The sequence below is a fragment of the Mycobacterium sp. 360MFTsu5.1 genome, assembly GCF_000383495.1.
GTDB lineage: Bacteria > Actinomycetota > Actinomycetes > Mycobacteriales > Mycobacteriaceae > Mycobacterium > Mycobacterium mucogenicum_B.
Genome location: NZ_KB911463.1, coordinates 228,694 through 285,514, shown reverse-complemented (window position 1 = coordinate 285,514; position 56,821 = coordinate 228,694). Strand labels below are relative to the sequence as shown.

55 protein-coding genes (2 of these 55 running past the window's edge) are annotated in these 56,821 nt (G+C 66.8%); 26 read left to right on the top strand and 29 right to left on the bottom strand.

The window, feature by feature from the left end:
* Positions 1-564, bottom strand: the 5' portion of a protein-coding gene (locus H289_RS0104905; RefSeq protein WP_020099639.1) for an SDR family oxidoreductase. The gene continues 171 nt to the left of window position 1, outside the view; the window shows 564 of its 735 coding nt (coding positions 1-564); its start codon is at positions 562-564; its stop codon lies off the left edge, out of view.
* Positions 565-849: 285 nt separating this feature from the next.
* Between H289_RS0104905 and H289_RS0104900 the strand changes: the two genes are divergently transcribed.
* The 3 genes from H289_RS0104900 (at position 850) to car (H289_RS0104890) (ending at position 9,091) form a co-directional block, all read left to right on the top strand.
* Positions 850-1,773 (top strand): DMT family transporter, encoded by a 924-nt coding sequence (locus H289_RS0104900; RefSeq protein ID WP_196809982.1) that lies wholly within the window; start codon positions 850-852, stop codon positions 1,771-1,773.
* A gap of 99 nt (positions 1,774-1,872) precedes the next feature.
* Positions 1,873-5,394, top strand: coding sequence for a carboxylic acid reductase (gene car, locus H289_RS0104895; RefSeq protein ID WP_020099637.1), 3,522 nt, complete (start codon positions 1,873-1,875; stop codon positions 5,392-5,394).
* 178 nt (positions 5,395-5,572) lie between these two features.
* Positions 5,573-9,091, top strand: a complete 3,519-nt coding sequence (gene car / locus H289_RS0104890; protein ID WP_020099636.1) for a carboxylic acid reductase — start codon at positions 5,573-5,575, stop codon at positions 9,089-9,091.
* Between the two features lie 56 nt (positions 9,092-9,147).
* Here car (H289_RS0104890) and H289_RS0104885 read toward each other — a convergent pair whose 3' ends face one another.
* From H289_RS0104885 to H289_RS0104855, 7 genes are all read right to left on the bottom strand, one after another.
* A complete protein-coding gene (locus tag H289_RS0104885; RefSeq protein ID WP_020099635.1) occupies positions 9,148-10,017 on the bottom strand; it encodes a type IV toxin-antitoxin system AbiEi family antitoxin domain-containing protein in 870 nt (289 codons plus the stop codon).
* A 98-nt stretch (positions 10,018-10,115) separates the two neighbouring features.
* Complete coding sequence (locus tag H289_RS0104880; protein ID WP_353583122.1) at positions 10,116-11,930, bottom strand: hypothetical protein; 1,815 nt, start codon at positions 11,928-11,930, stop codon at positions 10,116-10,118.
* A 120-nt stretch (positions 11,931-12,050) separates the two neighbouring features.
* On the bottom strand, positions 12,051-14,099 hold the full coding sequence (locus H289_RS0104875; protein WP_020099633.1) for an elongation factor G: 2,049 nt from the start codon (positions 14,097-14,099) through the stop codon (positions 12,051-12,053).
* 61 nt (positions 14,100-14,160) lie between these two features.
* Entirely contained in the window at positions 14,161-14,562 is a 402-nt protein-coding gene (locus H289_RS0104870; RefSeq protein WP_020099632.1) for a TIGR03668 family PPOX class F420-dependent oxidoreductase, read from the bottom strand.
* Positions 14,562-15,152, bottom strand: coding sequence for a hypothetical protein (locus H289_RS29740; RefSeq protein WP_020099631.1), 591 nt, complete (start codon positions 15,150-15,152; stop codon positions 14,562-14,564). Before H289_RS29740 ends, H289_RS0104870 begins: the two co-directional genes overlap by 1 nt.
* A gap of 60 nt (positions 15,153-15,212) precedes the next feature.
* Positions 15,213-15,782: an orotate phosphoribosyltransferase gene (locus H289_RS0104860; protein WP_020099630.1), complete on the bottom strand. Its 570-nt coding sequence runs from the start codon at positions 15,780-15,782 to the stop codon at positions 15,213-15,215.
* Between the two features lie 10 nt (positions 15,783-15,792).
* Positions 15,793-16,593, bottom strand: a complete 801-nt coding sequence (locus tag H289_RS0104855; protein ID WP_020099629.1) for a HugZ family pyridoxamine 5'-phosphate oxidase — start codon at positions 16,591-16,593, stop codon at positions 15,793-15,795.
* Positions 16,594-16,631: 38 nt separating this feature from the next.
* Here H289_RS0104855 and treS point away from each other — a divergent pair, with 38 nt between their 5' ends.
* Both treS and H289_RS0104845 read left to right on the top strand, forming a co-directional pair.
* Positions 16,632-18,371 (top strand): maltose alpha-D-glucosyltransferase, encoded by a 1,740-nt coding sequence (gene treS / locus H289_RS0104850; RefSeq protein WP_020099628.1) that lies wholly within the window; start codon positions 16,632-16,634, stop codon positions 18,369-18,371.
* A complete protein-coding gene (locus tag H289_RS0104845) occupies positions 18,371-19,636 on the top strand; it encodes a maltokinase N-terminal cap-like domain-containing protein (RefSeq protein ID WP_020099627.1) in 1,266 nt (421 codons plus the stop codon). The genes treS and H289_RS0104845 overlap by 1 nt, the downstream gene beginning before the upstream one ends.
* Here H289_RS0104845 and H289_RS29735 read toward each other — a convergent pair.
* From H289_RS29735 to H289_RS0104820, 5 genes are all read right to left on the bottom strand, one after another.
* Positions 19,633-20,706, bottom strand: a complete 1,074-nt coding sequence (locus H289_RS29735; protein WP_020099626.1) for a cellulase family glycosylhydrolase — start codon at positions 20,704-20,706, stop codon at positions 19,633-19,635. The two genes, H289_RS0104845 and H289_RS29735, sit on opposite strands and share 4 nt — an antisense overlap.
* 56 nt (positions 20,707-20,762) lie before the next feature.
* Positions 20,763-21,056: an SDR family NAD(P)-dependent oxidoreductase gene (locus H289_RS29730; RefSeq protein WP_020099625.1), complete on the bottom strand. Its 294-nt coding sequence runs from the start codon at positions 21,054-21,056 to the stop codon at positions 20,763-20,765.
* 66 nt (positions 21,057-21,122) lie between these two features.
* Positions 21,123-21,863, bottom strand: coding sequence for an ABC transporter permease (locus H289_RS0104830; protein WP_020099624.1), 741 nt, complete (start codon positions 21,861-21,863; stop codon positions 21,123-21,125).
* A 58-nt stretch (positions 21,864-21,921) separates the two neighbouring features.
* Positions 21,922-22,731, bottom strand: coding sequence for an ATP-binding cassette domain-containing protein (locus H289_RS0104825; RefSeq protein WP_020099623.1), 810 nt, complete (start codon positions 22,729-22,731; stop codon positions 21,922-21,924).
* Positions 22,728-23,186 carry a MarR family winged helix-turn-helix transcriptional regulator gene (locus H289_RS0104820; RefSeq protein ID WP_020099622.1) on the bottom strand — a complete coding sequence of 153 codons (459 nt, stop codon included), beginning with the start codon at positions 23,184-23,186 and terminating at the stop codon, positions 22,728-22,730. The genes H289_RS0104825 and H289_RS0104820 overlap by 4 nt, the downstream gene beginning before the upstream one ends.
* Before the next feature lie 55 nt (positions 23,187-23,241).
* Between H289_RS0104820 and H289_RS0104815 the strand changes: the two genes are divergently transcribed.
* Complete coding sequence (locus H289_RS0104815; RefSeq protein ID WP_020099621.1) at positions 23,242-24,042, top strand: enoyl-CoA hydratase/isomerase family protein; 801 nt, start codon at positions 23,242-23,244, stop codon at positions 24,040-24,042.
* Here H289_RS0104815 and H289_RS0104810 read toward each other — a convergent pair.
* Entirely contained in the window at positions 24,039-24,587 is a 549-nt protein-coding gene (locus H289_RS0104810) for a nicotinamidase (protein ID WP_020099620.1), read from the bottom strand. The genes H289_RS0104815 and H289_RS0104810 overlap by 4 nt on opposite strands.
* Positions 24,588-24,642: 55 nt before the next feature.
* Between H289_RS0104810 and H289_RS0104805 the strand changes: the two genes are divergently transcribed.
* Positions 24,643-25,212, top strand: a complete 570-nt coding sequence (locus tag H289_RS0104805) for a TetR/AcrR family transcriptional regulator (protein ID WP_020099619.1) — start codon at positions 24,643-24,645, stop codon at positions 25,210-25,212.
* On the opposite strand, the gene H289_RS0104800 is transcribed toward H289_RS0104805, so the two are convergent.
* Complete coding sequence (locus H289_RS0104800) at positions 25,189-25,815, bottom strand: TetR/AcrR family transcriptional regulator (RefSeq protein WP_020099618.1); 627 nt, start codon at positions 25,813-25,815, stop codon at positions 25,189-25,191. The genes H289_RS0104805 and H289_RS0104800 overlap by 24 nt on opposite strands.
* Before the next feature lie 101 nt (positions 25,816-25,916).
* Here H289_RS0104800 and H289_RS0104795 point away from each other — a divergent pair, with 101 nt between their 5' ends.
* Both H289_RS0104795 and H289_RS0104790 read left to right on the top strand, forming a co-directional pair.
* On the top strand, positions 25,917-27,260 hold the full coding sequence (locus H289_RS0104795) for a cytochrome P450 (protein WP_020099617.1): 1,344 nt from the start codon (positions 25,917-25,919) through the stop codon (positions 27,258-27,260).
* Positions 27,261-27,269: 9 nt separating this feature from the next.
* Positions 27,270-28,088 (top strand): alpha/beta fold hydrolase, encoded by an 819-nt coding sequence (locus tag H289_RS0104790; protein WP_020099616.1) that lies wholly within the window; start codon positions 27,270-27,272, stop codon positions 28,086-28,088.
* 45 nt (positions 28,089-28,133) lie between these two features.
* On the opposite strand, the gene msrA is transcribed toward H289_RS0104790, so the two are convergent.
* On the bottom strand, positions 28,134-28,637 hold the full coding sequence (gene msrA / locus H289_RS0104785; RefSeq protein ID WP_020099615.1) for a peptide-methionine (S)-S-oxide reductase MsrA: 504 nt from the start codon (positions 28,635-28,637) through the stop codon (positions 28,134-28,136).
* Between the two features lie 67 nt (positions 28,638-28,704).
* Between msrA and H289_RS0104780 the strand changes: the two genes are divergently transcribed.
* From H289_RS0104780 to H289_RS0104770, 3 genes are all read left to right on the top strand, one after another.
* Positions 28,705-29,217, top strand: a complete 513-nt coding sequence (locus H289_RS0104780) for a nuclear transport factor 2 family protein (RefSeq protein ID WP_020099614.1) — start codon at positions 28,705-28,707, stop codon at positions 29,215-29,217.
* Positions 29,214-30,233, top strand: a complete 1,020-nt coding sequence (locus H289_RS0104775; RefSeq protein WP_020099613.1) for an NAD-dependent epimerase/dehydratase family protein — start codon at positions 29,214-29,216, stop codon at positions 30,231-30,233. The genes H289_RS0104780 and H289_RS0104775 overlap by 4 nt, the downstream gene beginning before the upstream one ends.
* Before the next feature lie 63 nt (positions 30,234-30,296).
* Entirely contained in the window at positions 30,297-31,118 is an 822-nt protein-coding gene (locus tag H289_RS0104770) for a class I SAM-dependent methyltransferase (RefSeq protein ID WP_020099612.1), read from the top strand.
* Positions 31,119-31,130: 12 nt separating this feature from the next.
* Here H289_RS0104770 and H289_RS0104765 read toward each other — a convergent pair whose 3' ends face one another.
* On the bottom strand, positions 31,131-31,601 hold the full coding sequence (locus H289_RS0104765; protein WP_020099611.1) for an SRPBCC family protein: 471 nt from the start codon (positions 31,599-31,601) through the stop codon (positions 31,131-31,133).
* Between the two features lie 265 nt (positions 31,602-31,866).
* Here H289_RS0104765 and H289_RS32240 point away from each other — a divergent pair, with 265 nt between their 5' ends.
* The 3 genes from H289_RS32240 to H289_RS0104750 all read left to right on the top strand — a co-directional run bounded on the left by H289_RS32240 (position 31,867) and on the right by H289_RS0104750 (position 33,705).
* Entirely contained in the window at positions 31,867-32,334 is a 468-nt protein-coding gene (locus H289_RS32240; RefSeq protein WP_231387957.1) for a chitin-binding protein, read from the top strand.
* Between the two features lie 99 nt (positions 32,335-32,433).
* A complete protein-coding gene (locus H289_RS0104755) occupies positions 32,434-32,799 on the top strand; it encodes a DUF427 domain-containing protein (RefSeq protein WP_029104794.1) in 366 nt (121 codons plus the stop codon).
* Positions 32,800-32,808: 9 nt separating this feature from the next.
* The gene (locus tag H289_RS0104750) at positions 32,809-33,705 is read left to right on the top strand and encodes a DNA-3-methyladenine glycosylase family protein (RefSeq protein ID WP_020099608.1); all 897 of its coding nucleotides are present in this window, start codon (positions 32,809-32,811) and stop codon (positions 33,703-33,705) included.
* Here the strand turns inward: H289_RS0104750 and aqpZ are convergent.
* On the bottom strand, positions 33,702-34,433 hold the full coding sequence (gene aqpZ, locus H289_RS29725; protein WP_036420127.1) for an aquaporin Z: 732 nt from the start codon (positions 34,431-34,433) through the stop codon (positions 33,702-33,704). The genes H289_RS0104750 and aqpZ overlap by 4 nt on opposite strands.
* Before the next feature lie 549 nt (positions 34,434-34,982).
* Between aqpZ and gltB the strand changes: the two genes are divergently transcribed.
* Together gltB and H289_RS0104735 are read left to right on the top strand one after the other, a co-directional pair.
* Positions 34,983-39,590, top strand: coding sequence for a glutamate synthase large subunit (gene gltB / locus H289_RS0104740; RefSeq protein ID WP_020099606.1), 4,608 nt, complete (start codon positions 34,983-34,985; stop codon positions 39,588-39,590).
* Positions 39,583-41,049 carry a glutamate synthase subunit beta gene (locus H289_RS0104735; protein ID WP_020099605.1) on the top strand — a complete coding sequence of 489 codons (1,467 nt, stop codon included), beginning with the start codon at positions 39,583-39,585 and terminating at the stop codon, positions 41,047-41,049. Before gltB ends, H289_RS0104735 begins: the two co-directional genes overlap by 8 nt.
* A 100-nt stretch (positions 41,050-41,149) precedes the next feature.
* Here the strand turns inward: H289_RS0104735 and H289_RS0104730 are convergent, their stop codons facing one another.
* Genes H289_RS0104730 through H289_RS32835 form a run of 4 tightly spaced genes read right to left on the bottom strand, consistent with a single transcriptional unit; the run spans position 41,150 to position 44,711 of the window.
* Positions 41,150-42,562, bottom strand: coding sequence for a 9-bladed beta-propeller domain-containing protein (locus H289_RS0104730; RefSeq protein ID WP_155944032.1), 1,413 nt, complete (start codon positions 42,560-42,562; stop codon positions 41,150-41,152).
* Positions 42,549-43,028: a hypothetical protein gene (locus tag H289_RS29720; protein ID WP_020099603.1), complete on the bottom strand. Its 480-nt coding sequence runs from the start codon at positions 43,026-43,028 to the stop codon at positions 42,549-42,551. Before H289_RS29720 ends, H289_RS0104730 begins: the two co-directional genes overlap by 14 nt.
* On the bottom strand, positions 43,025-43,351 hold the full coding sequence (locus H289_RS0104720) for an ESX-1 secretion-associated protein (protein WP_020099602.1): 327 nt from the start codon (positions 43,349-43,351) through the stop codon (positions 43,025-43,027). Before H289_RS0104720 ends, H289_RS29720 begins: the two co-directional genes overlap by 4 nt.
* Positions 43,341-44,711, bottom strand: coding sequence for an EspA/EspE family type VII secretion system effector (locus H289_RS32835; protein ID WP_155944031.1), 1,371 nt, complete (start codon positions 44,709-44,711; stop codon positions 43,341-43,343). Before H289_RS32835 ends, H289_RS0104720 begins: the two co-directional genes overlap by 11 nt.
* 248 nt (positions 44,712-44,959) lie before the next feature.
* Between H289_RS32835 and H289_RS0104715 the strand changes: the two genes are divergently transcribed.
* Positions 44,960-45,751: a polysaccharide deacetylase family protein gene (locus H289_RS0104715; protein WP_029104793.1), complete on the top strand. Its 792-nt coding sequence runs from the start codon at positions 44,960-44,962 to the stop codon at positions 45,749-45,751.
* A gap of 531 nt (positions 45,752-46,282) precedes the next feature.
* On the opposite strand, the gene H289_RS0104705 is transcribed toward H289_RS0104715, so the two are convergent.
* Positions 46,283-47,134 carry an LLM class F420-dependent oxidoreductase gene (locus H289_RS0104705; RefSeq protein WP_020099599.1) on the bottom strand — a complete coding sequence of 284 codons (852 nt, stop codon included), beginning with the start codon at positions 47,132-47,134 and terminating at the stop codon, positions 46,283-46,285.
* 72 nt (positions 47,135-47,206) lie between these two features.
* On the opposite strand from H289_RS0104705, the gene H289_RS0104700 reads away from it, so the two are divergent.
* Genes H289_RS0104700 through H289_RS0104685 form a run of 4 tightly spaced genes read left to right on the top strand, consistent with a single transcriptional unit; the run spans position 47,207 to position 49,381 of the window.
* Positions 47,207-48,211 (top strand): PHP domain-containing protein, encoded by a 1,005-nt coding sequence (locus H289_RS0104700; RefSeq protein WP_020099598.1) that lies wholly within the window; start codon positions 47,207-47,209, stop codon positions 48,209-48,211.
* A gap of 10 nt (positions 48,212-48,221) precedes the next feature.
* Entirely contained in the window at positions 48,222-48,644 is a 423-nt protein-coding gene (locus H289_RS0104695) for a hypothetical protein (protein WP_020099597.1), read from the top strand.
* Positions 48,645-48,672: 28 nt separating this feature from the next.
* Positions 48,673-48,993 carry a DUF4333 domain-containing protein gene (locus H289_RS29715; protein WP_081633308.1) on the top strand — a complete coding sequence of 107 codons (321 nt, stop codon included), beginning with the start codon at positions 48,673-48,675 and terminating at the stop codon, positions 48,991-48,993.
* Complete coding sequence (locus H289_RS0104685) at positions 48,959-49,381, top strand: hypothetical protein (protein WP_196809981.1); 423 nt, start codon at positions 48,959-48,961, stop codon at positions 49,379-49,381. Before H289_RS29715 ends, H289_RS0104685 begins: the two co-directional genes overlap by 35 nt.
* Before the next feature lie 2 nt (positions 49,382-49,383).
* Here the strand turns inward: H289_RS0104685 and H289_RS29710 are convergent, their stop codons facing one another.
* Positions 49,384-49,854: a hypothetical protein gene (locus H289_RS29710; RefSeq protein ID WP_155944030.1), complete on the bottom strand. Its 471-nt coding sequence runs from the start codon at positions 49,852-49,854 to the stop codon at positions 49,384-49,386.
* Positions 49,855-50,078: 224 nt separating this feature from the next.
* On the opposite strand from H289_RS29710, the gene H289_RS0104675 reads away from it, so the two are divergent.
* Positions 50,079-50,402: a WXG100 family type VII secretion target gene (locus tag H289_RS0104675; protein ID WP_029104792.1), complete on the top strand. Its 324-nt coding sequence runs from the start codon at positions 50,079-50,081 to the stop codon at positions 50,400-50,402.
* A gap of 31 nt (positions 50,403-50,433) precedes the next feature.
* Here the strand turns inward: H289_RS0104675 and H289_RS0104670 are convergent, their stop codons facing one another.
* The 4 genes from H289_RS0104670 to dinB all read right to left on the bottom strand — a co-directional run bounded on the left by H289_RS0104670 (position 50,434) and on the right by dinB (position 54,256).
* Positions 50,434-50,979: a hypothetical protein gene (locus H289_RS0104670; RefSeq protein ID WP_081633307.1), complete on the bottom strand. Its 546-nt coding sequence runs from the start codon at positions 50,977-50,979 to the stop codon at positions 50,434-50,436.
* Positions 50,976-52,262, bottom strand: coding sequence for a C2 family cysteine protease (locus H289_RS32235; RefSeq protein ID WP_081633306.1), 1,287 nt, complete (start codon positions 52,260-52,262; stop codon positions 50,976-50,978). The genes H289_RS0104670 and H289_RS32235 overlap by 4 nt, the downstream gene beginning before the upstream one ends.
* A 328-nt stretch (positions 52,263-52,590) precedes the next feature.
* A complete protein-coding gene (locus H289_RS0104660; RefSeq protein ID WP_020099590.1) occupies positions 52,591-53,022 on the bottom strand; it encodes a pyridoxamine 5'-phosphate oxidase family protein in 432 nt (143 codons plus the stop codon).
* 28 nt (positions 53,023-53,050) lie between these two features.
* Positions 53,051-54,256, bottom strand: a complete 1,206-nt coding sequence (gene dinB / locus H289_RS0104655) for a DNA polymerase IV (protein ID WP_020099589.1) — start codon at positions 54,254-54,256, stop codon at positions 53,051-53,053.
* 75 nt (positions 54,257-54,331) lie between these two features.
* Between dinB and H289_RS0104650 the strand changes: the two genes are divergently transcribed.
* Genes H289_RS0104650 through H289_RS0104640 form a run of 3 tightly spaced genes read left to right on the top strand, consistent with a single transcriptional unit; the run spans position 54,332 to position 56,688 of the window.
* On the top strand, positions 54,332-54,958 hold the full coding sequence (locus H289_RS0104650; protein WP_029104791.1) for a TetR/AcrR family transcriptional regulator: 627 nt from the start codon (positions 54,332-54,334) through the stop codon (positions 54,956-54,958).
* A gap of 42 nt (positions 54,959-55,000) precedes the next feature.
* Positions 55,001-55,510, top strand: coding sequence for a nitroreductase family deazaflavin-dependent oxidoreductase (locus tag H289_RS0104645; protein ID WP_020099587.1), 510 nt, complete (start codon positions 55,001-55,003; stop codon positions 55,508-55,510).
* A complete protein-coding gene (locus H289_RS0104640) occupies positions 55,507-56,688 on the top strand; it encodes an FAD-binding domain (protein WP_020099586.1) in 1,182 nt (393 codons plus the stop codon). The genes H289_RS0104645 and H289_RS0104640 overlap by 4 nt, the downstream gene beginning before the upstream one ends.
* 15 nt (positions 56,689-56,703) lie before the next feature.
* Here the strand turns inward: H289_RS0104640 and H289_RS0104635 are convergent, their stop codons facing one another.
* Positions 56,704-56,821, bottom strand: partial view of a TetR/AcrR family transcriptional regulator gene (locus H289_RS0104635; RefSeq protein ID WP_020099585.1) — the end only. 515 nt of this gene lie beyond the right edge of the window; only the last 118 of its 633 coding nucleotides appear in the window; its start codon lies beyond the right edge, outside the window; its stop codon occupies positions 56,704-56,706.

The window sequence follows — 56,821 nt, the reverse complement described above, 5'->3', positions numbered from 1 at the left end:
GATGATCGTGCCCTCGATCATGTCGCCCGAGACGATGGTGAATCCGATTCGGCACCGGTCGAACTCTGGGCGGAGTGCCCGCAGCGCGTCTTCGCCGGCGCGCTTGCTGGCGGCAATCGGGGCGTAGGCGTCGGGCACCGGCAGGTGCGGATAGCAGTGGGCCTCGTGGCTCGTGACGAACACGATCTGCGCGCCGGCGGGCATGAGCGGCAGCGCCAGGTCGACGAGCCGCAGCTGGGCGTCGCGGTTCAGGCGCATCGCGTAGTCGGGCGCGGCGCCGAACTCCAGGCCGCCCGACGCGTTGAGCACCAGCATGTCCAGGCGCCCGAACCGGCTGTCGATCCGGTCGATCATGGCTTTGGCCGCGGCAGCGTCGGACACGTCGGCGCCGATCGCGGAGGCCTGCCCGCCGGCGGCGCGGATGCCGTCGACGACGGTGTTGGCGCGTTTGGCCTTCTCGCGGTAGTTCACCAGGACGTGGGTGTCCGGCGCGGCGAGCTGCTGGGCCACGGCGGCTCCGATGCCGCGGGAAGCGCCGGTGACGAGAGCGATCCTGGTGTGCATGGCATCGACCGTACCTCAAGTTTAAGAAAAATAAGAGATATTTAAGGTTTTGGTAAGTTGGCCCGGCGCGGCGCGTACGGGCTGTGCCGAGCGGGTGGCCTGACGAGGCGACATGCCAGATTCGGACGCGCCGAGTCCCACGCTCGACGGAGCGAACCGTCGCTCGCGCCGGTGGCCGCGCGGTTCGCGAGTGGGACAGATAGTCCCGCTCGACTACCCTTTGGGCGTGATGTTTCCGGTGAGCCCTGTGGCGCGATACGCGGCCACGCTGATCGGACGCCTCCGTTGATCCAACACGGACTTGTGGTGCTTTTCGCCCTGTGCGCGGCCGTCTGCGCCGCCGTCGGCATCGTGGTGCGCCAGCGCGCGACCATCGATGTGCCGCCCGAACACGGCGTCAGCATCGTCATGCTGTCGACGTTGCTGAGCCGCCGGCTGTGGTGGGCCGGGACCGGCGCGGCCGTCGCGGGCTATGTCTTCCAGGCGCTGGCGTTGGCCCACGGATCGCTGTTGGTGGTGCAGCCACTGCTGGTCTCGGCATTGCTTTTCGCGCTGCCGCTGAGTGCCCGCCAGGCACACCGCCGGGTGACGCGCGGTGAGTGGCTGTGGGCCGGATTGCTGACCATCGGGCTGGCGGGGTTCGTCGTCCTGGCGCGGCCTGAACGCGATGAACACCTGGCCTCACCTGGGGTTATCGTGCTGGTCGCCGCGGTCTGCGCCGCGGTGATCATCGGCTGCGTGCTGTTGGCGCTGCGGTGCAGCGGCTGGGCTCGCGCGGTGCTGCTGGCCGTCGGTGTCGGCGTGCTGTTCGGGGTCGTCGCGGTGGTCACCAAGATCTTCATGGCGATCCTGCAGCACCGGGGCTGGCTCGGGTTGCTGACGACGCCGGCGCCGTATCTGCTCATCATCTTGGGCGCCGTCGCGACTGTGCTGCAGCAGTCGGCGTTCCATGCCGGCGCCCTGCAGACGTCGGTGCCGACCATGCTCGTGCTGGAGCCGGTGGTAGCCGTCGTGCTCGGCGCCCTGGTGCTCGGCGAGGGCTTCGACACGACCGGTGCCGAGGCCGTCGCGCTCGTGGTGTCCATCGGTGCCATGGCGGCGGCGACCATCGCCCTCGGGCGTGATGAGGGTGCGTACGAGACGCAGGCGGGAGCGAAGGTGGCTCCGCCCCTCGCGGCGCCGCAGGTGCCATCGACCTCCGAGCGCTGACCTGATCGGTGTGGTTTGTCCCACAGCCACACCGGGCATATCGTTAGTTTTGCTAACGTTGTATTTGGCGACGCTGGTGAACCAATTGATGAGGTTGTTATGTCGAACGAAGAAACCGTATTTACCGACGAGCTGACGCAGCGCATCGCTGACCTCTGCGCTGCCGACCCCCAACTTGCCGCCGCGCGCCCCCTCGCCGGGGTCGGCGCAGCCCTCGAAGAGCCCGGCATCCGGCTCCCCGAAATCATCCACACCGTCATGGCCGCCTACGCCGACCGGCCTGCGCTGGGACAGCGCGCCGTCGAGTACGTGGTCGAGAACGGCCGCACTGTCGCCCGGCTGCTGCCGCGCTACGACACCATCACCTACGGCGAGGTCTGGCAGCAGATCCAGGCCGTCGACAACGCCCTGCTCAGCGGGCCCGACGCCGTCGCTCCCGGCGACCGCGTCGCCATGCTCGGCTTCACGAGCGCCGAGTTCACGATCATCGACACCGCCCTGGCGCGGGCCGGCGTCGTCGCCGTCCCGCTGCAGACCAGCGCGCCCGCCGAGCAGCTGCGCCCCATTCTCGACGAGACCGAACCCCGCGCGCTGTTCGCCGATGTGAAGTTCCTCGACGACGCCGTCGAGCTGGTTCTCGGCGCCGGCGCCGCACTGACGCGGATGGTCGTGTTCGACCACCAAGCCGCGGTCGACGACGAGCGCGAGGCCATCGAACGGGCGGCCGCGCGACTGGCCGAGCGCGGTGTCGTGGTCGAGACGCTTGCGGACATGGTCGCGCGCGGTGCTGCGCTTCCGGCCGTCGAACCGGTGGTTTCCGCGGACGTGGACCCGCTGCTGGTGCTGATCTACACCTCCGGCAGCACCGGTACCCCCAAGGGCGCCATGTACCCCGAGCGCCTCGTCACCAACGCGTGGCGGACCGGCCTCACGCACCAGCAGCCCGCGCTGCCGTCGATCGTCCTGAGCTTCCTGCCGATGAGCCACATGATGGGCCGCGGCACCGTCTACCGCACGCTGGCCCACGGCGGCACCGTGTACTTCGCCGCCAAGAGCGACCTGTCCACCCTGTTGGAGGACATCGCACTGGTCAGGCCGACGCAGATGACCTTCGTGCCCCGGGTGTGGGAGATGATCCACCAAGAGGTGCAGAGCGAGGTCGACCGTCGCGCCCTGGACGGCGTCCCCGAGCAGCAGGTGCTCGACGAGCGCAGCCGCAGCCTGATCGGCGGGCGGCAGCTGGTCGCCATGACGGGGTCGGCACCGATCTCGCCGGAGCTCAAGGCCTGGGTGCAGAAGTTCCTCGGGCTCGAGCTGATGGAGGCCTACGGCTCGACCGAGGCCGGCGGCGTCATGGTCAGCGGCCACCTGAGTCGTCCCCCGGTGCTCGACTACAAGCTGGTCGACGTGCCCGAACTCGGCTACCTGTCGACCGACCGCCCGCACCCGCGCGGCGAATTGCTCTTGAAGTCAACGGATTTGATCCCCGGCTACTACAAGCGGCCCGACGTCACCGCCGATGTGTTCGACACGGACGGCTTCTACCGCACCGGTGACATCGTCGCCGAGCTCGGTCCGGATCATCTGCAGTACCTCGATCGCCGCAACAACGTGCTGAAGCTGGCGCAGGGCGAGTTCGTGACGGTGTCCAAGCTGGAAGCCGCCTTCGGCACCAGCCCGCTGATCCGCCAGATCTACGTGTACGGCAACAGTTCTCGTTCCTACCTGCTGGCCGTGATCGTGCCGAGTTCTGAGGCGTTGGCCGGTGCTTCTGACGCCGAGGCCCTGCGCCCTGAACTGGCCGACGCGCTGCAGACGGTGGCCCGCGAAACCGGGCTGCAGTCGTACGAGGTGCCCCGCGACTTCATCATCGAGACCGAACCGTTCTCGCTGGAGAACGGACTGCTGACCGGTGTGCGCAAGCTGGCCTGGCCCAAGCTGAAGGCCCGGTACGGTGCCGAGCTCGAGCAGCTGTACAGCGAACTGGCCGAAGGGCAGGCCGCTGAGCTGCGCGCGCTGCGTTCCCTGTGCGCGTCCGACGCACCGGTGCTCGAAACCGTGCTGCGCGCTGTCGGCGCCACGCTGGGTGCGGCCGGCTCGGACCTGACGGGCGACGCCCACTTCACCGACCTGGGCGGAGACTCGTTGTCGGCGTTGACTTTCGGCAACCTGCTCGAGGAAATCTTCGAGGTGGAGGTGCCGGTCGGCGTCATCGTCAGCCCGGCCACCGACCTGGCCGGCGTGGCCGCCTACATCGAAGGCGAGCGTGCGCCGGGTAGCAAGCGGCCGACGTTCTCCACGGTGCACGGCAAGAACGCCACCGAGGCGCGGGCCGCGGACCTGACGCTGGACAAGTTCATCGATGCCGAGACGTTGGCCGCGGCGCCGTCGCTGCCGGGGCCGGCCGCCGAGATTCGCACCGTATTGCTCACTGGCGCAACCGGATTCCTGGGCCGCTACCTGGCGCTGGAATGGCTGGAGCGCATGGACCTGGTCGACGGCAAGGTCATCGCCCTGGTCCGAGGCAAGTCCGACGCCGACGCCCGGGCCCGTCTCGACGCCACGTTCGACTCGGGGGATCCGAAGCTGCTGGCGCACTACCAGGCACTGGCCGCCGATCACCTCGAAGTCATCGCCGGCGACAAAGGCGAGGCCAATCTCGGTCTTTCGCAAGAGGTTTGGCAGCGTCTGGCCGACGAGGTCGACTTCATCGTCGACCCGGCCGCACTGGTGAACCACGTGTTGCCGTACAGCGAACTGTTCGGGCCCAATGCGCTGGGCACCGCCGAGCTGATCCGCATCGCCCTGACCACGCGGATCAAGCCGTTCGCCTACGTCTCGACCATCGCGGTCGGCGGCGGCGTCGCGCCCGGCCAATTCGTCGAGGACGCCGACGTGCGCGTGATGAGCGCCGTGCGGTCGGTCGACGACAGCTACGCCAACGGCTACGGCAACAGCAAATGGGCCGGCGAAGTCCTGCTGCGTGAGGCCAATGACCTTTGCGGACTTCCGGTTTCGGTGTTCCGCTGCGACATGATCCTGGCCGACACGACGTACGCGGGCCAGCTGAACCTGCCCGACATGTTCACCCGCATGATGTTCTCGCTGGTGGCGAGCGGCATCGCGCCGTACTCGTTCTACGAGCTCGGTGCCGACGGCAAACGGCAGCGCGCTCACTACGACGGGCTGCCCGTCGAGTTCGTCTCCGAATCCATCTCGACGCTGGCGGTGCAGGTCGCGGCCGGCGAGTCCGACTCGACGTTCGAGACGTACCACGTGATGAACCCGTACGACGACGGCATCGGCATGGACGAGTTCGTCGATTGGCTGATCGAAGCCGGGTATCCTGTTGCCCGCGTTGATGATTACGCCGATTGGCTGGCCCGGTTCGAGACCACCCTGCGGGCCCTGCCGGACCGGCAGCGCCAGGCGTCACTGCTGCCGCTGCTGCACAACTACCAGCAGCCGAGCTACCCGGTGCCGGGGTCCATCGCCCCGGTCGAGCGGTTCCGCGCCGCGGTGCAGAACGCGAAAATCGGTGCGGACAAAGATATTCCGCACATCGGTGCGCCGGTGATCGTCAAGTACATCACCGATCTGCAGCTGCTCGGTCTGCTCTGAGCTGACCACTGTGATTTGTGCACGATTTTCCGCGGTGGCCGCGGAAAATCGTGCACGAATCACAGGGAACTGGCAGGAAATCGCCGGAACAACGGCGACCGCGCCAGCGTCATTCAATTAGTGGGGATGCAACGGGGCCTACCCCATTCGAGATTTCGATTTTTCGTGAGGTTTTTTCATGTCGATTGACCATGCCGAGAGCACTGCCGACGGGCTCGCCCGCCGGATCGCCGAATTGTCCGCCAATGATCCGCAGTTCGCCGCGGCCGTGCCATTGCAGTCGGTCGCCGAGTCGGTCGAAAAGCCCGGCATGCGACTGCCCGAGATCGTGAAGACCGTCATCGAGGGCTACGCCGACCGGACCGCCCTCGGGCAGCGCGCCGTCGAGTTCGTCACCGAGAACGGCCGCACCGTGGCCCGGCTGCTGCCGAAGTACGACACCATCACCTACGCCGAACTGTGGGACCGCATCCGCGCCGTCGCCGCCGCCCTGCACGCTGACGGTGTGAAGGCCGGCGACCGCGTCGCCATCCTCGGCTTCGCCAGCACCGACTACACCGTCATCGACACCGCGCTCGGGCAGATCGGCGCCGTCTCGGTGCCGCTGCAGACCAGCTCCGCGGCGTCGTCGCTGCTGCCGATCGTCGCCGAGACCGAACCGGTGCTGATCGCCGCCAGCGCGGACTACGTCGCCGACGCCGTCGAACTCGCGGTCGGTGGCCCCGCACCCGCCCGGTTCCTGGTCTTCGACCACCACCCGGAGGTCGACGACGAGCGTGATGCCATCGACCAGGCGCGCGACGCCCTGTCCGGCCTGAACGTCTCGGTCGAGACCTTCGGCGACGTGCTGAGCCGCGGCCGCGAACTGCCGGACGCCCCGACTCCGGTCTCCGAAGAGGCCGACCCACTGGCCCTGCTGATCTACACGTCCGGCTCGACGGGAGCGCCCAAGGGTGCGATGTACCCCGAGAGCAACATGACGAGCTTCTGGCGGCGGGCCAGCACGGCGTGGTTCGGACCCAGCGAGGCGTCGATCAACCTGGCGTTCATGCCGATGAGCCACGTCATGGGTCGTGGCATCCTGTACTCCAGCCTGGCCAACGGCGGCATCGTCTACTTCGCCGCCAAGAGCGACTTGTCCACGCTGCTCGAGGATTTCGCGCTGGCGCGGCCCACCGAGCTGAACCTGGTGCCCCGCGTCTGGGAGATGCTGTACCTGGAATTCCAGAGCCGCGTCGACAAGCTGGTGCCCGCCGGCGCCGGTGAGGCCGAGCGCGACGACATCGAGCAGCAGGTGATGGCCGACATGCGGCAGAACCTGCTCGGTGGCCGCTACATCAAGGCGATGACCGGCTCGGCGCCCATCACCGACGAGCTCAAGACGTGGGTCGAGAAGTTCCTCGGCATCCACCTGCTGGAGGGCTACGGCTCCACCGAGGCCGGCATGGTCTTCTTCGACGGCGTCATCCAGCGGCCGCCGACCCTGGACTACAAGCTGGTCGACGTGCCCGACTTGGGCTACTACCTGACCGACCAGCCCTACCCGCGCGGTGAGCTGCTGGTGAAGACGCAGTACCTGTTCCCGGGTTACTACAAGCGGCCCGAGGTCACCGCGAGCGTCTTCGACGAGGACGGTTTCTACCGCACCGGCGACGTCGTGGCCGAGATCGGCCCCGACCAGATCCAGTACGTCGACCGCCGCAACAACGTGCTGAAGCTGGCGCAGGGCGAGTTCGTCACGCTGGCCAAGCTGGAGGCGGCGTTCAGCAACAACAGCCCGCTGGTCCGGCAGATCTACGTCTACGGCAACAGCGCGCAGCCGTACCTGCTGGCTGTCGTGGTTCCGACCGAAGATGCCTTGGCCCGTTGGGATTCCGCCGAACTGAAGCAGCGGATCAGTGACTCGCTGCAGGAGGTCGCCAAGGCCGCCGAGTTGCAGTCCTACGAGATCCCCCGCGACTTCATCATCGAGACCGAACCGTTCTCGCTGGAGAACGGCCTGCTGACCGGCATCCGCAAGCTGGCCTGGCCGAAGCTCAAGGCGCACTACGGCCCGGCGCTGGAAGACCTGTACGTGAGTCTTGCTGCCGGACAGGCCGATGAGCTCCGTGAGCTGCGGCAGCACGGCGCTGAGGGCCCGGCCCTGCCGACCGTCATCCGTGCGGCGAGCGCGCTGCTCGGCGCATCCGGCGAGGTATCGGCGGATGCCCACTTCACCGATCTCGGCGGAGACTCGTTGTCCGCGTTGACTTTCGGCAACCTGCTCGAGGAGATCTTTGGCGTCGAGGTCCAGGTCGGCATCATCGTCAGCCCCGCCAACGACCTGGCAGCGCTGGCCGCCTACATCGAGAGCGAGCGCAGCGGTGGCGCCAAGCGTCCCAGCTTCAGCTCGGTGCACGGCAAGAACGCCGTCGAGGTGCGGGCCGCGGACCTGACGCTGGACAAGTTCATCGACGCGGCGACGTTGGCCGCCGCACCGTCGCTGCCGGGGCCGGCTGCCGAGGTTCGGACCGTATTGCTCACCGGCGCAACCGGATTCCTGGGTCGCTACCTGGCTCTGGAATGGCTCGAGCGCATGGACCTGGTCGACGGCAAGGTGATCGCCCTGGTGCGCGCCAAGTCCGACGAAGAGGCCCGGGCCCGTCTCGATGCGACGTTCGACTCGGGGGATCCGAAGCTGCTGGCGCACTACCAGGCACTGGCCGCCGATCACCTCGAAGTCATCGCCGGTGACAAGGGCGACGAGAATCTCGGCCTGTCGCAGGAGGTTTGGCAGCGTCTGGCCGATGAGGTCGACGTCATCGTCGACCCGGCCGCGCTGGTGAACCACGTGCTGCCGTACAGCGAGCTGTTCGGGCCCAACGCGCTGGGCACTGCCGAGCTGATCCGGATCGCGCTGACCACCCGGCAGAAGCCGTACATCTATGTGTCGACGATCGGCGTCGGTGACCAGCTGGCGCCGGGCACGTTCACCGAAGAGGCCGACGTGCGCGTGATGAGCCCGGTGCGTGCCGTCCACGACGGTTACGCCAACGGCTACGGCAACAGCAAGTGGGCCGGTGAGGTGCTGCTGCGCGAGGCGAATGATCTTTGCGGACTGCCGGTTTCGGTGTTCCGCTGCGACATGATCCTCGCGGACACGTCGTACGCGGGGCAGCTCAACCTGCCCGACATGTTCACCCGCATGATGTTCTCGCTGGTGGCGACCGGCATCGCGCCGTACTCGTTCTACGAGCGGGACGCCGAGGGCAAGCGGCAGGCCGCGCACTACGACGGGCTGCCCGTCGAGTTCATCGCCGAGGCCATCGACACGCTCGGTGTGCGGCCCGCGGGCGAGTTCGTCACCTACCACGTGATGAACCCGCACTCGGACGGCCTGGGCATGGACGAGTTCGTCGACTGGCTGATCGAGGCCGGGTATTCCATTGCCCGCGTTGATGATTACGCCGAATGGCTGGCCCGGTTCGAGACCACCCTGCGGGCCTTGCCGGACCGGCAGCGCCAGGCGTCACTGCTGCCGCTGCTGCACAACTACCAGAAGCCCGAGCACCCGCACAACGGGTCCATCGCCCCGGTGGTGGTGTTCCGTGAGGCCGTGCAAGAGGCAAAACTGGGCCCGGACAAGGACATCCCGCATGTCACCGCGCCGGTGATCGTCAAGTACATCACCGATCTGCAGCTGCTCGGCCTGCTCTGACCCAGGGATTTGTGCACGATTTTCCGCGGTTGCCGCGGAAAATCGTGCACAAGTTTTCAGGCGGCGTGCCTGGACAGCAGGGCATTCCGTATTTCGGCGAGCACTCGGTCGGGATATTCGGTCAGGTCGAGCCACGTGAACCGCAAGATCTGGTAGCCGAGCAGCGAGATGGTGTTCTGCCGCTTTCGGTCGTTCTCGAAGTCGTCAGCACTGCTGTGATAGGCCCAGCCGTCGACTTCGATGGCGAGTTGTGCTGCCGGAAACACGATGTCGACTTTGTATCCGGCGACCGGGCAGTTGGCCTTCCACCCAGCGATCTTGTTGCGGCGCAATAGTTTTACGAGTAGACGTTCGGCCTGCGACCGGGCCCCGTCTTCGGCGGCCAGCAACAGTATCCGAGCCGCAGGCGATCCGTGTCGTCCTTTGTTGCGCAGGTGCGCATCCCAGAGTTTCTTCAGCTCGACATGACGCTGCAACGCAGTGTCCATGAGTCGGGCGCCACCTCCGCGTCGCGTCGCGGCTTCGATGACGGTCAGTGGGAGCGCGGTGACTCGTAGTCCGCCGCGTTCGACGATGTCCTGTGGCAGCAAGTCGCGGCGGCGGACTCGGATGCCATCGCGCTTGCGGTGATTGCTGACCTTCGGCACGGTGACTTCCACCGTCTCGGGCGCGTAGTGAGTGATACCAAGCCACCACGCGGCGGCCAGTCCGGTGGCGGTGGCGGCTGGGCCGTAGGACCACACTGCACTGCGGACGCGGGCCGCATCGCTGAATGCGCGGTCGTCGACGAAGAAGACTCCGGGGGCGCATCGAAGCCAGTGGCCGGAGCGGACTCGGCGGCTGATGGCGTCATCGCTGATCCCTGCGGCCAGGGCTTGGGCGCGGGTGATTACGCCATCGTGGCGGCGAAGGAAGTCGTCAAGCACACAGATTCGGACGTTTGCGGCGGCGCCGCGGTTCCATCAACGGGGATTTGTGCACGATTTTCCGCGATAGCCGCGGAAAATCGTGCACAAATCGCTGGTTACGGGGCGATCAGAACACCGGCGTCGGACGCGGCCTGCTGCAGTTCGTAGATGTCCAGGTCGCCCCAGTCGTTGATGGCACCGGTGTAGGAGCCCAGCCACGGCACCACACCGGGATCCGGTGCGACGCCGAGGTTGTAGGCCTGCATGCCGGGCAGGTGGTGCTCGAAGAAGTTACCGAGGATGTCGACGGCGAAGATGATGTCGTTGATCGGGTTCGGGCCCCACAGCGCGGACGCGTTGAACAGCGGGTTGACCGCATCCGGGTCGCCGATCATGACGATGTTGCCGTAGTGCGGCTTGCTGCCGCCGGTCGGGTCGTAGGCCGGCATGAACGGCTGCAGCCCGGGCAGATCGGTGGCGAAGTACGCCGCCGTGTCGCCGTAGGTCTCGATGTTCACGAAGTTCGAGTTGACGCCGTTGCCCGGGACCGAGGTGTTGAGGCCCGGCCCTTCGAAGCCGATGCCGCCGCGGCCAGTCTTCTGCGCGACGAACTGCGCTTCCCAACCACCCAGCGAGTGACCGGTGACGAAGATGTCGTCGGTGGTGTAACCCTGCTCGAGGGCCGCTGCCTCGACCTTCCGCTCGAACGCCAGCGAGTCCCAGAACGCCTGCGGCGTGGTGTGGGTGAAGATGACCTGCATGTCCGTGAAGATCTGCGACAGCGCGATCAGCGGATGGAACAGCAGGTTGGTGCCGCCTGTCGTGCCCTGGTAGGCGACGATGATCTGGCCCTCGGGCGTCACCCACGCCTTGCCGACGGCGCCCGACAGCGGATTGAACGTCTGCATCTGAAAACCGTTGACGGTGAACGGCTTCAGATCACCCGGCTGGGCGCCGAGCACGTAGGCGTTGGCCGAGGCGTTCAGGAACTGCTCCACCGTCGGGGTGTCGCCACTGGTCGGCCCGGTGTAGGTCAGCTCCGGGATGACGGGCGTCGCGGTGGGGGTCTTGCTGAGCCCGAGCATGTCCTCGATGCGGCGGAAGCCCGCGAACAGCGCCTCGGAAATGGGCGACCAGTTGAACGGGCTCTTCGGGCCGCTCTGCGAGACCGTCAGATCCAGCACCTGCAGGACGGTGTTGATGATGCGGCCGGGCAGCTGGATGATCTTCGCGATCGGGTTCAGCGGCTGCGGTGGCGTCGGCGTCGTCAGGGTGCCGACGGTGTTGTTGGTCGCGGACAGAGCCGCGAGCCGGGTGGTCGGCGCGGGCGTCTTCGTCGGCGCGGGCGCCTTTGCGGGCGCGGGCGTGCTGGCGTCGGCGGCCGGAGTCTGCGCGGTGGCCGTGGGAGAGCCAACTGTCGCGTCCTTGGCCGGCGTGCTCGCAGTGGCGGGCTGGAGCTTCGGTGCCTTCTTGCCGTCGCCGGCGGGCTTGACCGAATCGGAGCCGTTCTTCGCCGGTTTGACGGCCGGCTTGGCGTCGGGCTTGGCCGCGGGCTTGGGGTCCGGTTTGGCTTCCGGATCCGCGCCTGGCTTGGGGTCGGTGACCGACGTGTCGGTGGCGGCGTCCGGCTTGGTGCCGGACGTGCCGGACGTGCCGGAAGTGTCGGACTTGTCCGCGCCTGTCTCGGCCTTGCCGGCCTTCTTGTCCGGCTTCTTCTTGTCCTTCTTGTCGGTGCTCGCCGGCTTGGGCTTGGCGGGGCCGGGCTTCTGCGGTCCGGACTGGCTGGTCGCGGTGCCGGGTGAATCGGTCGTCCCGGTCTCCGCCCAGGCGACGTTGTGACTGGTCGCCGCCGCGATACCCATGGCCGCGGCGAGCACCGCCAGGCGGTATCGACCGGATTTACGCAGACTGAGCCCCGACTGTGTCCCCACCGGTGTCCCCTTTGACATCCCTGGTGCCCGCCCGCGCGCGCACGAATCTGACGACACTATGACATCGGGTGATGTCAGTCACGATCAGGTTTGCCAAAGTCGTGGATCACTGTGCGGAGATCAGCGCACGCGCGCCGCCACCGCCTCGGGCATCGGTTCGTACCGGGCGAAGGTGCGGGTGAAGGACCCGGCACCGTGGGACAACGACCGCAGTTCGATCGGGTAGCGGGTCAGCTCGATCTCCGGAATCTCGGCGTCGATGCCGGTGCAGGAATCGCCGGCGGTATCGGTGCCCAGCACGCGGCCACGCCGGCCCGACAGGTCGCTCATCACCGCACCGACCATTTCGTCGGGCACCACGATGTGCACGCTGTCGATAGGTTCGAGCAGATTCACCGACGCGGCGGCGGCCGCCTCGCGCAGCGCCAGGCCGCCCGCGAGCTGGAAGGCATAGTCCGACGAGTCCACGCTGTGCGCCTTGCCGTCCAGCAGCGTCACGCGAATGTCGACCATCGGATACCCGCAGATGCCCCGATCCATCTGCGCGCGAACGCCTTTCTCCACGCTCGGGATGAACTGGCGCGGCACCGCGCCGCCGACGACCTTGTCGACGAACTCGAATCCGGTCCCTTCCGGAAGCGGCTCGACCGTGATGTCACACACCGCGAACTGCCCGTGCCCGCCGGACTGCTTGACGTGCCGACCGTGGCCTTTCGCGTTGCCGCCGAACGTCTCTCGCAGCGGAACGCGCAGCTCCGTGGTGTCGACGGCGACCCCGAACCGCCGCGACAACGCGTCCAGGACCACCGCGGAATGGGCTTCACCCATGCACCACAACACGATCTGGTGGGTCTGCGGGTTCTGCTCGATGCGCAGCGTCTGATCCTCGGCGGACAGCCGGGCCAGGCCCACCGACAACTTGTCCTCGTCGGTCTTGGCGTGCGGCACGATCGCCATCGGGAGCAGCGGCGCGGGCATCGTCCACGGCCGGCACACCAGGGGAGAAGCCTTGTCCGACAAGGTGTCCCCGGTCTCGGCGCACGTCAGCCTGGCGATGGCGCAGATGTCACCGGCGATCACCTCGGCCGCCGGGCGTTGCTTGCGGCCCAGCGGAAACGACAGTGCGCCGACGCGCTCGTCCTCGTCGTGGTCCTCGTGCTCGGCGCACCCCGCGGCGGGATCGGCGAACGAATTGAAATGGCCCGACACGTGAACCGTCGTGTCGGGCCTGATGGTGCCGGAAAATACCCGGACCAGACTCACCTTGCCGACGTACGGGTCCGACGTCGTCTTCACCACCTCTGCCAACAGCGGTGCATCGGGATCGCAAGCGGGCGCGGGCTTTTCCACACCGGCCGGGGTGAACACCTGTGGCGGCACATGCTCTGGGGGAGAAGGGAATCCGCGCGCGATGACATCGAGCAGTTCGGCAGCACCGGTTCCCGTGGTGCTGCACACCGGGATCACCGGGAAGAACGAGCCGCGGGCCACCGCGCGCTCGAGGTCGGCAACCAGCACCGCGTTGTCGATCTGTTCACCGCCGAGATACCGCTCCATCAGCGTCTCGTCCTCGGACTCCTCGATGATGCCCTCGATCAGGGTCGCGTCGTCCGCGAGCAGTGAGACCAGCCCGTCCCCGTCGGGCAGGTACAGCGGAATGACCTTGTCGCCGAACGACTCCTGCGCGGACTCCACCGCGCCGCCGAACGTCGCGCGGGCGTGGTCCAGTTTGGTCACCACGACGGCGCGCGGCATCCCGACGTCGGCGCATTCGCGCCACAGCGCCTTGGTGGCAGCGTCGACCACGTCGTTGGCGGCCATCACGAACAATGCGCAATCGGCCGCCCGGAGACCGGCCCGCAGCTCGCCGACGAAATCGGCGTACCCCGGGGTGTCGAGCAGATTGATCTTCACCGGCCCGTGCTGCAGCGACGCCAGCGCCAAGCCGACCGACCGCTGCTGCTCGACTTCGGCGGGCTCGTGATCGCAGACCGTGGTGCCGTCGAGCACCGTCCCGGCCCGCGTCAGCACGCCCGCATGGAGCAGCAGTGCCTCGACGAGCGTGGTCTTGCCGGACCCAGATGGCCCGACCAGGGCCACATTTCGGATCGCGGCCGGACTGTCCACGCTGGGCGCGGCGCCGGATGAGCTATTCGACTTGTCGGCCATGGCGTGCCCCTATCGACGACTCACGTCCACCATGCTCCTGTCGCGACGGTCGGCACAAGAGTCAGGCGTGCCACGAACTCCATCGGCTGATCGCAACCCGGATCACCGGGCCGTCCAGTGCCACCCGGTCGTACTGGTGGTACTTGGCCCGCAGCAGCGAGTAGCCGATCGCCATCTCGTCGCCACTCGGGTGCACGGTGGCGATGCCGTCGGCACGGGCCCACCAGAGGTGCGACCAGTCGTCGTCGTACTCCTCGGCCAGCAGGCTCACGCGCGGGTTGGCTGCGATGTTGTCCAGCCGCCGCAGATGCTGCGTCGACTTCCGCTTGGCGTCCACCGCCGTATAGAGCCGGTCCCCGCTGACTGCGAAGACCACCGGGACCACATGCGGCTGGCCCTCGGCGGACACCGTGGCCAGCACCGCCACGGGCGCGGCGGAGAACAGGGCGGCGGGATCGGACATCAGCGATGCCGCGGGGTCGGGGCGACGCTCATGGGCATCCGCGTCACGTTGATCTCCGGCGGACGCGTGGGTGCGGGCGGCGCGGCCGGCGCATGGTAGGCCGGGGGCGCCGCGGCCGGTGGCGGTTCGGCCGGCGGTGGGGGAGGCGGCGGCGGAAGGGGGGTCGACGAGGTCACGGGGGCGTGCGTCGTCGTGGTAGTGGTCGTCGTGGGGGTGGGCTCGACCGGCGCCTCGTCGGAACCGGAATCCCGGCGCGTGGCCAGGACCACCAGCGAGACGACGAGAGCGACCACCGCGACCGCGACGACGATCAGCAGCAGCCGGGCGTCTTTCTTGCGGTACCAGGGCGGTGGTGGTTCACGGAACCGCCAGGTGTCGGTGTTGAACGCGTCGAAGGTCTCGCCCGTCGGCTCCGGTTCGGGGATGACGAACGAGCCGGTCGTCGGGCCGGCGAACGGTCCGGTGCCGTGTGGGCCGGGGTCGACGGCGCGGAACGGGTCGGTGTCCGGGTCGTCGTCCTGCTCCTCGGCGGACGATTCCAGCACGCCACCCGGCGATAGATCGCGCTCTGGGTCGTCGCTGTCAGCCACCTCCCAGATGCTAGGGGTGGCTCGCGCCAATTGCTCGGTATCGGCGCGCGTGTCCGCGCTTTAGACGTCCTTGACCGGTTCGATGCCGAGATCGCGGTAGCTGACCAGCGCGGCAAACGGCACACCGCGCTTGGCGAAACGCCCGGTGGCGATGTCGCCGCGGTCGACCATCGGGATGACGCCGGTGACCACCGCGCCGAGGGAGGTGACGCGGTCGTAGGCGATCTCGGTGGAGCCGCCGGTGCTGATCACGTCGTCGACCAGCAGCACGCGGGTGCCGGGCTCGATGCGGGTGCCCTCGATCCACTGCTCACGGCCGCGGGCCTTCTGTTCCTTGCGGACCGAGAACCAGGCCTTGCCGGTCACCATCGCGACGCCGTGCGCGAGTGGGTCGGCGCCCATGGTCAGACCGCCGACGGCGTCGAACTCGATGCCGTTCAGGGCGGCGAGTTCCGCCACGGCCTTGCTGACGGTCGTCAGGCTGACGCCGTTGTCGATGGCGAACTTGCCGTCGATGTAGTCGTGGCTGAGCTGTCCGCTGGCCAGCCGGAACGGCTCCTCGCGGCGCTCGTAGCCGCGGGTGCGGATCAGGTCGAAGGCGGCTTCCCAGCTTGCGGGGCGATCAGACATGGTGCGAATCCTAAACCTGACGGGACCGTCGAGCCAATTCGACTGTCGCGGAACGTAATTCATCGATGGACTGCAGGGGGTGCGGGTATCCGACCCGGGTGTAGGCCATGCCGCGGGCGGTGTTCACCCGCAAATCGAGGCCGTAGCGGTCGGCGCCGGTGCAGGTCGCCGACTCGGTGTCGGGGTAGCCGCCGAGGACCCGGGCCATGGCCGCCAGCGAGTCGGCGTGGTCGGCGTTCAGGTGCGCGATCGCCCCCGCGGCCGCGTGCGTCACCGGATCCGGCTGGGCCGCAGCGTAATCCGCGCCCGTCGTCGAATCCATCCGGCCGTAGCCACCGACCCACCGGACCCGATCGACGTGCAGCACCCACAGGGCGAAGTCGCTGTAGTCGATGTAGTACTTGGCGGCCGGCACCGCCGCGACATGGGCGTCGCGGGCCGCGTCACGTTCGGCGCCCCCGGGCCGCGCCACCCGTCCGGCAAGGGTCACCCGGCCACCGGCCAGTGGGTCCTTGTCGGTACTGGCCGCGATGATCGAGATGCTGGCCCGCTGATCGCCGGCGAGGTTGCGGCCGTGCTCGGCGAGATTCGAGACGCACAGCACCGGCGCGCCGCCGAGCAGTCCGTAGGTGACCATCGACGCCCACGGATCGCCGTCGGCCGTCAGGGTCGCCAGGGTCCCGGTATTGGTCGAGGCCGCGATGGTGCGGGCCTCCTCCGCGGCCGACGGCCGGGTCGCGTTGACGATTTCGGCCAACGGCGGCGGGATCGTCGGGGCATCACCTGGGTCGCCATGATCGCGTGTCGCCACGTTTGCACCCTACCCAGGCGCGGGTACGTTAGTTGTCGATGGACGCCTCCAACGGTGGCGTGGAACATCCAAGCGCCGCGGACTTCGGACACGCGCGAGTCCTCCCAGAGGACCGCACTTGGTTCAAACGCGCGGTTTTCTATGAGGTGTTGGTCCGCGCCTTCTACGACTCAGACGCTGACGGCTCAGGGGACCTCCGGGGTCTCACCGAGCGACTCGACTACTTGAAATGGCTTGGTGTCGACTGTATTTGGTTGCCACCGTTCTACGATTCGCCGCTGCGCGACGGCGGCTACGACATCCGCGACTTCTACAAGGTGCTGCCGGAATTCGGCACCGTCGAGGATTTCGTCGCCCTATTGGACGCGGCGCACCGGCGCGGTATCCGCGTCATCACCGACCTGGTGATGAACCACACCTCCGACACCCACGCCTGGTTCCAGGAGTCCCGCCGCGACCCCACCGGGCCCTACGGGGACTTCTACGTCTGGAGTGACACCAGCGAGAAGTACCAGGACGCGCGCGTCATCTTCGTGGACACCGAGGAATCGAACTGGACGTTCGATGCGGTGCGCAAGCAGTTCTACTGGCATCGCTTCTTCTCGCACCAGCCCGACCTGAACTACGACAACCCGGACGTGCAGGAAGCGATGATCGACGTGCTGCGCTTCTGGCTGGACCTGGGCATCGACGGCTTCCGGCTGGACGCCGTGCCGTACCTGTTCGAACGCCAGGGCACCAACTGCGAGAACCTGCCCGAGACGCACGCCTTCCTCAAACGGTGCCGCAAGGTGATCGACGACGAATTCCCGGGCCGGGTCCTGCTGGCCGAGGCCAACCAGTGGCCGGCCGATGTCGTCGAATATTTCGGCGACCCGGAGACCGGCGGCGACGAATGCCACATGGCCTTCCATTTCCCGCTGATGCCAAGGATTTTCATGGCGGTCCGGCGGGAGTCCCGGTTCCCGATCTCGGAGATCCTGGCCCAGACACCACCCATCCCCGACATGGCGCAGTGGGGCATCTTCCTACGTAACCACGACGAGTTGACGTTGGAGATGGTCACCGACGAAGAGCGTGACTACATGTACGCCGAGTACGCCAAGGACCCGCGGATGAAGGCCAACGTCGGCATCCGCCGGCGCCTGGCCCCGCTGCTGGAGAACGACCGCAACCAGACCGAGCTGTTCACCGCGTTGCTGTTGTCGCTGCCCGGTTCGCCGGTGCTGTACTACGGCGACGAGATCGGCATGGGCGACATCATCTGGCTCGGCGATCGCGACGGCGTGCGCACCCCGATGCAGTGGTCGGCTGACCGCAACGCGGGGTTCTCCACCGCGAACCCCGGCCGGCTCTACGTCCCACCGAGCCAGGACCCGGTGTACGGCTACCAGGCGGTGAACGTCGAAGCGCAGCGCGACACCACGAATTCCCTGCTCAACTGGACGCGCACCATGCTCGCGGTGCGACGGCGGCACGACGCGTTCGCCGTCGGGTCCTTCCGGGAACTCGGCGGCTCCAATCCGTCGGCACTCACGTATGTGCGCGAGCTCGTGCGAGATGACGGTGAAGCTGACACTGTTTTGTGCGTCAACAATCTGTCCCGCTTTCCCCAGCCGATCGAGCTGAACCTGCAGCATTGGAACGGCTACACGCCGGTTGAGCTGACCGGCCAGGTCGAGTTCCCCCGCATCGGGGAACTGCCCTACCTGTTGACACTGCCTGGGCACGGTTTCTACTGGTTCTCGTTGCGCGCGCCCGTCGGTGAGGAGCCGTGATGGATCCACAATTGACCGAATACCTGACCCAGCAGCGCTGGTACGCCGGCCGCAACCGGGAGTTGACCGGCGCCGAACCGGCGCTGGTCGTGGCACTGCGCGACGACGTCGACCTGGTGCTGCTCGACGTCAGCTACGACGACGGCCCCGGCGAGCGGTACCAGCTGGTGCTGCGCCAGGGCGAAGGCGAGGTCGGTGACGCCCTGGGCGACCCGGAAGTCGCGAACCTGCTGCTCGGCCTGATCGCCGACTCGGCGACGATCGGTCCGGTCTCCTTCGCCGCGGAGCCCGACGCCGAGCTGCCCGCGGGCGAGACGGCGCGAGTGATGGGTGCCGAACAGAGCAACACCAGCGTCGTGTTCGACGAAGCCGCCATCCTCAAGCTGTTCCGCCGCGTCACGTCGGGCGTGAATCCCGACATCGAGCTCACGCGGGTGCTCGGCCGGGCCGGTAGCCCGCATGTGGCGCCGCTGCTGGGGACGATGTCGCTGGATGGTGGCCCGGAGACGGCGCTGGGCATGCTGGCCCGTTTCGCCGACAACGCCGCCGAGGGCTGGGACATGGCCGTCGCCAGCACGCGTGACCTGTACGCCGAAGGTGACCTGTACGCCAATGAGGTGGGCGGCGACTTCGCCGGGGAGTCCGAGCGGCTGGGCCAGGCTGTCGCCGCGGTGCATGCCACGCTCGCCGACGAGCTCGGCACGGCCACGGCGCTGTTCCCGGTGGCGATCATGCTGGAGCGGCTGGAAGCGGTGGCCGCGTCGGTGCCGCAGGTGCGCGAGTACGCCGCGGCCATCGAGAGTCGCTACCGCGCGCTCGAGGGACAGCCGATCACGGTGCAGCGGATTCACGGCGACCTGCATCTGGGCCAGGTGCTGCGCACCCCCGAGACCTGGCTGCTGATCGACTTCGAAGGCGAACCCGGGCAGTCACTCGATCAGCGCCGCGCACCCGACTCGCCGCTGCGGGACGTCGCGGGAATGCTGCGGTCCTACCAGTACGCGGCCTTCCAGCGGCTGACCGAGGGCGGCGGCAACGAACAGCGTCGCAAGCAGCTCGCCGCACGCGCGCGGGAATGGGCCGACCGCAACCGGGCGGCGTTCTGCGATGGCTATGCCGAGGGCGGCGGTACCGACGCCGACGCGGAACTGCTCGCCGCCTACGAACTCGACAAGGCGGTATACGAAGCCGGGTACGAGGCCCGGCACCGGCCGTACTGGCTCGACCTGCCGCTGGGGGCGATCGCCAACATCGTCGGTGGTTAGGCCATGGCCTTGACGGCCGCCTGAGCCGGCTTCGGGGTCCAGTCGGAGCGGTAGACGCCGATGGATTCCTCGGGGTTCGAGCTGCCGGTGACGCGGTCGCGCGTGGTGTAGATGTACGACGGGCCGGCGTAGGGCAGGGTGCGCCACTTGGCCAGGAAGTCGCGGATGTAGTCGGCCTGGGTGGCCTCGTCGACGGCCGAGTTGGGCTCGCCGTACTCCGTGGCCCAGATCTTCTTGCCGCCGTCACCGTTGGCGGCCATGGCTGCGTGAATGCCTTCGGTCTGGCTCAGCGGCGAGTTGGGCACGCCGGCGCCGGCCGAGAACTTCAGGTTGTAGTGGTACGGGTGGAACGACAGCGCGTCGAACGACCCGGCCGCTCCGGCGCCGTACATGCGCTGGATGAAGGTGACGGGGTCGAGCGTCAGCGAGCCGAACGACACGACCGCGCCGACCACACCGCCGATGACGACGGCGCCGCGGTCGGCGGCCTTGATCTTCGGGTACGAGGCCTTGAGCATGTCGGCGTAGACGGCGGGCTCCGGGCCCTGCGGGCCGGAGGTCCACGACATCACGGCGTTGGGCTCGTTCCAGATCTCGTAGGCGTCGACGCGGCCCCGGTAGTGCGCGGCGACCGCGCCGGCGAAATCGCCATACACCGCGGCCGAGGCCGGCGGGCTGCTGATCGGGAGGGCGCCGGGGGCCACGGCCCAGGCCGGCGTCGCGACGATGGCGCCGACCACCGACATGTGGCGAGCGTTGGCCGCCCCGACGACGGTGTCGACCTGGCCCCAGTTGAAGCTGCCCTGGGTGCCCTCGATGCCGGCCCACGGGATGATGATGCGGACGGTGCGCACGCCCGTCGCCGACATCAGGTCGAAGGTGTGGTTGATGTCGTCGGCGTTCATGCCGTAGACGTCGGAGTCGGCGAAGCCGACGCTGCTGGCCGACTGGCTGATGCCCGTCGGGATGAACGGAATTGTGGCGGGGGAATTGGCCAAGGTTTCGGTGGCGGCGGCGGAAACTGCCGCGACGGTGAAGACTGCTGCAGCGATCTTGAGGACCTTGCGCAACGTTCGCTCCAATCTCGTGGCCGTGATCGACCGATTGGCTCGAACCTAACAGCAATTCAGGCCGAAGCCATGAGGACCGAGCTATACAGCTTGGGGTCGACGATCATGTCGACGCGGCCGAACCGGGCGCGCGTCAGGGCCAGCACCTGGTCGAACTGGCTGCGATCGTGAGTGTCGGCGGCGAGCGCGTAGATGCGGTCGGCGGGGTAGCCGTGGGTGATGCGGACGAGCGGGCCGGCCTGCCGGGCCGTCACCACCACGCGGTGTCCCTCGGCCAGCAGGCTGTGGGCGGTGGCCAGGCCGGCGTCGGTACCGGCGTCCAGGACGACCGCGACGATGCTGTGCTTCATGAGACGAGTCAACGCGCGCCGCATGGGCGTCAGATGAGAGCGGATTAGGTAGCCGCACAGCGTTCGTCAGCGGACCAGGCGGCGCAGCAGGGCCGACGCCGCGGCGATGCCCAGGACTGCCGCGACGGCCAGGACCGCGATGTCCAGCAGGGTGTGGCCGGGTGTGCCGAGTAGTAGTGAGCGCAGCGCGTTCACTTCGTAGGACAACGGATTCACGGTGGACAGCGCGCGCAGCCAGCCCGGCATGATGTCCACCGGGTACAGCGCGTTGGAGGCGAAGAACAGCGGCATGGTGATGGCCTGGCCGATGCCCATCAGGCGGTCGCGGTTGCGCACCAGCCCCGCCAAAGTCATTGACAGGCAAGAGAAGAACGCCGACCCGAGCATCACCACCGCCATGGCGGCCACGATGTGCAGCGGGTTGAAGCTGAGGTGGATGCCCATCAGCAGGGCGATCACCAGCACCCCGATCACCTGGGCTATCGATCGGACGCCCGCCGCGAACGCCTTGCCGGTGATCAGCGCCGACGCCGGCGACGGGGTCACCATCAGCTTGGCGAGGATGCCGGCGTCGCGGTCCCAGACGATCTGGATGCCGTAGAAGATCGAGATGAACAGCGCCGACTGGGCGATGATGCCCGGCGCCAGGAACGACAGGTACGGCACGCTGCCGGTGTCGATGACATGCAGCCGGGAGAAGGTCTGGCCGAAGATCAGCAGCCAGAGGGCGGGCTGGATCGTCCGGGTGACCAACTCGGTGCGGTCGTAGCGCAGCTTCTGCAATTCGACCAGTGCGAAGGCGCCCATGCGGCGGGCGAGCCCGCCGATACGCCTGGCGCCGCGGGGTGCGGCGACGAGTTCGACATCAACTGACACGACGGGCCGTCCTCCTTCCGGCGCGGATGTCCTTCAGGGTCTGGCGGTCGTCGTCCCCGGACAGGTCGGACCCGGCGTAGTGCCGGAACACGTCCTCGAGCGTGGCGGCCGGACCGAGCGTCGCCTTCAGATCGGTGGGCGACCCGACGGCCTGCAGGACGCCGTGGTGCATGAGGGCAACCCGGTCGCACAATGCGTCGGCTTCCTCCATGTAGTGCGTGGTGAGTAGGACCGTCATGCCGAACTCCTGCTGCATGTTCGCCACCTGGGCCCAGACGCTGTCGCGCGCAATGGGATCCAGGCCGACGGTTGGTTCGTCGAGGATCAGCAGCGACGGCCGGTTCACCAGGGCCTGCGCCAGCTCGAGTCGCCGGACCATGCCGCCCGAGAAGGTTTTCGCGGGCCGGTCGGCGACGTCGAGGAGCTGCATGGCATCGAGTGCATCGTCGACCCGTGCTCGGCGTTCACGCCGCGGCACGTCGTAGAGGCGCGCGAACAGGTCGACGTTCTGACGTCCGGTGAGGGCGGACTCGATCGAGAGTTGTTGCGGCACATAGCCGAGGTTCTGGCGGATATCCATGGTGCGGTGGCCGGCGTCGAGCCCGAAGATGCGGACCTGCCCGTGCTGCACCGGCGTCAGGGTGGTGAGCAGCCGCACCAGGGTGGTCTTGCCGGCGCCGTTGGGGCCGAGCAGTCCCATGGTTTCACCCACCTGGACGGTGAGGCTCAGGTCGTCGACCGCGGTGAAATCGCCGTAGCGGTGCGTGACGTGGTCGCATTCGACGGCGGGAGTACTCATGGTTGGCCCTCCTGGAGCATTCGGGTCATCTCGGCCAGGACGGTCAAACCCTTTGTCAGATCGTCGATTTGATCGGTGCTGAGTTGCTTCAGGACGACATCGAGGGCCGCCCGGCGCGAGGCCCTGGTCTGATCGGCGAGCTGCTGGGCGGGTTCGGTCAGTCGGAGCCGACCGATGCGGCGATCGTCGGGGTCGACGGTGCGGACCAGGAGTTCGTCCGCGGCCAGCTTGGAGACCAGGGTCGACGCGGTGTTGGCGGCCAGGCCGAGTTCCTGTGCGGCTTCCCGGACCGAGATGCCGGGCCGGCGGCCGACGAGTCTGAGCAGTTCGGCTTGCGATTGGGTGACGCCCGCGAAGCTCCCCCCGGCGGTGCGGCGCAGCTGCCGGCGGAACCTGCCGACGGTATGGAACAGGTCGGTGCTGAGGTCCGAGGTCGGGGCGGTGTGTGTGGGCACGTCGCCATAATAGCTCTGTTACAGAGGTATTGCAGGATCGTGGTTTACTCGGGCGGTGTTCCCCGAATACCGCACGCTGCTGACCAGGTTCGACGGCGGTGTGGTGACGCTGACGCTGAACCGGCCCGAGCGGCGCAATGCGTTTGGTGACGGGATGCGGGAAGAGCTCGCCGACGCCTACACCCGCAGCAACGAGGCCGACGACGTGCGGGCCATCGTGTTGACCGGGGCGCCACCGGCGTTCTGCGCCGGGGCCGACCTGGGCGCGGGCGACGAGACCTTCGCGGCGCCGGGCCCGGAGTTCAGTGCGGCCGGCATCCCGGTTCCCGCGTGGTCGTTGAGCAAGCCGGTGATCGCGGCGGTCAACGGGCACGCGATCGGCCTGGGGCTCACCTTGGCGCTGCAGTGCGATATCGGGATTTTCGCCGCCGACGCCCGCTACGGCGTCGTGCAGGTGCGCCGCGGGGTGGTCGGGGACGCCTACTCGCACTGGGTGTTGCCGCGGCTGGTCGGCATCGCCCGGGCTGCGGAAATCCTTTTGACCGGAACAACTTTCGATGGACACCGCGCGGCGGAGCTCGGTATCGCGAGCCGTGTGTTGCCCGCTGACGAGGTGCTGCCGGCCGCGCTGGCGGTGGCCCATGACATCGCGGACAACACCGCACCGATGTCGGTGGCGGCCAGCAAGCGGCTGCTCTGGGATTCGTTCGACCTGTCGCGCGACGAGGTGGGGCAGCGGGAGACGGAGATCCATCTCGCGGTGATGGCGCACGACGACGCCAAGGAGGGTGTGCGGGCGCTGCAGGCCGGGCGGCTGCCGCGGTGGTCGGGCCGGCCGGTGGATCCGACCGCCTAGACCACCGTCACGCCGGAATCCTTCAGGGCGGCAACGGCATTCGCGGTGCCATCGGCCGAAACCCCGGCGGTGTAGTCGAGCAGGACGCGGGTGCGGAACCCGGCCGTGGCGGCATCGGCTGCCGTCGCCTTGACGCAGTAGTCGGTGGCGATGCCGACCACGTCGACCTCGTCGACGCCGCGGGTGCGCAGCCAGTCCGCCAGCGCGGTGCCGGTGCCGTCCTCGCCTTCGAACCCGCTGTACGCCGCGGAGTACCGGCCCTTGCGAAACACCGCCTCGACCGTGGACACGTCGAGCTCGGGGTGGAACTGCTCGCCCGGTGTCCCGGCGACGCAGTGGGGCGGCCACGACGTCACGTAGTCGGGTTGGTCGGAGAAATGCGCGCCCGGGTCGATGTGATGGTCGGCCGTGGCCACGACGTGGTCGTACTCGCGGCGGGCCAGCAGGCCGGTGATCGCGCGGGCCACCTCGCCGCCGCCGGACACCGCGAGGGAGCCCCCTTCGCAGAAGTCGTTCTGCACGTCGACGACGATCAACGCCCGCATGTGTCCACGGTAGACCGCTTGCTGCGGTTCGCCCGTTGCCGTAGCGTCCGGACACGTGTCCGAACAGGCGCTTGAGCCCACCCGGCGCCGGTTGACGGCCAAACAGGCCGATACGGTCGACCGGCTGAGCCGTGCCGCGCTCGGCCTGTTGCGCCGCGAAGGCTTCGCGGGACTGACGGTCCGCCGGGTCGCGGCCGACGCCGGTGTCGGCGCGGCGACGGCCTACACCTACTTCTCGTCGAAGGAACACCTGGTCGCCGAGGTGTTCTGGCGCCGACTGGCGTCCTCGCCGCCCGCGGCGCACGACTCCGACGATCCTGCCACGCGGGTGACCGAGGTGCTTCGGCACATCGCGCTGCTGGTGATCGACGAGCCGGAGTTCGCCGGCGCCGTGACCAACGCGCTGCTCGGCCGCGACCCGGATGTCGAGGTGCTGCGGCAGCGCATCGCCGGGGACATCCGCGCGCGGCTGGCGGCGGCGCTCGGCCCGGACGTCGACGACGACGTCATCGAGTCGCTGGAGATGCTCTATTCGGGCGCGCTGGTCCGGGCCGGCATGGGATTCACGTCGTACGACGAGATCGCCGAACGGCTGGAGAAGTCAGCGCGCCTGATGTTGCGCTGACGATCTGGTGCCCAGCATCGCGAGTGCGGCGGTGAGAGCCGGCTCGGTGAGGTCTGCGACGTCGCGGCCGTCCTCGACGAGGAGCGCGGTGAGTTCGCGAAGGCCACCGAGCAGGATCAGGGCCACCGGCCGGCTGACCGGGGACAGGCCGGCGCGCTGAAATGCCGCGCCGCTGCTGAGGTCGACGACCATGTCGGTGAGCTGCTCCATGGCATGGCGATTCAGCGGTAGCGCGGCGTCACCGAGGGCCGGCGCTTCCCGGATCCAGCTCAGGGTGATCGCGGGCCGGGAAGCGATGTGTGCGACATACGCGTCCACGGCGTTGCGCACCTGCTGCTCCCAGTCGACATCGGGATCGATGGCGGCGCGGATCCGGGCGATGAGGTCGTCGTTGTTGGTGCGCAGCAGCTCGACGAAGCACTCTTGCTTGCTGGCGAACTGGTCGTAGAAGGTGCGCTTGGAGGTCTTGGCGTTCCGGACGATGTCGGCGACGGTGGTGTCGCGGTAGCCCCGGGTCTCCAGGGAGGTGGCGAGCCCGTCGAGCAGCCGCCCGCGGAAGGGCTGTGCCGCCGATTGTGCCGAGTTGACCTCGCCGTCTGCCATCTCTCCCAGAACCCTTGCCTAGCTGTGGTACCAGCCGGTACCGTACCCGATAACCGCGTGGTACACCGTGGTACCGCGTAATCAGTGGCTTGGAGTGTGCCATGACCGAAACCGTCACCGCTGAACTCACCGACCGCGCCCCGGCGATCCACCTGCCGCCGGCTACCGGAGTCCCCAAGCTGCTCCAGGGCGTCGCGTTCGCGACCAACCGGCGCGCGTTCGTCAACCGGATGGTGCCGCGACTCGGCCCGGTATTCACCTGTGACGCACCGGTTTTCGGCCGCGCGGTCATGGTGACCGACCCGCAGCTGGCCAAGCAGCTGTTCGCGGCGAACCCGGCCGACGTCGGCAACATCCAGCCGAACCTATCCCGCGTCCTCGGCAGCGGATCGGTGTTCGCACTCGACGGTTCCGAACACCGGCTGCGCCGTAAGTTGCTGACCCCGCCGTTCCACGGCAAGAGCATCAAGAACTACGAGCGCATCTTCGAAGAGGAGACGCTGCGTGCGGCGGCGTCCTGGCCCGAGGGGAAGTCGTTCCCCACGCTCGAGCCGATGATGCACATCACCCTCAACGCCATCCTGCGCGCGGTGTTCGGCGCCGACGGTCACCACCTCGACGAACTGCGGCGGATCATCCCGCCGTGGGTCACCCTGGGGTCGCGGCTCGCGGTGCTGCCCATGCCGCCGCGCACGTACGGCCGCTTCACACCGTGGGGCCGGCTCGCCGAGTACCGGCGCCGGTACGACGAGGTCGTCGGCAGGCTCATCGACACGGTCGCCGCCGACCCCGATCTCGAGAGCCGCGACGACGTGCTGGCGCTGCTGCTGCGCAGCACCTACGAGGACGGAACGGCGATGTCCCGCAGCGACATCGCCGACGAACTGCTGACGCTGCTGGCGGCCGGCCACGAAACCACCGCGGCCACCATGGCGTGGGTATTCGAACGGATCTCCCGCCACCCCGAGGTGCTGCGCCGCCTCGAGGACGAGGTGGCAGCCGGTGAGACCGACGAGTACCGCCAGGCGACCATCCTGGAGGTACAACGCATCCGCACCATCATCGACTTCGCCGGCCGGCACGTGTACGCGCCGACATTCCAGCTCGGCGAATGGGTCATTCCACGGGGTTTCTCGGTGATCGTCGCCATCGACCACATGCACGAGGACGCAAAGGAATTCGCCGATCCGGAGCAGTTCGACCCGGAGCGCTTCCTCGGGCGCCGTCCGCCGCTGGCGTTCCTGCCGTTCGGTGGCGGTACCCGGCGCTGCGTGGGCGCGGTGTTCGCGCAGGTCGAGATGGACGTCGTGCTGCGGACGGTGTTGCGGCACTTCGCCATTCAGGTCACCAGCGCGCCGGGGGAGCGGGTCTTCTCGCGGGGTGTGGCCTACACGCCCAAAGACGGTGGCCGCGTGACCTTACGCCGGCGGGTCACCCCGCTGTAGGTTCATGCCGTGACCGAACGGATTACGCAGTACCGCAATGACGGACTGACCTTCGACGTGGTCGACTCCGGCCCCATCGACGGCGACGTCGTGGTGTTGTTGCACGGCTTCCCACAGACCGCCGAGTCCTGGGCCGCCGTGTCGGAGCTTTTGCACGCCAACGGTTTCCGGACGCTGGCACCCAACCAGCGGGGCTATTCGCCCGGTGCCCGGCCCAAGGGCCGGCGGCAATACACGATCCCCAAACTGACCGACGACGTCGCCGCGCTGATCGACCTGGTCGGCGGACCGGTGCACGTCGTCGGGCACGACTGGGGCGCCGCGATCGCCTGGTCGCTGGCGGCGACGAAACCGGAGTTGGTGCGCACCCTGACCGCGGTGTCGGTGCCCCACACCGGCGCCTTCCTGAAGGCGATGGCCGTCGGGACGCAGGCGCTGCACTCGTACTACATGCTGATCTTCCAACTGCCGTGGCTCGGCGAACGATTCGCGCAACTGGCCATGCCGCGCAGCGGAATGACCGATGAAGCGCTGGCCGTCACGCGGGCCGAGGTATTCGACAGCGGGGCGCTGACCACCGCACTCAACTGGTACCGCGCCATGCCGTTCGTGAACCCGAAATCGGCGTTCACCCCGGTGACCCGGCCCACCACCTACATCTGGAGCGACGGCGACATCGCGCTCGGCCGCAAGGGCGCCCTGCTCACCGAGCAGTTCGTCCACGCGCCGTACAAGTTCGAGATCGTCGAAGGCGCCAATCACTGGCTACCCGATCAGCACCCCGAGCTGGTCGCCCGGCTGATCGCCGAGCGCGCCGCCACTGCGTGATTTGTGCACGATTTTCCGCGGGTGGCGCGGAAAATCGTGCACAAATCACTGACGCTTGGGCAGTTTCCAGCCCGGCCGCGGGAAGTGGCAGGTGTAGCCGTTGGGGATGCGCTCCAGGTAGTCCTGGTGCTCCGGCTCGGCCTCCCAGAACGGGACGGCCGGCGTCACCTCGGTGACCACCTTGCCGGGCCACAGGCCCGAGGCGTCGACGTCGGCGATGGTGTCCTCGGCGATGCGCTTCTGCTCGTCGTCGGTGTAGAAGATCGCCGAGCGGTAGCTGGTGCCGACGTCATTGCCCTGCCGGTTGACGGTCGACGGATCGTGGATCTGGAAGAAGAACTCCAGGAGCGCGCGATAGTCGGTCTGGCTGGGGTCGTAGATGATCTCGACGGCCTCGGCGTGGCCGGGGTGGTTGCGGTACGTCGGGTGATCGTTGGTTCCGCCGGTGTAGCCGACCCGCGTGGTCAGCACGCCCGGCTGCTTGCGGATCAGGTCCTGCATCCCCCAGAAGCAGCCGCCGGCCAGGATCGCGGTTTCGGTGTTTGTCATGTGCGCCTCCTTGAATCAATTATGCAAGTGCTCGACAAGCGCCACTAGAACGTGTTCTAGTTTTCCTGTGACGGGCAACACCTTCAGCCGTGAGGAACTCATCGCGGCATTCGACGTCTTCGAGCAGACCGTGGACCGCGCCGCCCAGACGCGCGACTGGGATCCGTGGACCGACCACTACACCGAGGACGTGCTGTACATCGAGCACGCCATGGGCACCATGCACGGCCGCGAAGAGGTGCGGCCCTGGATCTGGAACACCATGGAGAACTTCCCCGGCAGCTACATGACGTCGTTCCCGTCGCTGTGGAAGGTGTACGACGAGGCGACCGGCCGCGTCATCTGTGAACTCGACAACCCCATGCGCGATCCGGGAGACGGCACCATCATCGGCGCCACCAACATTTCGATCATGACGTACGCGGGCGACGGCCTGTGGAGCAAGCAAGAAGACATCTACAACCCCATGAAATTCCTCGAGACCACCATGGCGTGGTGCAAGAAGGCCGAAGCGCTGGGCACGCTGCCCGACGTGGCCGAGGAGTGGATGCGCAAGGTCGGTGGCAGGGGACGCCGGTGACCGCCCTCGTCATCGGGGCCAACGGCTACCTCGGCTCGCACGTCACCCGGCAGCTGGTGACGGCCGGGGAAGACGTGCGGGTCATGGTCCGGGCCGGCGCCAACACCATCGGCATCGACGACCTCGACGTCACCCGCTACGAGGGCGACATCTGGGACAACGACACCCTGCGCGCCGCGATGACCGGGGCCGACGTCGTCTACTACTGCGTCGTCGACACCCGTGGCTGGCTCCGCGACCCGTCGCCGTTGTTCCGCACCAACGTCGAGGGCACCCGCAACGTGCTGGACGTCGCGGTGGAACCCGAAATCGCTTCGGGGCTCAAGAAATTCGTCTTCACGAGCAGCTATGCCACGGTGGGGCGCAAGCGCGGCTTCGTCTCCAGCGAGGACGACATCGCCGACGAGCGCACCCTGCCGCCGTACGTGCGGTCGCGCGTGCAGGCCGAGAAACTGGTGCTGCAGTACGCCCGGGAACGCGGGCTGCCGGCCGTCGCGATGTGTGTGTCCACCACCTACGGCGGAACGGACTGGGGCCGCACGCCGCACGGCGCCATCATCGCCGGCGCCGCATTCGGGAAGCTGCCGTTCGTGATGAGCGGCATCGAATTGGAAGCGGTCGACGTCAACGACGCCGCCCGCGCGCTGATCTTGGCAGCCGACAAGGGCCGGCCCGGTGAGCGGTACCTGATCTCCGACAAGATGATCAGCAATGCCGAGGTGGCGCGGATCGCCGCCGCCGAGGCGGGGGTGCCGGCACCGGCCAAGTCGCTGCCGCTGCCGGTGACGTACGCGCTCGCCACCATGGGCACCGTCAAAGGCCGGTTCAAGGGCACCGACGAACACATGTCGCTGGCGTCCCTGCGGCTGATGCGCGCCGAGGCACCCGTCGACTGCAGCAAGGCCCGGGCCGAATTAGGTTGGGAGCCAAGGCCGGTCGAGGACGCGGTGCGGGAGGCGGCGCGGTTCTGGGTGGGCCTGCGGAAGGCCCGCCAGGCTCAGAAGTCCACGGGCTGAACAACGCGCCGTGCGGTGTTAAGTCGTGGCGCGGCAAGGCCTATCACGGCTAGCGTCGAAACCATGACGGACAGATTGCAGGTGGACCTGACCGGGGCGCCGCAGACCATGCTGGCCACGCTGTACGGCAAGGCCCTGGACGCCGACCTGCCGAATTCGGTGCTGCACGACACCTACGCCCGGGATGTCGTCGCCCGCATCGACTACGACTGGTCGCAGACCACGGTCACGGCCGCCAGGTCGCCGGGCATCACGCTGCGGTCCGCCTACTTCGACAGGACGGCCCGGCAGTTCCTGGCCGTGCACCCGGAAGCCGTTGTGCTGCACCTGGGTTGCGGGCTGGACAGCCGGTACTACCGGCTGGACCCAGGGCCCGGCGTCGACTGGTACGACGTCGACTACCCGGAGGTCGCCGAGCTGCGCCGGCAGCTCTACCCGCCCCGCGAGCACTGCCACATCGTGCCGGCGTCGGTGACGGACCCGGCGTGGCTCGCCGACATCCCCGCCGACCGCCCGGTGCTGATGCTCGCCGAGGGCCTCACGATGTACCTCGGCGAGGCCGACGGCCAGGCCCTGTTCCGTCGTATCGTGGCGCATTTCCCAAGTGGGGAACTGCAATTCGATGCCTTCAGCCGGCTGGGCGTGAAGCTGCAGTGGACGAACTCCATCGTGCGGCGGTCGGGCGCGACGTTGAAGTGGGCCATGGACGGCCCGGACGACGTCCTGTCTGCCATGCCCGGGCTGCGACTGCTGTCGTGGGAGTCGGCCCTCGGCCCCGACGGCTACGACCGGCTGCCGACGGGGCTGCGGGTCGTGGCGGCCGTCATGCGCGCCGTACCCGGTATGCGGCATATGTCGCAGTATCACCGGTATTCGTGGGGCTGACGGCGTCGTAGGCTACGCCGCTTCGGCGCGGGCCTTGAGCCGCTCGAGCGTCAGCCGGATGTTCTCGGCGTTGGCCCCGTCGCGGTCGGCAACACCGGTGAGCGAGGCGGCGAACAGCTTCAACAGGCCCGGCCGGTTGTCCCATGTGGACTCGGCGACGCGGCAGCCGTCGGCCGTCTCGGTGATGTCGTAGCGCCAGTGCGCGATCGGCACGATCGAGGACTTCACGGCGAAGCCGAACGTCTTACCCGGCACGGCTTCGGTGACGGTGCAGCTCGTGGTCCACGTCTTCGAGCCGTTGCGGTTGTGTCCCTTGAACACCGAACCGGGTACCGCCGACGACCCCTTCTGCCACTCCATGGTGTGTGCCTCCTCGGCGAGCGAGGCCAACGTGGGCAGATCGGTCAGCAACGCGTAGACGTCCGACGGGCTGGCGGCGATCTCGATGGCGGCGGTGACGGAGGCGGGTCCCTGTGCGGTCATGGGGCTGATCGTAGACAGGCCGTCCAGGGGTTGGGCAAGCGGTAATTGTCGGTGGCGCAACAAGAATGCTCGACCGTTACGGGTAACCGTTTGGGGGTATCGCGGCGATATACCGCGTGACGGCACCTTCCAACGAAGGAGTTGGGTTGATATGAGCAAAAAGACGTTAGTGGTAGCTACCGCGCTCACCAGTGGGGTGAGCGCGGCGATTATGGGATTAGGAGTCAATATCGCGCAGGCGAAGCCTGCCCCGCCCTGCCCGCCGATGCAGGTATGCAACGGTCCGGGTAATGGACACGGTCCGGGTGGCGGCGGTCCGCCCGGGAACCCCGGCGGTCCGCCCGGAAACCCGGGTAATCCACCTGGAAATCCGGGCGGCCCCGGTGGGCCACCGCCCGGTAACCCGGGCGATCACGGTGACTGGCACCCGGGTGACAACGACAATGGCCGCGGGGACTGGCATCCCGGTGACCAAGGAACCTGGCACCCCAGGCCGGGCGACCCGGGACCGGGCGACTGGCACTGGCGTGGCGGCCCGCCACCGTGGGGCCATGGACCCGGGCCGTGGGGCTGGGGACCGCCGCCGAGACCACAGATCATCTGGGTGGCGCCCCCGCCGTGGGCACCGCCGCCTCCGCCGTTCGACTACTGGGGCTACACCGTCTACCCGGTGTGGGATCCAGGCTTCATGGCGTGGGGTTTCTGGTTCTTCGGCATCTGGATTGCGCTGTAATCCGTCAGTAGCTGTCGTCTGATGGCTGGGCCTGTCACTGGTGACAGGCCCAGCGTCATGCCGGGAATCGGCGCCGCCGGGAAAGGTGTTGCACTGAACATGACCGAGCGTCCCGTGCTCACGCCCAGTGCGTCGCACCCCATCACCATCACGCCGACCGCCGGGCGCGTGACCGTCACGGTCAACGGCCGGGTGGTAGCGGACACCAGTGATGCGCTGACTCTGCAGGAGTCGAATTACCCAGCGGTGCAATATGTTCCGCTCGCCGACGTCGACCGGGCGGTGCTGACCCGAAGCGCGACCACCAGCTACTGCCCGTACAAGGGTGACGCCGGCTACTACCACGTCGGCGACGTCGAGGACGTCATCTGGACCTACGAGCAGCCGTACCCCGCGGTCGCGGAGATCGCCGGCCGGGTGGCGTTCTATCCGGACAAGGCCGACATCGTGGTGCGTCCCGCTTAACCTGAATCCGTGCCCACCGCCAGCCTGGCCCTGGACGGCCCGGCCGGCCTCGGCCTGACGTTGTCGCCGCTGCGCCGCGGCGGGACCGATCCGACCTTCCGGACCGCCGACGGCGTGATCTGGCGGACGAGCCTGATGCGCACCGGCGGGGTCACCGCACGGCTCAGCTCGCCCGACCTCAGGACCGTCGACTGCGAGGTGTGGGGTGACGGCGCCGCCGAGTTTCTGGACCGCCTGCCCGCGACGGTCGGTGTCGAGGATGACGCGACGGGTTTCGACCCGGCGGAGCCGACCGTCGCCGAAGCCTGGCGCCGGGTTCCACACCTGCGCTTATGCCGCACCGGGCGGGTGTTGGAGGCGCTGATCCCGGCGATTCTCGAGCAGCGGGTGCACGGCATCGACGCCTGGAGTGCGTTCCGCACGCTGACCACGCGGTACGGCGCGCCGCCCCCGGGCCCGGCGCCGGCCGGGATGCGGTTGCCCCCGACCGCCGATGCCTGGCGGCGCATCCCGTCCTGGGAATTTCACCGGGCCAACGTGGATCCAGGCCGGGCCCGGACCCTGGTCGGCTGCGCGCAGCGGGCCGACGCGCTCGAGCGGTTGACAGCCGAGACCGCGACGACGGCGCTGATGTCGTTGCCGGGCGTGGGGGTGTGGACGGCGGCCGAAACCGTGCAGCGGGCCTTCGGCGACGCCGACGCGCTCTCGGTCGGTGACTATCACCTCGCGAAGATGGTCGGCTGGACGTTGCTGGGCCACCCGATCGACGACGCCGCGATGGTCGACTTGCTGGAACCGCTGCGGCCGCACCGGTACCGGGCGGTGCGGCTGCTCGAGGTCAGCGGCCTGGCGCGCAATCCGAGATTCGGTGCGCGCCAGGCGATTCCGAACCTGAAGAAGATCTAGTCCCGATCGGGTTCCGAGGCCGTGCCGAACAACAGCGGATAGGCGACGCCCGCGATGGCGGCTCCTACCAGCGGCGCCAGCCAGAACACCCACAGCTGAGTCGGCGCCCCATTGCCGTTGAAGAACGCGACGCCGGTCGAGCGGGCGGGGTTCACTGAGGTGTTGGAGATCGGGATCGAGATCAGGTGGATCAGGGTCAGGGAGAGGCCGATGGACAGTCCGGCGAAGCCCTTCGGGGCCCGGGCGTCGGTGGAACCCAGGATCACGAACAGGAACATCGCGGTCAGGACGATTTCGGTGATGAGCACCGACGCCAGGCCGAAATGTTCCGGTGAGTGGTCACCGAAACCGTTCGCGGCCATGTTGCCGGTTGCCGACCAGTCCTTCTGGCCGCTGCCGATCCAGTAGATGACGCCGCCGGCGATGAAGCCGCCGATGACCTGGGCGATCCAGTACGCCGGCAGCGCCTTCCACTCGATCCGGCGGGCCAGGGCCGCGCCGAGCGTGACCGCCGGATTGAAATGACCTCCCGAGACACTGCCGAAGGCGTAGACGCCCGTGAGCACTGTGAGTCCGAAAGCGATTGCGACACCGAGGAATCCGATGCCGATCGAGGTGTGTTCGGTGGGATTGGCGGCGAAGACCGCGGCGCCGCAACCGCCGAGCACCAGCCAGAAGGTGCCGACGGCCTCCGCCGCCAGCTTGTGTGTCATCGTGGGAGCACTCATTTGGTCGAACCCTCCAATTCCAGTCGAAAAAGCCGGGTCAGCAAACAGCATTTCGAGCGTCTCACCGCTGGTCGGCCGGGAGGCCCGCTGTTGCTGAATAGCAGCTCAAAGGTGACCGGCGGTTGCTCGGCGGCGGGCGCTGAATCTAAGAATCTGAGCAATCTTTGCAGCAAATAACGATTTGGCAACAACCTGTGAATATGTGATTTGCAGCAAAACAAATTCGGGTGCGGTGACCAGTGGTGCAGGTGGGCTCCGTCTGGGTGTGACCAGAAACGATTGGCGAAAACGCAAGTGCTTCAATAAAATTGGCCCTACCGACCGGTAGCTTTCGAGCGCTGCGAGACGTAGTCGCAGCAACCTCATTAGGTCTGCCTAAGTTGGCATGTCAGGCCGGGTTTGTCATATCGTTTTGTCTCAATCGAGGCGAGCGGGACGGCCCGTCGTTCAGTGCTGCACGCTGGCATACCGTCGCTCAGTCCGCTGACGCCGTTGAAAGCGGCGGTCAAGCGATGCTTCGTAAAGAAGATGGTGAAGGGTTAGGTGGGAATGGCGCCGCAGCACGGCGGACCCAGCAAGGTCGGGCTGTACAACCCCGCGAATGAGCACGACGCCTGTGGCGTCGCCATGGTCGCGGACATTCACGGACGTCGGAGCCGCGACATCGTCGACAAGGCGATCACGGCACTGCTGAACCTGGAGCACCGCGGTGCTGCAGGTGCCGAGCCGAACACCGGCGACGGCGCAGGCATCCTGCTGCAGGTTCCCGACGAATTCCTCCGCGCCGTGTGCGCCGAGGAAGGCTTCGAGCTGCCCGCCGAGGGCAGCTACGCCACGGGCATCGCCTTCCTGCCGCAGTCGGCCCGCGACGCCAAGCTGGCGTGCGAGGCCGTGGAGAAGATCGTCGAAGCCGAGGGCCTGCAGGTCCTGGGCTGGCGCGACGTGCCGTTCGACGAGTCGTCGCTCGGCGCCCTGGCGCGTGACGCCATGCCGACCCTGCGCCAGATTTTCATCGCCGGCGCCGACGGCATGCAGCTCGAGCGCCGCGCCTACGTCATCCGCAAGCGGGCCGAGCACGAGCTGGGCACCAAGGGCCCGGGCCAGGACGGCCCCGGTCGCGAGACGGTGTACTTCCCGAGCCTGTCGGGCAAGACCATCGTCTACAAGGGCATGCTCACCACCCCGCAGCTCAAGGCGTTCTACCTGGACCTGCAGGACGAGCGGATGAAGAGTGCGCTGGGCATCGTGCACTCGCGCTTCTCGACCAACACGTTCCCGTCGTGGCCGCTGGCGCACCCGTTCCGCCGGGTCGCCCACAACGGTGAGATCAACACCGTCAACGGCAACGAGAACTGGATGCGGGCCCGTGAGGCGCTCATCCACACCGACGTGTTCGGGTTCCACAACGACCTGAACAAGATCTTCCCGGTCTGTACGCCGGGCGCCTCGGACACCGCACGGTTCGACGAGGCGCTCGAACTCCTGCACCTGGGTGGACGTCCGCTGCACCACGCCGTGCTGATGATGATCCCCGAGGCGTGGGAACGCAGTGAGACCATGGACCCCGCCCGTCGGGCGTTCTACCAGTACCACTCGTCGCTCATGGAGCCGTGGGACGGCCCGGCGTCGGTGTGCTTCACCGACGGCACCATCGTCGGCGCGGTCCTGGACCGCAACGGCCTGCGTCCCTCGCGCATCTGGGTCACCGATGACGGCCTGGTCGTCATGGCCTCCGAGGCCGGCGTCCTGGATCTGGACCCGTCGACCGTCGTCAAGAAGATGCGCCTGCAGCCCGGCCGCATGTTCCTCGTGGACATGGCCGAGGGCCGGATCGTCGACGACGAGGAGATCAAGGACAAGCTGGCGGCCGAGCACCCCTACCAGGAGTGGCTCGACAACGGCCTGTTCCACATCGACGACCTGCCTCCGGGCGACTACGTCAAGATGCCGCACCACCGCGTGGTGCTGCGCCAGCAGGCGTTCGGCTACACGAACGAAGAGGTCACCCAGCTGATCGTGCCCATGGCCCGTACCGGCGCCGAGGCGCTGGGCTCCATGGGTACCGACACCCCGATCGCTGTGCTGTCGCAGCGGCCGCGGATGCTCTACGACTACTTCCAGCAGCTGTTCGCCCAGGTCACCAACCCGCCGCTGGACGCCATCCGCGAAGAGGTCGTCACCAGCCTCTCGGGCGTCATCGGCCCCGAGGGTGACCTGCTGAACCCGGACGAGAACTCGTGCCGCCAGATCGTCGTGCCGCAGCCGATCCTGCGCAACGGTGACCTGTCCAAGCTGATCTGCGTCGACCCCGACCATGAAATCCGGGGCCGCAAGCACGGCATGCGCGCCGCGGTCATCAGCTGCCTGTACCCCGTCGCCGACGGTGGAGAAGGTCTGCGCCGCGCCCTGGAGGACGTCCGCACCAAGGTGTCGCAGGCCATCCGCAACGGTGCCCGCATCATCGTGCTGTCGGACCGTGAGTCCAACGAATGGCTCGCGCCGATCCCGTCGCTGCTGTCGACGGCGGCCGTCCACCACCACCTGGTCCGGGAGCGCACCCGCACCCAGGTCGGCCTGGTGGTCGAGTCCGGTGATGCCCGCGAGGTGCACCACATGGCCATGCTCGTGGGTGTCGGCGCTGCCGCCATCAACCCGTACATGGCCTTCGAGACCGTCGAGGACATGGTCGACCGCGGTGTCATCACCGGTCTGACCAGCGACCAGGCCAAGGCCAACTACGTCAAGGCCGCCGGCAAGGGTGTGCTGAAGGTGATGTCCAAGATGGGCATCTCGACGCTGGCCTCCTACACCGGCGCCCAGCTGTTCCAGGCCGTCGGCATCAGCCAGCGCGTGCTCGACGAGTACTTCACCGGCATCTCCTGTCCGACCGGCGGCATCGACCTCGACGACATCGCGGCCGACGTCGCGGCGCGGCACAGCCTCGCCTACCTCGACCGGCCCGACGAGTGGGCCCACCGCGAACTCGAGGTCGGCGGCGAGTACCAGTGGCGCCGCGAGGGCGAGTACCACCTGTTCAACCCGGACACGGTGTTCAAGCTGCAGCACTCCACCCGCACCGGGCAGTACTCGGTGTTCAAGGAGTACACCAAGCTGGTCGACGACCAGAGCGAGCGCATGGCCTCCCTGCGTGGCCTGTTCACCTTCAAAGAAGGTGTGCGCGAACCGATCTCGATCGACGAGGTCGAGCCCGCCAGTGAGATCGTCAAGCGGTTCTCCACCGGCGCGATGAGCTACGGCTCGATCTCGGCCGAGGCCCACGAGACGCTGGCCATCGCCATGAACCGCCTTGGCGGACGGTCGAACTCGGGTGAGGGCGGCGAGAACGTCGAGCGCTTCGACCGGGACGCCAACGGCGACTGGCGGCGCAGTGCCATCAAGCAGGTCGCGTCGGCCCGCTTCGGTGTGACGTCGCACTACCTGACGAACTGCACCGACATCCAGATCAAGATGGCCCAGGGCGCCAAGCCCGGTGAGGGCGGTCAGCTTCCGGGGCACAAGGTGTACCCGTGGGTGGCCGAGGTACGGCACTCGACCCCGGGTGTCGGCCTGATCTCGCCGCCGCCGCACCACGACATCTACTCGATCGAGGATCTGGCGCAGCTGATCCACGACCTGAAGAACGCCAACCCCGAGGCCCGCATCCACGTGAAGCTGGTGTCCGAAAATGGTGTGGGAACGGTGGCAGCCGGTGTCTCCAAGGCGCACGCCGACGTGGTGCTCATCTCCGGGCACGACGGTGGCACCGGTGCGACCCCGCTGACCTCGCAGAAGCACGCGGGCGCGCCGTGGGAGCTGGGCCTGGCCGAGACGCAGCAGACCCTGCTGCTCAACGGTCTGCGCGACCGCATCGTCGTGCAGGTCGACGGTCAGCTCAAGACGGGCCGCGACGTCGTCGTCGCCGCGCTGCTGGGCGCCGAGGAATTCGGTTTCGCCACCGCACCGCTGGTGGTCTCGGGCTGCATCATGATGCGCGTCTGCCACCTGGACACCTGCCCCGTGGGTGTGGCCACCCAGAACCCGGTGCTGCGCGAGCGGTTCACCGGCAAGCCGGAATTCGTCGAGAACTTCTTCCTGTTCATCGCAGAAGAGGTCCGCGAACTCATGGCGCAGCTGGGCTTCCGCACCATCAACGAGATGGTCGGCCAGGTCGGCGCGCTGGACACCAGCAAGGCCGTCGCCCACTGGCGCGCGCAGAAGCTGGACCTGACCCCGGTGCTGTACGAACCGGAGTCGGCCTTCATGAAGCAGGATCTGTACTGCACGTCGAGCCAGGACCACGGTCTGGACAAGGCGCTCGACCAGCAGCTGATCGCCGAGTGCCGGGACGCCATCGAGTCCAAGGTGCCGGTGAGCCTCGCCATGAAGATCACCAACGTGAACCGCACCGTCGGCACCATGCTGGGCCACGAGGTCACCAAGGTTCATGGCGGCCAGGGTCTTCCGGACGGCACCATCGACATCACGTTCGACGGCTCGGCGGGCAACAGCTTCGGCGCGTTCCTGCCCAAGGGCATCACCCTCCGGGTGAACGGCGACGCCAACGACTATGTCGGCAAGGGTCTTTCGGGCGGACGCATCGTGGTGCGCCCGTCGAAGAACGCGCCGGCCGGGTATGTGGCCGAGGAGAACATCATCGGCGGCAACGTGATCCTGTTCGGTGCCACCAGCGGGCAGGCTTTCCTGCGCGGTGTGGTGGGCGAGCGGTTCGCGGTGCGTAACTCGGGCGCCGTCGCGGTCGTCGAGGGCGTGGGCGACCACGGCTGCGAGTACATGACCGGTGGCAAGGTCGTCATCCTCGGTGAGACCGGCCGTAACTTCGCCGCCGGTATGTCCGGCGGTATGGCCTACGTCTACGACCCGAAGGGCGCCCTGCCGGGCAACATCAACGGCGAGATGGTCGATCTCGATGCGCTGGACGCCACGGATGAACTGTGGCTGCACGAGATCATCACCGCCCATGTCGATGGCACCGAATCGGCTGTGGGACAGCGGATTCTGGCCGATTGGCAGAATCAGAAGGAGCAGTTCATCAAGGTGATGCCTCGCGACTACAAGCGGGTACTGGAGGCGATCGCCGGGGCCGAGGCCGCCGGCGAGGACGTCAGCGAAGCGATCATGGCGGCCGCTCGTGGCTGATCCGAACGGCTTCCTCAAGCACACCCACCGCCAGACCCCGGTCCGCCGGCCGGTCGACCTGCGCCTCAAGGACTGGAAAGAGGTCTACGAGGAGTTCTCCAAGGAGACCCTGCAGGTCCAGGCCTCGCGCTGCATGGACTGCGGTATCCCCTTCTGCCACAACGGTTGTCCGCTCGGGAACCTGATTCCCGAGTGGAACGACCTGGTGTACCGGGACCGCTGGCGCGACGGCATCGAGCGCCTGCACGCCACCAACAACTTCCCGGAATTCACCGGGCGGCTGTGCCCGGCGCCGTGTGAGGCGTCGTGCGTCCTCGGCATCAACCAGGACCCGGTGACCATCAAGCAGGTCGAGGTCGAGCTCATCGACAACGCCTTCGACCAGGGCTGGGTCAAGCCGATGATCCCGGACGTGAAGACCGGCAAGAAGGTCGCCGTCGTCGGTTCCGGACCGGCCGGTCTGGCCGCTGCCCAGCAGCTCACCCGTGCCGGACATGACGTGACCGTCCTCGAGCGGGCCGACCGCATCGGTGGTCTGCTGCGTTACGGCATCCCGGAATTCAAGATGGAGAAGCGGCACATCGACCGTCGTCTCGAGCAGATGGCGGCCGAGGGCACGCAGTTCCGGACGAACGTCAACGTCGGCGTCGACATCACCGTCGAGCAGCTGCAGGAAGACTACGACGCAGTGGTCCTGGCCGGCGGCGCGACCGCATGGCGTGACCTGCCGATCCCGGGCCGTGAGCTCGAGGGCATCTACCAGGCCATGGAGTACCTGCCCTGGGGCAACCGGGTGCAACTCGGCGACGACGTCCTCGGCCCCGACGGCGAGCCGCCGATCACGGCCAAGGGCAAGAAGGTCGTCATCATCGGTGGTGGTGACACCGGCGCCGACTGCCTGGGCACCGCCCACCGGCAGGGTGCCGAGAGCGTCCACCAGTTCGAGATCATGCCGCGTCCGCCGGAGGAGCGCGCCGAGTCGACCCCGTGGCCGACCTACCCGCTCATGTTCCGGGTGTCCTCGGCACACGAAGAGGGTGGCGAGCGCGTCTTCTCGGTCAACACCGAGGAGTTCCTGGGCACCGATGGCAAGGTCTCGGCGCTGAAGGTGCACGAGGTCGTCATGAAGGCCGGCAAGTTCGAGAAGGTCGAGGGTTCGGACTTCGAACTCGCGGCGGACATCGTCTTCCTGGCCATGGGCTTCGTCGGTCCCGAGCGTGAAGGCCTGCTGACCGAGCTGGGCGTCGAGCTCACCGACCGCGGAAACGTGGCCCGGGACAACGACTTCCAGACCACCGTGCCGGGCGTCTTCGTCGCCGGTGACATGGGCCGCGGCCAGTCGCTCATCGTGTGGGCCATCGCCGAGGGCCGTGCCGCGGCCGCCGGCGTGGACCGCTACCTGATGGGTGAGTCGGCGCTGCCGAAGCCGATCAAGCCGACGGCTGCGCCGCAGCGCTGATCGGTAAGAAGGCTTCGTTCGCCGGTCCCGGGTTTCCCGGGGCCGGCGAACTGCTATCTGAGCCGGGTGACCAACTCGGTTCCCTCGCGGGTATCGCCCCCTACCGGTTGACGAGCGAGATCAGTTCGGTGCCGTCGTCGGATAGTTGTACGAGGGTGTCTCCGAGCCGTGCCACCGTGCCAAGGGAGCCAGGCGGTCTCGGGATCGACCACGCCACTTCACAGGTGGTGAGGTCGTAGGCCTGAGCAAGCAGCTTCCATTGAGGCGAGGAGCGATCAGTGGGCGCCTGCACGATCACTCTGCCGTCGGTACCGATCGACCGGAAGAAGTCCAAAGCGCACGTAGCGCCTGCCGCGCCGGAACGCATGTCGTATGCCCGATAGACGGGCTGCGCTTCGTCAACGCGGGTCTCACGAACCCATAGTGTGGTCCCGACCAGGTAGGAGTGGCGCGACCGGTTCCCAGAGATCTCCAGAAGCTTGGTTCCGCGGAGGTCGTAGACCGACGTCGCGCGGGCATCCAAGACGGTGATGAGGTTTCCGGCGACTCCGGTCAGGTGCCCCTTGATCTGCTTGGTGCTGAGGGGCTTTCCGTCGAGGTCGAAGAGTTGAACGAACTCGCGATCTGCCTTGGAACTGAACTGCGCCGCGAAGCCACCGTCGAAGAAAGCCCACCCGGTGAAGTCTGCGTCGGTGGGAAACTGCGGGGTCCATTGACGACCGTCTTTGACCGAAAACATCACGGTGCCATCTGGTCCATCGCCGTCTGGGTCGCTGAACGTCACGTCATCCTTGACCTCACCGCCGCTCCCACCCGTATTGGGAATGTGCCAGGTCCGCTCTGCGCGTGCCCCGATCCCGTAGGTGCCGAGGCCCAAGTAGGTGGCTAATAGGTAGTTGGGCGTCCTTTGTGCCTGCGGTTGGGCGCCGTTGGCCAACCGGAGATCGGTCGGCCCGCTATAGGTCATGACACCGGTCTGGCCGTTGATGACCCACGCGGTGGATGGCTCTACGATGTGGTCCGAAACGCATATGACGTCGATGCCGTTGGGGAAACACCTTGGTATCTGGCGACTTTCGCCCATCGACACTGCTCGGAAGAGTGGACGTCCGGTGGCGCCGTCAATCGCGGCAAGCCACCATCGCTCCGGCGGCCCAGGCGTACTGGCTAGCACGTACGTGCGGTTTGAAGTCGTCTTGATGATGGGGTATTCCCACGAGTCTTTGCCAGCGTTGATCCGCGCCTCGGCAGGTAACCCCAGGCCGGTGACAGTGGTCCGCCATCCTGGCGTTGGTCGCAGCCGCAGTGTCGACAGTAGATCCTGCTTGGGCGGGGTCCATCGGGTTCGTGCCCACTTCTCGGCGCCGCCGAGAAACCACCACGAGATTCCGCCTCCAATGACCACTGCCAACAGCGTCGTGATGGCGGCGAGGATCAGTATCCAGCGGCGTCGTCGAACAGTCGGAGCAGTCGCGGCCGGTGGCGAGACGTACACGCCGTCAGTCCTCTTCACGTTCGTACCGTGTGGCGAAGATCCGAGCCTTGTCGGCGAGTGCGGCTTCCATTGAAGGAAGCCCGAGGTCGCGCTCCAGGTAGCTCCGGACGAACGCACGGTCGAGGCCGGAATTGGAGAGCATCCCCGAAATGATCAAGTGCTGTCCGGCCAGGGCGTTCTGTCGGGCTAGCCTCGCGATCAGCGAAATCTCTTCGATCAGTTCATGTTCCGTCATCCTGGCGACTTCAGGAGCGAGTTCAACTCGGTACGGTGCGCCGTTAGAAAGTGCAGCTACCGAGACGGTTCCGAGAGGATTCGTCACAGTGAAAATCAGTGACTCAACGCTGTCGTGGTCACCGTCTGATGTTGCGGCCGAGGCAGATTCATCGGTGTTGGTCACCGGAAACACCCCGCCGTAGAGGGTGTCGAGGATCGATTCGTCTTCGTTGGTGCCAGCGTCCCAGCCGTCGTCAGATGTATTCATCTGGGCATTTGGTGATTGAGCATCTGAGCTCCGGCGGCGTCGGCGTTGCCGTAATAGGCAGACGCGTCGGTAAGCTTGAGGTCGAGCTCGTTCGACACTTTCTGCATCTGCTTGCCGCCGGCGCGGCGGGCGGAGATCGCCGCCGACACCGCCAGATGAGTTGCTTCGCAGGCTATCCCGTGGGTGTCGGACACTTGACGTGCCGGATCGACCAATGACCTGGTCGATCCGGCGATCTGATCCGACGCTTTCCGCTGCTTTTCCGCCAGATGCAGGAGATGTTCGGTCAGGACGACGAGGTTCTTTTCGTGATCACTTGCCATGGGGGTTCGTTCCTTGTGGTTCGGGTTTGGTGGCGTCCGATTGAGCCTCTTCCGTAGGCACGTTGATTGGTGCGCGAGGGCCGGGATTCGCCGGGGCGGCAACTGATGCGGCCTGTGTTGGCGATACTGCGGCCGACTGCGCAGAACCTGGAGACGACACCGGCGCACTGGCCGATGTCGGCATAGGAGCCGTGAATGCCGATGCTGCAGTCGTTGCGGGTGCGGAGGGCGCGGTCCGCTGAGGCTGTGGCGAGAACGCCGCTGGCGCAAGTGGTGTCGTAGGTGCGGCGCTCGGAATCGGTGTCGCGAGCGGTGGTGGTGCTGGTTGTGACGTTGTTGGTGTTGAAGGAGCTGACGGTGCGGATGGCAACGTGGGCATGCCATACGGAGTGGCTGGCGGGCCGCTTGGGACGGGTTCTTCTGGGCTGGGCTCGGTATATGGCTCGTTGGCCTTCGTGCGTCTCGGCTCGGTAGTGCCGTCCTCCGGATTTGGCATGTGAGTCGTGCCATTCGGATTCGTATCACGGCGTGGCAGCTCGTCGTCTGGGATGGGTGGGAATACCCCGTTGCTCGCGGGTTTTCCGGATGTGTCGCGCAGTGCGGTTTCGTACGCATCGAGATGTTCGCGAATGCGCCCTGCGTTCTCGAAACTGTTCTTCACGAGAATCGTCATAGCGGTGCCTGCGGCGGTGACGGTAACAGCGGCTACCGCGGTATCAAGCGCAATCTTGATGGCTCGACCCGGGCCGGTCGCATTGAGATGGACGGTCATGAGGTCGAACTTTCCGAGCCAGTCCTTTTCGTCGTCGAAAGTCTTACGAGTCCGGGTTACCTGGCCGGCCTCTGTATCGAGGACTCCGGCAATCGCGAGGTCGGACGCTTGCACGCCGGATGCGACCCTCCGGTGGGAGGCATTGACTGCGGTATACACCTGGGAGGCCGTGCCGTCCCATCGATCGGTATGTGGGGCTGCGTCGACCAGGGCCTCGACGACCGATTCCAAACGCTTGCTTGATTCACGGAACTCGTCGCCGTCATATGGGGTCCCGGTTCCTGTGGCCTTCTCCAAACCTTCGATGACCATCTTGGCGCCCCACAAGATCTTGGAGCTTGGGTCCGTCGCTTGTGCGCCTTGATATCCCGCCGGTACTGGTGCCACCGATGCGCCGAGCGATCCGAGTCCTTGCACGATGTCAGATCCGTCCGCAATCACCTTGGTGAGATCGCTTGCCGCGGTGGTGTAGTCGCCACGGCTGATGTCACCCACGAAGTGAGTGGTATCGATAACGCCGTTGACGACGCCGCTCGCAATCTTGAATGGGGCCTCGACGATGTCGGTCACTTTTTCGAAAAGTCCCACAAGCCCCCCTTCGGCATTTCCCCATGTCCAGCGTAGCTGCGGACAGCGGTGTGATCTGACGGAGCTTGTGTGTCCGCTGGATGTGACCGCGGACGTCGTTGATAACGACTCGATACCACCGGGTGTGTCGCATGAGGCTGGTGTGACTGAAGTTGCACAATAAATCGGTTCGGGTCCCGATCGACCAGAACTGAATACTTATGGCGAACTACTCCACTGCACCCGGATCCCTGTTCGCCGGCTCTGAGCTGAGCCGGCGACGTTTTCTCGTGGGTTTGTCGGCCTCGGTGGTGGCCGGCGTGGGCCTGGCGCGGTGCGCTGTCGACGGGCCGGCCGCGACCGTGGCCGCGGCGCCGCCGAAGGCTCCGAAGGAACCGGTACAGCGGGGCATGGGATTGGCGTTGCCGGGTGGCGGCGAGCTCAGCAGCCTGCCGGACGTGGCCGGCAATCGTGTGGCGATCACGCTCGATGACGGCGTGAGTTCCGAGGTCGTGCGCGCGTACACCAAGCTCGCGCGGGACACCGGGATGCGGCTGACCTATTTCGTCAACGGCCGCTACCAGTCATGGACCGAGAACCGGGACCTGATGCTGCCGCTCGTGGAGTCGGGCCAGATTCAGCTGGGCAACCACACCTGGTCGCATCCGGACCTGGCGAAACTGTCCAAGGACGAGATCGTCGACCAGTTGGAGCGCAACCACAAGTTCCTGCAGTCGACCTTCGGGGTCGACTCCCGTCCGTACTACCGGCCGCCGTATGGCAGCCACAACGCGACCGTCGACAAGATCGCCGCGGAGCTCGGCTACTCGACGCCGACCATGTGGACGGGATCGCTGGGCGACGAGAACATCGTCACCGAGGACTACATCCTCAAGATGGCGGGCAAGTACTTCACGGAGCAGACGGTGGTCATCGGCCACCTCAACCACCTGCCGGTGACGCACGTGTACGGCCAACTGGTCGACCTGTTGAAGGAACGCAACCTGCGCACCGTCACGCTGGACGACGTGTTCCGGAAGCCGCGTGAACTTCCGGTCTGAGCCGCGTGAGTGACGTAGCTCATATTGTCTGGTGGGTCACTTGCGCGGCTGTCACTCTCTTAAATTAAGAGGGCTTTAAGGGCTTCTTCCGCAACAACAATCACACCAGTCACATCCGACACGCCGCTGTTACTTTCGGCGCGCCTCCAAAGGTTTGCCGATGACCGGCGTTGTAATGAAATCGCGAGGGCCGTGCGATAGTCTGGCCCCACGGTGCAACCAATCGCCGACCGCAGGAGTGATCACCGTGTACAACAACCCGATCTCACGTTCGCGCATGGGACGTATTGCCTGGTCCCTGTTCCGGCACCCGGTCAAGAGCCGCGAGTTTCCGGCGAAGAACGAGCGCCTGGTCACCGCCGCGGACATGGTCCGCTTCGGCGCCTAGCGCTCGATCGACCGCCCTGGCCGACGGTAATCGGCAGTAACGTCAGCTGCTTTGCTGATCGTTATCGATTTGTGACCTCCGCGATAATTAAGAACGCACGCCCGCCCGGAACCGAACTCTCGGTTCCGGGCGGTTGCCGTATCTCAGGCGGTCAGCAGCCCTGAGTCCCGGATCGCTTCGGCCAACGGCTCCAGCACGGCCGGGTCATGCGGTTGGGGGATGTAGATGATCGCCAGGTCCAGGCCCTCAGCGCCCAGGCCCGCAGCCTCGTCGACCACCTTGCGGTAGTCCCGGTCCTGGCCGAGCCGGACGTGCGCCGACAGGGTGATCTCCTTGGGATCCCGGCCGATGTCGGCACAATGCGCGGCGAGCACGTCGCGCTTGCGGGCAAACTCCTCCGGCGTCCCGCCGACGAAGTTCCAGTGATCGGCGTACTTGGCAGTGATCTTCAGAGTGCGCTTCTCGCCGCTACCGCCGATGCAGAACGGCGGATGCGGCTGTTGCGGCCCCTTCGGCTCGTTGCGGGCGTCCTTCAACTGATAGAACTTGCCGTCGAAGGTCGTGGTGTCCTGGCTGAGGAGGCCTTTGAGCACCTCGCAGGCCTCTTCGAAGCGGTCGAACCGCTCCTTGACCGAGCCCAACTCGATGCCATAGGCGCCGGACTCCTCCTCGTTCCAGCCGGCGCCGATGCCCAGCTCCAGCCGGCCGTTCGAGACGATGTCCAGCGCGGATGCCATGTTGGCCAGAACGGCCGGGTGTCGATAGTGGATGCCGGTGACCAGAACGCCGACCCGCAGCCGTTTGGTGGCCTGCGCCAGCGCGGTCAGCGTGACCCAGCCCTCCAGGCAGGGACCGGACGAGTCGGAGAAGATCGGATAGAAGTGGTCGAAGGTCCAGCCGGACTCGAACACGTCGATGTCGTCGGCGGCCTGCCACACGGCGAGCATGTCCGACCAGGTGGTGTCTTGCGGTGAGGTTTTGAAGGCGAATCGCACGCTTACTGAAACTAGTCACGACCGGCTACTAATTCCTGTGAGTTTCCTCCGCGCGTTGGCAGACTGGACGTCATGGACCCGGTGGCCGCGTTGCGAGAGATCGCCTTCTACAAGGACCGCGCACGTGAGGAGTCCCGCCGCGTCATGGCCTACCGCAAAGCCGCGGACGTGGTGGAGGCGCTGACACCCGAACAACGCGAGAAGCTGGGCCGGGCCAATAACTGGCAGACGCTCGCCGGCGTCGGACCCAAGACCGCCGCCGTGATCGCCCAGGCGTGGGCCGGACGGGAGCCTGACGCGCTCGTCCAACTGCGCACGGCGGCAGCCGATTTGGGTGGGGGAGCGCTGCGCACGGCACTGAAGGGCGACTTGCATCTGCACTCGAACTGGTCCGACGGCTCGGCGCCCATCAGTGAAATGATGGCCACCGCACAGCGTTTGGGCCACGGGTACTGCGCGCTCACCGACCACTCGCCGCGGTTGACCGTGGCCAACGGTCTCAGCGCGGACCGGTTACGTCAGCAGCTGGATGTCATCGACGAAATCCGGGACCGGTTCGCGCCGATGCGCATCCTCACCGGCATCGAGGTCGACATCCTTGAGGACGGCTCGCTGGATCAGGAACCCGAGCTGTTGGAGCGGCTGGACGTGGTGGTGGCCAGCGTGCACTCCAAGCTGGCCATGGACGCCGCCGCGATGACCCGGCGCATGGTCCGCGCGGTGTCCGGTGGTCAGGCGAACGTGCTGGGTCACTGCACCGGTCGCCTCGTCGAGGGCTCGCGCGGCACCCGGCCGGAATCGAAGTTCGGCGCGGAAGCGGTGTTCGCGGCGTGCGCCGCCAATGATGTTGCGGTGGAGATCAATTCGCGCCCAGAACGGCGCGACCCGCCGACCCGGCTGCTGAACCTGGCGTTGGACACCGGGTGTCTGTTCTCGATCGACACCGACGCGCATGCGCCCGGCCAGCTGGACTTTCTCGGCTACGGCGCGCAGCGGGCGCTGGATGCCGGTGTGCCGCAGGATCGGATCGTCAACACTTGGCCGGTCGAGCGACTGCTGTCCTGGGCCGCCGCGTAGCGTCGGGCCCATGGTTCTCGGTACCGCAACCGTCATCACGCTTTTCGCCGCCGGCCTGATCTTCCTGCTGGCGCTGGTCCTCGGCATCTGGAAGTACCGGCAGATGGCCGTCAACGCCGACCATCTGGCGCACCCCTACGTCGACATCGCGCACCGGGCCGCGCTGATGTACTCGTTCTCCACCCTGCTGGTGGCGGTGTTCGTGCAGCTCAGTTCCTGGCCGACGTGGGTGAACCTCACGGCCGCAATGGTTTTGGTGTTCTTCTTCGTCGTCGCCATCGCCGCGTACATCCATCATGGGTTCCGGCAGGACACCACCAACCAGTTCGAGCACCCCAGTGGCGGTCTGCACGCCGGGATGGTGGCGCTGATCCTCGGAGAGGTCGGCGGATTCCTGGTGCTGCTGTCGGGATTCGCGGTTGCGCAATTCTGAACTCCGCGGGCGGGCATACTGATTCAGCATGGGCGGTCGATCGACGCTGCGACGGGCTGCGCTGCTCGCCGCAGCATGCGTGCTGACGTCGTGCTCCGTGCACGTCGGGGGCGGAGCCCCCACCATGTCGAAAGCCCAATTGGAGACGGCGGTCAAGAACAACTTGGGCACCAAAACCAGTTCAACCATCGATTCCGTGGTGTGCGACGGCGGTCTCGAGGGCAAGGTAGGAGCGGCACAGACCTGCACCGTGGTCACCGGCGCGAAGTCCCGCCGCGCGATGGTGCGAGCCGTCGACGTCAAGGGATCCAACATTGCCCTCAGCATTGAAATCATCCCCGGACAGTGAACTGCACGGCTTCCTGCTGCAGCTGAACAGTCCAGCGCGCCCGTGGCTGATCCGTGACGGCGCTCCCGAGGGCGTCGACCTGGTGGCCGAGTGGAAGTCCGACGACCCGGACTGGCGGCAGGTACTCGAAGATCTGGCGGTGGCGCTGACCTTCCAGATCCATCTACGACTGGATGCCGAGAACCGGCTCCTGCACGCGGTGGATCACCTGGTCGAATGGCGCCAGGACGCCGAAGGCCAGTGGATCGAGTGTCACGACACCGGTGACCTGCAGCTGTTCTGGTCGGGCAACTCGAACTGCATGCACCACCTGATCACGACCGACGACATCAAGATCCCGATCCAGCAGTGTGTCGCCGACGCGGGATGGACGTACCGGATCGGTTAGCTTCAATACTCGCCTCGCAGGTACCGCGCGTTCGCTTCGGCCTCGGCCTCGGCCGCTTGAGCCGAAGTCGGCAAGTTCATGTATTCGTCGACGTAGTCGCGGGCGGTGTGGCTGTCTGCGCCTTGCCACATCAGCATGTCTTCAACGAGGTTCCGCTGACTGGCCTGGCCCTTCAGCCTGGCCAGCTCGGCGGTGGCGATGACTTCCCGAGCCAGCTCTGCCTCGTCGATGGACGTCACGTGTGGTGCCAGCTCGATACGTTGTAGCCAGCCACTGATGGTCGCCGTCGCAGTGATGGTCTCTGCGGCGTTGGTCACGCTGACAGCGAGCACGATCGGGCCTGTGGTCTCGTCGTCTGGCGTGAGAGCGCGTGCCGAATCGGACACGCTGCCGGACTCGGCTGCCTGGCGGTCGGTGTCGTCCGCTACGACATCGAAGTAACTGGGCGGGGCAACGAAATCGTCGAAATCCACGTCGCTTTCGTCGGCCCAGTCGTCTACGTCATCCGATCGGTCACTGTGCGACATGGACCCCTGAGTGCCTTCTCGAATCCGACGAGATTCTCCTGCTTTTCATGACATTAGCAGCGCTGGCCATTTCGAATCGCGGCGAATTCGTGCCGAGCAGGTGTCCACGGCAGCGTTAATGTGGAGGTGTTCAAGCCGCAGTAGTGCGTACGGCGCGCAAGGGGGAACGCATGAGCGAGTTGAAGGTCGATCCGGCCGAGATTCACACATCAGGTGTCGAGGTGGGTGAGATTGCCGCGAGGACGAGATCGGCATTCGGCGACAGCGACACAGCGATTGCGTCCGCTCAGTCGGGCTGGGTAGGTAGATCCGCCGGCGCCCTTGCGTCGTTGGCCGCGGATTGGCAGGAAGCGACGGCGTTGTATCCCAAGAACCTTGTCGAGCACGGTGAGAAGTTCATCGAAGCCGCAGAGAAATACGTGCAGTCCGACGAATTGGGGGCGGCTTCGGTAAGAAAAGCGGCCCAGGATATTGGGACTCGTTCGCGTAACTGAACACCCTGGTTGGCAAGTTCCTCGATGCCGGTCAGTGGGCGGGCGTCAGCCTGAAGTAGCCATAGATATGGACCTGCTCATCGATTGGCCCCGGCGCAACAGGCTCCTGTAAAGCGACCGCAAGTATTCGGTCGCTGCTGTTCGGTCGCCAGAACTTGCTGTCGCTTCGCCATAGGATGTAAGCAAAGTCGATTTCGCGCTCTGGAGTTTGGCCGGCGCGATCCACTGAGTAGCCTGCACGCTGCAGATATCCGCCCGCCTCGCTGCGAACCGCATCCCAGGCAAACCCGCCCTTGCCGGCCAAGAATCGGTTGTCGGCGACGACGTAGCCGGACTCAACTGTCGAAGCAAACTGCGTCAACGCCTGCTCGGCACGGGTCCGGACTGCCGAATCAACGCTGTCGATCGGAAGCGACGCCCCCCGCATCTGATATTTTTCGTACGGATAGGCGGGAATGTCCGCTAATGGAATGGCCGGCCGCTGAGCAATTCGATACATCATGGTTCCTCCGGCGACAATAACGACGAATGCGACAACGGTAAGAACTATCCACATCTTTTTCGTCGACCGTTTCATCCTAGTGCACCGATGTTGACGACATTGGTGGGGTGATGCCCGTTGATGCCAGGTATTCCAGAGCCGATGAGATCGCCAAGCCTGACAGTGACGATTGGATTCTCATTGTCGCTGTTCCATGGATTGCGTAGCGTGACTTGAGCGTCACTGCCTGTTCCGGTGATCTTTTCAACCATATATGCGTGGCTATTGTGTATCGGGCTGCCATCCGGCGTGCTCCCAATTGTTACAGGTTGGTGGTTGGCCAGGGCCTGTGCAATCTGTTGGTCAAGGTGGTCCCTCGTCAGCCAGACATTCTGTGGATTGATGACTGTGCCTCGGTTTCCGGTGAGAGCCTCCATCGCGTCTTGAGGATAACCGCCCTTACCTATGCCGTTGTCCAGTGCATCTCCGAGACTCCGGTCCGGGGCTTTCAACTTCGCATAGGCGTTCTCCAGAACTGTGGGCCACAGTGGCGCATCAGGCCTGCCATTGTCGAGCCAACTTGCACCGTGATGCGCAATATTGGTGTCGATATCGTCTTGCGTGACAGGGATGTGCCTCCACTGCTTGCCATCCCACAACGTGACATCGAAATTTCCAGACGCCGGGTCGTAGTGTATGCGATCCTTTATCCATTGTGGATTCGCATTGGCGATTGCACCCATTGTGGAATCCAGATAGCAGTCTCCAATGCTGTCTTGATTGACATCGTCAGCAGTTGGATCGTGCGGATACAGATCTTTGTCAGTCCACCGAGGCGGCGGTTTATCATCGCCTTTTCCATCCTCGCCTTGCGTCGGTAGCTTTTCACTGCTTTTCGTCAATGAATCGGCGAGAAGGCCGTCGGCTTGATCGGCCGCCTGTCGGATCTGATCCAGGCTCTGCTGGCCCGCTCTAGTCACGCCCTGCACAAGCGTGCGAAGGGCAGGCGGCAGCGACGATAAATTTGTCGGCGGCAGCACGCGGTTTCCATTGGCATCAACCGTGATGCCGTACTGCCCCAACGTCGACCGCAACTCGCTGAGTTGGCTCTTGACCTGCCTGACCTCGTTGGCTGCGGTCCTGGTAGCTGTGGCAACCGCAGACGCACCCCGGCCGTGTCCGTCCAGACTGTCTGCGTATGCCTGGGTGCGTAACCGCGCAGCGTTGGCGCCAGTACCTTGCCAGCTGTCAAAGGCCGATAACCCTCTCAAGGCGCTATCGGCCTCGGCCGCCGCATTCGCGCGAGCGGTACTTGCCGCACCTACTGCGCTGAGCGAGTCCGGATTCCACTTATCTACGTCTGCAATCGATAGCCCCATCGTGCAGCCGGCCTAGGAGGTGTTCTCGGCCGACTTACCGACCGGACTCGCCCCAACATCGGCAACTTTGCCGCACACCGTCGCTACGGAGATGCACTTCTCGCCCACACGCCCCCCAGTGCAGTCAACATCCGACCCTCAATCGAGCCTAACCCGGTCCACTGGACCCGACTTGCATCAATTTCGGATCACTCGGCAGAGCCTTCGAGCAGATATCTCGTGACGTAAAGAAGTTCTGATGCAGCGTCTTTCGCTCGATCAAGCAACCGGCAGCATCGGCATTTCCTGGCCGGGAATTTGTCGACAGGCACCACCAATCCGTGCGCGGTCAGACCTCGTCAGAGAAGTCGGCCGTGAGCCACCGGTCGGGGCGGACGGTGAACAGGACGGTGGCTACGCCCGCCATCGAACGGGCGAACTCGCGCCCGGCCTCTTCGCCCAGGTACCGGATCGCGATCTCTTCACGCGCGTCGTCCGGCGCGGGCGTGGCGGTGTCGACGACCGAGCCCTCGACAATCACGTACTGGTACGGCGGCTCTTCCCTCTGGACCACCAGAGACACCACGCCCGCCCGCTCGATCAGCTTCGCCTTGCGGCTGCCGGCACCGGTGTTGATCCGGATCAACCCATCGGAGGTGTAGTCGTACCAGATGGGGACGCTCGACGGCGGCCGGCCGTCTTCGGCGGCAACGGACAGCACCGCGACGTGCTTGTCGGCCAGGAACTGCTCGCGCTCTGCTTCTGTCAGCTTTCTCGGCATGACCCGGCCAACACCGCGTCACCCCGTGCTATTCCGGCAGCATCGGCATTTCCCAGCCGGGGTCCTTGCCGACCAGCACGCCGCGCGTCAGGCAGGCGTTGCCGAACTTCTGGCGCACCAGGTCGACGGCGCAGTCCACCGCGGCAGTGTCGGGCTCGCCATCGAAGGGTAGCTCGAGCTGTTCGGTGCCGGCGGTGTCGACGTTCGACACCGAGAACCCCATCAGCGTCAGTCCGCGGTCGGCGATCATCGGCCCTGCCGCGGCCACCAATCCGCGTGCGGCGGTGAGGATTTCCTCGGTCGACGCGGTCGTGCGGTGCATGGTGTGCGAACGCGTCACGCGACTGTAGTCGTCGAACCGCAGCCGCAGGACCACCGTGCGGCCGGTTCGTCCGCTGCTGCGCATGCGGCGGGTGATGCGGTCGATCAGGTTGATGATCATCGCATCGATGTCGTTGTCGGACATGGTGTTTCCTCGCCGTCCCACGGCGCGCTGGGCGCCGACGGACCGGCGTCGTACGCCCGTGGTCACCCGCCTGCGGTCGATGTTGTGCGACAACGCGAAAAGCTGACGTCCCATGGCCCCGCCCACCATGGCGCCCAGAGCCGACTCGGTGAGGGCCGCGACGTCGGCCACCGTCTCGACGCCGTGTTCACGCAGTTTCTCCGCCGTCTTGGCGCCGACGCCCCAGAGGTGTTGCACCGGAAGCGGATGCAGGAAGGCCAGCTCGCGGTCCGGCGGCACCAGCAGCAGTCCGTCGGGCTTGGCTTCGCGGCTCGCGACCTTCGCCAGAAACTTGGTGCGGGCGATGCCGACGGTGATCGGCAGCCCGACGCGCTCGCGGACCGCCTCACGTAGCGCGGCGCCGATCTGCACCGGGGTGCCGGACACCCGGCCGAGACCGCTGACGTCGAGGAAGGCCTCGTCGACCGACAGCGGCTCGACGAGCGGTGTGGTGTCGTGAAAGACCTTGAAGACCTCTCGGCTCGCCTCTGAATAGGCGGACATCCGCGGCGGCACGACGATGGCCTGCGGGCACAGGCCGCGGGCCTGGTGTCCGCCCATCGCCGTGCGTACGCCGAAGGCCTTGGCCTCGTAGCTGGCCGCGAGCACCACGCCGGCGCCGACGATCACCGGCCGGCCGCGCAGTGCGGGATCGTCACGCTGCTCGACCGATGCGTAGAACGAGTCGAGGTCGGCGTGCAGGATCGCGGCTGCTTCAACGTCCGACACCCATCAATCTTCGCACATATGTTCGCATCAACGAATGGCTGGCGCTCAACTAAACAATTGTTTACATTGGTGAACATGCATTCACCTCTGGTCGACGACCGGACCGCGCGGGCACGGATTCGCGACGAGGCGCTGCGCCTGTTCGCCGAGCGAGGTGCCGATGCGGTGACGATGCGCGACATCGCCGCCGCGGCTGGTGTCTCGCCCGCGCTGCTGGTCCGGCACTACGGCTCGAAAGACGGACTGGTGGAGGCGGTCGACAGCCACGTCGTCCAGACCCTGGAGGCGCTGCTGGCCGAGGTGACAGCACCGGTCCAAGACGGCCCGCAGCCCTCCACGACGCCGACGCTGCTCGAGGCCTTCGCCGTCCACCTGCCGCCGCAGTCGCCGATTCCGGATTACCTGGGCAGATCGCTCATCGCCGGCGGCGCAATGGGGTCCGCCCTGTTCGCCCGGCTGTACGCCATCAGCCAGGACGCGCTCGGCGCGATGGTGGCGGGCGGAACGGCGGATGCCGGCGACGATCCGGCGGTGCGCGCGGCCTTCTTGTTGGTCAACGACCTGGCGGTGCTCATGCTGCGTCGGCGCGTTGCGGAAGTACTCGGGGTCGACCCGCTGACCGCCGCCGGCATGGAGCGCTGGGCCACCGAAGCCTTCGCCATCTACCGCGATGGCCTGACCGGATCGCCTGGCTCCACGTGAGCGGCCTCATCGACAGTGCACGAGAAAGGTAGGGAGACAACCATGTCCACGCCCTGCAAACCACGCTCCGGTGATACCGGTGGCTTGGCGGCCGGCGGCGCCAGGCTGCTGCGGTGCCGACGCTTGGTACGCGCGCCGATCTGGATCTATCGGGCCCGTGCGGGCGCGCTGTTCGGTTCGCGGATGCTGATGCTGGAACACACCGGACGCACATCGGGGGCCCGCCGCTACGTCGTCCTCGAAGTCATCGACCATCCGTCGGCCGATACTTACGTGGTGGCTTCCGGATTCGGGACGAAAGCCCAGTGGTTCCGCAACATTTCGGCCAATCCGCGGGTGCGGGTCTACGCCGGTAGCCGCCCGCCGGCGGCCGCGACGGCGCGGGTGCTGCCTCCGTCGGCCGCCGACCGCGCACTGGGTGCCTACATCGAGCGTCATCCGCGCGCCTGGGCTCGGCTCAAAGGCGTCCTCGACCAGACCTTGGGTACCGAAGTGAGCCCGACCCACACGGCGCTCCCGATGGTCGAGTTGCGGCTCGACACGACCTCATGAAGATCGCCATCAGTGGCGCCGGCATAGCCGGGCCGACACTGGCGTATTGGTTGTCCCGCAGCGGCCATGACGCGGTGCTGATCGAGACGGCGTCGCAGCTGCGCACCGGCGGCTACCTCATCGACTTCTGGGGCGTCGGCTACGCGATCGCCGAGCGGATGGGCTTGGCGGACGCAATGCAGCGGGCAGGCTACGGGATCGAGCAGGTCCGGCTGGTCGATGGCCGCGGCCGCAAGACAGGCGGGTTCACCGTCGGCCCGTTCCGGCGGGTCTTCGACGGGCGATACATCAGCTTGCCGCGCGGCGAGCTGGCGAGGCTGATCTACGAGGCAGTCGGAGACGACGTCGAGACGGTGTTCGGCGACCGGATCACCGCGATCGATCAACGTGACGAGGGCGTGCACGTCGCGTTCGAGCACAGCGGGCGCCGTGAGTTCGACCTGGTGATCGGCGCGGACGGCGTCCATTCGGCGGTGCGCGGTCTGGCTTTCGGCGCTGCCGCGCTGCAGAGGCGAATGGGCTATTGGGTCGCGGCGTTCGAAACCGGGGGATATCGCCCGCGCGACGAACTCGTCTACCTCGCCCACAACAGGCCCGGGCGCCTGGTAGCCCGGTTCGCGCAGCGGAACGATCGGACCATGTTCCTGTTCGTGGTCGCCGACGATCAGCTGACCGGCATGGAGCCGGCCGACGACGCCGAGGCCAGGAGAGCGTTGCGGCAGGTGTTCGGCGATGACGGATGGGAGTGCCCGGCGATCCTCGCCGCGTTGGATCGGGCCGAGGACCTGTACTTCGATCGGGTCAGCCAGATCAAGGTCGACCGCTGGTCGCAGGGCCGCGTCGCGCTGATCGGGGACGCGGCGTCATGCGTGTCGTTGCTCGCCGGGGAGGGGGCCGGACTGGCGATGCTGCAGGCGTATGTGCTTGCCGGGGAACTCGACAAGGCACGCGGCGACCACCGTGCCGCTTTCCGCCGCTACGAGCAGCTGCTCAGACCGCTGATCGAGGGCAAACAGGAGTCGGCTCGAGCGTTCGCCGGCGTATTGGCACCCCGGACCTCGGTCGGCCTCTGGACCCGCAACCGCGTCAGCCGGCTGTTGGACATCCCGGCACTGGCGGCCTGGGCGATCCGGCGGGAATTCCGCGACGACATCGAATTGCCGGACTACGCGATGTAGAGCAGAAGTGGCGGCTCAGCCGTAGATGCTGGTCAGCCAGATGTGGGTGAGGGTGTCCACGACGTCGTCGTGCGCGACGGCGCCCGGCTCGTCGGCCAGGGTGGCCATGATCATGCGCTCGTTCATCAGGTTC

Excerpts from the sequence above, each read along its gene's own strand:
- H289_RS0104650 (WP_029104791.1), top strand. The coding sequence starts at position 54,332 with ATGCATTCACCTCTGGTCGACGACCGGACCGCGCGGGCACGGATTCGC.
- H289_RS0104675 (WP_029104792.1), top strand. The coding sequence starts at position 50,079 with ATGAGCGAGTTGAAGGTCGATCCGGCCGAGATTCACACATCAGGTGTC.
- H289_RS0104825 (WP_020099623.1), bottom strand. The coding sequence starts at position 22,731 with ATGAGTACTCCCGCCGTCGAATGCGACCACGTCACGCACCGCTACGGC.
- H289_RS0104875 (WP_020099633.1), bottom strand. The coding sequence starts at position 14,099 with ATGGCCGACAAGTCGAATAGCTCATCCGGCGCCGCGCCCAGCGTGGAC.
- H289_RS29730 (WP_020099625.1), bottom strand. The coding sequence starts at position 21,056 with ATGAAGCACAGCATCGTCGCGGTCGTCCTGGACGCCGGTACCGACGCC.
- H289_RS0104830 (WP_020099624.1), bottom strand. The coding sequence starts at position 21,863 with ATGGGCGCCTTCGCACTGGTCGAATTGCAGAAGCTGCGCTACGACCGC.
- H289_RS0104640 (WP_020099586.1), top strand. The coding sequence starts at position 55,507 with ATGAAGATCGCCATCAGTGGCGCCGGCATAGCCGGGCCGACACTGGCG.
- H289_RS0104645 (WP_020099587.1), top strand. The coding sequence starts at position 55,001 with ATGTCCACGCCCTGCAAACCACGCTCCGGTGATACCGGTGGCTTGGCG.
- H289_RS0104810 (WP_020099620.1), bottom strand. The coding sequence starts at position 24,587 with ATGCGGGCGTTGATCGTCGTCGACGTGCAGAACGACTTCTGCGAAGGG.
- treS (WP_020099628.1), top strand. The coding sequence starts at position 16,632 with ATGGACGCCTCCAACGGTGGCGTGGAACATCCAAGCGCCGCGGACTTC.
- H289_RS29720 (WP_020099603.1), bottom strand. The coding sequence starts at position 43,028 with ATGAATACATCTGACGACGGCTGGGACGCTGGCACCAACGAAGACGAA.
- H289_RS0104860 (WP_020099630.1), bottom strand. The coding sequence starts at position 15,782 with ATGTCTGATCGCCCCGCAAGCTGGGAAGCCGCCTTCGACCTGATCCGC.
- H289_RS0104765 (WP_020099611.1), bottom strand. The coding sequence starts at position 31,601 with ATGACCGCACAGGGACCCGCCTCCGTCACCGCCGCCATCGAGATCGCC.
- H289_RS0104845 (WP_020099627.1), top strand. The coding sequence starts at position 18,371 with ATGGATCCACAATTGACCGAATACCTGACCCAGCAGCGCTGGTACGCC.
- H289_RS0104720 (WP_020099602.1), bottom strand. The coding sequence starts at position 43,351 with ATGGCAAGTGATCACGAAAAGAACCTCGTCGTCCTGACCGAACATCTC.
- H289_RS29715 (WP_081633308.1), top strand. The coding sequence starts at position 48,673 with ATGGGCGGTCGATCGACGCTGCGACGGGCTGCGCTGCTCGCCGCAGCA.
- H289_RS32235 (WP_081633306.1), bottom strand. The coding sequence starts at position 52,262 with ATGGGGCTATCGATTGCAGACGTAGATAAGTGGAATCCGGACTCGCTC.
- H289_RS0104670 (WP_081633307.1), bottom strand. The coding sequence starts at position 50,979 with ATGAAACGGTCGACGAAAAAGATGTGGATAGTTCTTACCGTTGTCGCA.
- H289_RS32240 (WP_231387957.1), top strand. The coding sequence starts at position 31,867 with ATGCAGGTATGCAACGGTCCGGGTAATGGACACGGTCCGGGTGGCGGC.
- aqpZ (WP_036420127.1), bottom strand. The coding sequence starts at position 34,433 with ATGAGTGCTCCCACGATGACACACAAGCTGGCGGCGGAGGCCGTCGGC.
- H289_RS0104795 (WP_020099617.1), top strand. The coding sequence starts at position 25,917 with ATGACCGAAACCGTCACCGCTGAACTCACCGACCGCGCCCCGGCGATC.
- H289_RS0104755 (WP_029104794.1), top strand. The coding sequence starts at position 32,434 with ATGACCGAGCGTCCCGTGCTCACGCCCAGTGCGTCGCACCCCATCACC.
- H289_RS0104695 (WP_020099597.1), top strand. The coding sequence starts at position 48,222 with ATGGTTCTCGGTACCGCAACCGTCATCACGCTTTTCGCCGCCGGCCTG.
- car (WP_020099637.1), top strand. The coding sequence starts at position 1,873 with ATGTCGAACGAAGAAACCGTATTTACCGACGAGCTGACGCAGCGCATC.
- msrA (WP_020099615.1), bottom strand. The coding sequence starts at position 28,637 with ATGACAAACACCGAAACCGCGATCCTGGCCGGCGGCTGCTTCTGGGGG.
- H289_RS0104700 (WP_020099598.1), top strand. The coding sequence starts at position 47,207 with ATGGACCCGGTGGCCGCGTTGCGAGAGATCGCCTTCTACAAGGACCGC.
- H289_RS0104660 (WP_020099590.1), bottom strand. The coding sequence starts at position 53,022 with ATGCCGAGAAAGCTGACAGAAGCAGAGCGCGAGCAGTTCCTGGCCGAC.
- H289_RS0104770 (WP_020099612.1), top strand. The coding sequence starts at position 30,297 with ATGACGGACAGATTGCAGGTGGACCTGACCGGGGCGCCGCAGACCATG.
- H289_RS0104800 (WP_020099618.1), bottom strand. The coding sequence starts at position 25,815 with ATGGCAGACGGCGAGGTCAACTCGGCACAATCGGCGGCACAGCCCTTC.
- H289_RS0104870 (WP_020099632.1), bottom strand. The coding sequence starts at position 14,562 with ATGTCCGATCCCGCCGCCCTGTTCTCCGCCGCGCCCGTGGCGGTGCTG.
- gltB (WP_020099606.1), top strand. The coding sequence starts at position 34,983 with ATGGCGCCGCAGCACGGCGGACCCAGCAAGGTCGGGCTGTACAACCCC.
- car (WP_020099636.1), top strand. The coding sequence starts at position 5,573 with ATGTCGATTGACCATGCCGAGAGCACTGCCGACGGGCTCGCCCGCCGG.